A 55,731-nucleotide genomic window follows, 5' to 3' on the forward strand; every position below is an offset into this window, starting at 1 on the left:
ATCGCGGCCTTGAAGCCGGCCATGCGCTCTTTGGTGGCGCGCGGCATCACCCACCAGTCCAGAAAGTCCGAGCGGGGCGAGAGTTCGATCTGGTCGTAGCCCAGCGCGGCCACGGCCGCCGGCAGCTCGCTCAGCGGCAGGTGCCGGATCATGTACGGGTCGAGCGCGATCTTCATGGGCTTGTCTCCTGGTGATCTGTGGGTCGCACTTCGCGTGCGGCCAGCGCAATGTAGGTTTGCCCCACGAAAACGGCTCCGGAATAATTGACGAAAAATCGTCAAATCATGGAAAACCCCAAGCGCCGAAAAAAGACCGCCCGTTTCACCGAAATCGCCGAACTGGCGGGCGTGAGCGTGGCCACCGTGGACCGCGTGCTCAACGAGCGCGACACCGCCTCGATCAAGACCCGCGAGAAGGTGGTGCAGGCCGCGCGGCAGCTGGGCATCCCGCGCGTGCTGCCTGACACACGCCACGGCCTGATCCACCTGGACATCGTGCTGCCCGACAACCCCTCGCCCTTCTTCCGGCGCCTGAACCAGGCCATGCAGCGCGGCGTGGCCATGCTGGACAAACGCCTGGTGGTGCACCGCGTGAGCACACCCGAGGAAGACGAGGCCGCCGAAGCCGCCCTGGTGCGCGCCATCGGGCCACGCCGCTACCGGCGCCAGGCGCTGATCGTCGCCGCGCCCGACACGCCCGCCGTGCGCGCCGCGCTGCAGGCCGCCCGCGCGCGCGGAGAGCACGTGACCATGGTGGTGACCCGCGTCGAGGGCGTGCCGCAGGCCGACTACGTGGGCATCGACAACCAGGCCGCCGGCCGCACGGCGGGCTACCTGCTGGGCCGGCTGTGCCACCGCGAGGGCCGCATCCTCATCCTCTCCAGCCGGCGCGACTACCTCGGCCACATCGAGCGCAGCGGCGGTTGCCGCGAGGTGCTGGCGGCCCAGTTCCCGCAGCTGCGCTGCGACGTGGACGTGACCGAGACCCACGACGACCCGGACCGCTGCTACCTCGCGCTCAGGAAGGCGCTGCAGGGCCAGCGCGATGTGGTCGGCCTCTACAACACCGGCGCCGGCTCGCCCGGCATCCACGCGGCGCTGCAGCGCTTCGCGAAAGACAAGGTCTGCTGGGTCACGCACGAGATCTCGGACGACCATCGCCAGTACCTGCGCGAGGGCATGCTGGATGTGGTGATCGACCAGGACCCGGACACGCAGGCCATCCGCGCGCTGCAGCACGCCCTGGCCGGGCTGGGCATGGCGCCCTCGGCCAGCCAGCCCGAGCGGCCGGGCGAGTTCCGGCTGTACTTCGCGGAGAACATGGGCCTGCAGCCGTACTTGGCGTAAGCCCTGTCTTCGGAAACCGGGTTTTCAATCAGAATGCAGGAAGAAATCCATTTCCACGCACCGGCAGCGCCGCCGGTGCGGCACATGAAAGACTCAGGGCCATGGCATCCACGGGCAACGGCAAGACCAGCGTCGACCAGTTCATTGCGCGCATCACCACCGAATACGAAGGCCTGAGCAAACAGCTCAAGGTCATTGCCCGCCACGTCGAACAGCACCGCGACCACATCGGCCTCGAAGGCATCCAGGAACTGGCGGCGCACTGCGGCGTGCAGCCCTCGGCCGTGGTGCGCTTTGCCAAGCACTTCGGCTTCTCGGGTTTTTCCGAGATGCAGGCCATCTTCCGCGAAGGCCTGACGCGGCAGCTCGCGCCCAGCCGCAACTACCGCACCCGCATCCGCGACATCATCGAGTCGGGCGCGGGCAGCCTCTCCAGCGTGGAGATCGCGCACGAGTTCCTGGCCGGCAGCGTGGCCGCCATGCACGAGCTCGAAGCCAATCTGGACGCGGACACCTTCATGCAGGCCGTGGACATGCTGCGCGAGACGGACTGCATCTGGATCGCGGCCTCGCGCCGTTCTTTTCCGGTGGCGGTCTACCTGGACTACGCGCTGCAGCACACCGACAAGCGCGTGTGCCTGATGTCCGGCCTGGGCAGCATGCACCTGGGCCAGATGCGCTCGGTGCGGCCCGGCGACGTGATGCTGGCCATCTCGTTCGCACCCTACGCCGAAGAGACGCTGGCCGCCGTCGAGCTGGCGCAGGAGCGTGGCGTGCGGCTGATCGCCATCACCGACAGCCGCATGAGCCCGCTGGCCAAGGACGCCGAGGTGACGCTGGTCGTGCAGGACAACTCGACCTTCGGCTTCCGCGCGCTCACCAGCACCATGGGCCTGGCGCAGAGCCTGTTCATCGCCCTGGCCTACGCGCTGGAACTGCCCTACCGCCCCACCTCGCCGCGCAGCAACGGCTGACCACCGACAGTTTTCGATTTGAAAACATTATGGAAAATATTTTCCATAATGACTGAAATTTCCGTATAGTCCGGGCACCGCGTGCACCCGCGCGCGCCATACAGATCCCAACATCCGGAGACAGGAATTTCCATGAAGCACGTTGCCGTGTTCGGCGCCGGTCGCATTGGCCGCATCCACGCCACCAACCTCGCCGCCCAGCCGGGCGTCCAGCTCAAGTACGTCTGCGACGCCCTGCCCGCCGCCGCCGCCGACCTGGCCCAGACCCTGGGCGCACAGGCCACCGACATCGACACCGTGTTCGCCGACCCGAGCATCGACGCCGTCGCCATCTGCTCGCCCACCACCACCCACAGCGACCTGATTGCGCGCGCCGCCGCCGCCGGCAAACACATCTTCTGCGAGAAGCCGGTGGACCTGTCGGTGCCACGCGCCGAGGCCGTGGCCCAGGCCGTGGCCGCCGCGGGCGTGGGCTGCATGATCGGTTTCCAGCGCCGCTTCGACCCCACCTTCAACGAAGCCCGCCGCCGCATGGACGCGGGCGAGATCGGCCACCCCGAGATGCTGGTCATCACCAGCCGCGACCCGGGCGCGCCGCCGGTGGAGTACATCCAGCAGTCCGGCGGCATCTTCCGCGACATGCTGATCCACGACTTCGACGTGTTTCGCTGGATCCTCTGCGCCGACGGTGACGAGGCCGCCTGGCTCAGCGCCACCGGCTCGGTGCTGACCGACCCGGCCGTGGGCGCCGCGGGCGACTTCGACTGCACCGCCGTCACCATCCGCACGCACAAGGGCCGCCTGTGCCAGATCAACACCACGCGCCGCGCCGCCTACGGCTACGACCAGCGCTTCGAGGTGCTGGGCTCGGCCGGCCTGCTGCAGTGTGGCAACCACACGCCGAGCGAAGTGGTGCAGTGGGACGCGAACGGCGTGAAGGCCGACAAGCCCGAGGCCTTCTTCCTGCAGCGCTACGCCGCCGCCTACCGGCTGGAGATCGAGCACTTCTTCAGCTGCCTGCAGTCGGGCCAGCCCTTCAAGACCACGGTGCAGGACGGCGTGCTGGCACAGAAGCTGGCCGACGCCGCCACGCAGAGCGCCACCACCGGCCAGCCGGTCGTCCTGTAACCCCCCTGCGCCGCTTCGCGTCTTCCCCCCAGGGGGACCACGCCTGTGGCCTGGCAAAGCCAGTTCCACGGCGTGCGCTGGAACAGAGACGCCAGCGTTTCACCCTCCAAGGACTGTCATGAGCATTCCAACACTCAACGTCGGCATCGCCGGCCTGGGCCGCCTGGGCAAGCGCCACGCGCAGCAGCTGGCCCGCAACACGCCGGGCGCTCGCCTGGTTGCGGCCTGCAGCCCGGTCGCGGCTGAACTCGACTGGGCCCGCGACGAGCTGGGCATCACCCGCTGCCACGACACGCTGGACACGATGCTGGCCGACGCGGACATCGACGCCGTCGTGCTGGTCACGCCGACCACGCTGCACGCCGACCAGACCAGCGCCTGCCTGCGTGCGGGCAAACACGTGTTCGTCGAGAAGCCGCTGTCGCTGGACGTGGCCACCTGCGAGGCGGTGGAGGCCGTCGCGAAAGAGCACCCGCACCTGGTCGCCATGGTCGGCTTCGTGCGCCGCTTCGACCCCAGCTACGCCGAGGCCAAGGCCGCCGTCGACCAGGGCGCGCTGGGCAGGCCCTTCATCGTGCGCTCGCAGACCTGCGACCAGAACGATCCCGAGGGCTTCTTCGTGAAGTTCGCGCCCAGCTCGGGCGGCATCTTCATGGACTGCAGCGTGCACGACATCGACCTCGCGCGCTGGATGCTGGGCAACCCGAAGGCCACGCGCGTGTTCGCCAGCGGCACCATCGCCCTGCACCCCGGTCTGGCCGAATGCGGCGACGTGGACAACGGCCTGGCCATCGTCGAGTTCGAGGGCGGCCAGCGCGCGGTGTTCTACGCCAGCCGCACCATGCCGCACGGCCACGAAACCACCACCGAAGTCATCGGCACCAGCGGCACGCTGCAGGTCGGCATGGGCGCGCACCTCTCGCGCGTGCAGTACCGCGATGCGGACGGCGTGGGCCACCGCGCCCTGCCGGACTTCTTCGCGCGCTTCGGCGACGCCTTCCGGCTGGAGATGGAAGCCTTCGTCGCGGCCTGCCGCGGCGAGCGCCCGAGCCCGCTCACACTGAACGATGCGACCGAGGCCACGCGCATCGGCCAGGCGATCACGCAGTCGCTGCGGACCGGTCTTCCGGTGACGTGCTGAAGCGCCACACCACCGACAGCACCATGGACTGGCCTGGCGCCACTTCGGTCCAGCCGGGCCGGCCCGGCAGGTGCGCGGCGTCGATGGGGTGGCTGATCGGCTCGAAGCAGAACACGGGCGGCTCGGCCGGCGCGTAGAGCAGGCAGTCCGGGCGGGTCCGGGAGCCGTCGGGCAGCGTCAGTGTGCTGTGCATGCGCAGCGCTAGGTCGCGCTCGGGCCATTCGATCAGCGCCTCGCCGTCCCAGCCGCCGAAGCCGTTGTCGATCACGAGCCGGTCCACCAGCGCGCCCTGGCCCAGGTTCCAGCCCTCCGGGAAGTCGGCGGTGTAGCCGGTCGGGATCTTGTCGGGCCGGGCCAGCCACACACCGCCCACGCGGGCGCTCAGCCGGCATGCGGGCGTGCGCGTGAACCAGGGGTGCTGGGCCAGGCCGAACGGCAGGGCGTGTTCGCCGCGGTTGACCACGCTCAGCGCCTGGACCATGCCCCCGTCCACCAGGGTGAAGGACTGGGTGGCTTCGTAGTGGTAGGGGCTGCCGCCAAAACCCGCGCTGCGCAACCGCATCTGCACGCCGTCGTCGCTGGAACGGGTCAGCTGCCAGGGCTGCAGCCAGCCATCGCCGTGGATCGGGTACGGGTCGTCGGGCGTGTTGGGCGCCAGCGCATGGAAGCGCCCCGCGTGTTCGAAGCCGCCGCCGCTGATGCGGTTGGACCAGGGCAGCAGCGGGTAGCTGGCCAGGGCCTGCATGCGCGCGGTGCGGCCGTCCCAGGCGCGCCAGAGGTCCAGCGGCTCGCCATCGCGCACCCACTGCCAGGCCACCACCCCGCCGCCAGCCTCGGGCATCACGGCCAGCCGCTGCGCGTGGTGTTCGATCCAGTGCACGCCGCCAAAACGCTGCTCGCTCATGGTCTGCTCCGGTGAGGGTGTCTGGTGATGCTCAGCCGGCGAAAGGCGCCGCAGGAAGGCCGGCCACACCGGGCCGCACGGCGAACAGGCCGCCGGCCAGCGGTTCGCGGGCCAGAGCCCCCTCGTCCAGGCTGAAGCGCGCGGAGGTGATGAACAGGGTCGAAAGGTCCGGCCCGCCGAAGGTGCACGAGGTGACCTGGCTCACCGGCAGGCGCACCCGGGCCAGTTCCTGGGCGGTGTCGGGGTCGTGGCAGGTGACGCAGCTGCCGCCCCAGTGGCAAATCCACACCCGCCCCAGCGCATCGGTGCTCATGCCGTCGGGCACGCCGTCTTCCGGTGCGAACTGCAGCCAGAGCCTGCGTCCGCCGATGTCGCCCGTGTCCGGATCGCTGTCGTAGGCCAGCACCTGACCGTTGACCGTGTCGTTGAACAGCATGGTCCGGCCCTGGTGCACCCAGGTCGGGCCATTGGTGACGGCGAAACCTTCGTCCATGCGCGCCCAGACGCCGTCGGCTCCGACGCGGTAGAGCGAGCCGGTGGGCAGCGCGCAACCGAAGTCCATGCTGCCCATCCACCAGCGCCCCGCAGCGTCGCAGCGGGCGTCGTTGAAGCGGTTGCCGCTGCGTTCGGGTTCGGGCTGGCACAGGTAGCGCGGCGGCTCGCCGGGGTGGTCGGGGTTCCAGAACGCGGGCCCGCGCCGCAGCGCGATCGCCAGGCCCTCGCCGCCGCGGCGCTCGGCCAGCGCGGACACTTCCTCGTCAAAGGTCCAGCTCGTCCGTTCGCCGGTGGCGGGGTCGAGCCGGTGGATGGCGCGCGAGAGGATGTCGACCCAGAACAGGCACTGCCGCGCCACCGACCAGAGGCCGCCCTCTCCGAGCACCGCCGACGCCGGCCAGAGGCAGCGCACCTCGTCGGTCACCTGGAAAGGATCGCGGTGGGCGGGGACGGAAGGCAGGCGCGGCATGGTGTCTCCAGAGCGGCGGGGCTTGACGTTGGGCGCATTATGCGTTCATATTGATATCCGTTTGATAGCCATTTTGATTTTTCAGATATCTGTTTATATATGTCAGATTCCAACAACCCCGACGTCCCCTCCCCCGCCGCTGTCGCTCAGGCCGCCCGCTACCCCAGCCTGCAAGGGCGCCGGGTGTTCGTCACCGGCGGCGCCACCGGCATCGGCGCGGCCGTGGTCGCGGCCTTGGCCCGCCAGGGCGCCCAGGTCGCCTTTGTGGACGTGGCGGCGTCCGCCGCCGAGGCCCTCTCGCAGCAGCTGGCCGCCGAGGGCCATGCCCGTCCCTGGTGGCGCGCGGTCGACGTGAAGGACATCGCCGCGCTGCAGGCCGCCATCGCGGACGCGGCGGCCACGCTGGGCGACTTCGGCGTGCTGGTCAACAACGTGGCCAGCGACGACCGCCACCGCCTCGAAGACCTCACGCCCGCCTATTTCGACGAGCGCATGGCCGTGAACCAGCGCCCCGCCCTGTTCGCGGTGCAGTCGGTGGTGCCCGGCATGCGACGGCTCGGCGGCGGCTCGGTGATCAACTTCGGCTCCATCGGCTGGCAGACCAAGAACCCGGACTATCCCTGCTACGCCATCGCCAAGTCGTCGGTGAATGGCCTCACCCGCGGGCTGGCCGCCTCGCTGGGCAAGGACCACATCCGCGTCAACACCATCACGCCGGGCTGGGTGATGACCGAACGCCAGGTGCGGCTGTGGCTGGACGCCGCGGGCGAGCAGGAGATCGCGCGCAACCAGTGCCTGCCCGACCAACTGCTGCCGCACCATGTGGCCAGCCTGGTGCTGTTCCTGGCGGCGGACGACTCGGCGATGTGCACTGCGCAGGAGTTCGTCGTCGACGGCGGCTGGACCTGAAATCAGGTCAGGCGGACAGCCTGATGCCGTACTGCGTCAGGCAGGTCTGCTTCAGCGCCTTCATCATCACCTTGGCGCCCGGCGAGAGCAGGCGGTCGGTGCGGGTGATGAGGCCGAAGGCGTCCATGTGGCAGGGCATGTCCATGGGCAGCACGCTCAGCAGCCCGTGCGAGGCGTAGTAGTTCGCCACCTCGGTCGCCACCACGCCCACCATGTCGCTCTGCTGCAGCATGCGCGTCATGAACAGCAGGGCCGAGGTCTCGATGGTGTTGATCGGCGGGCTCAGGCCCTCCTGCTGGAACATCAGGTCGAAGCGGTGGCGCAGCACGCTGCCGGCCGGCGGCACGATCCAGCCCGCACCGTGCACGTCGCGCAGCCCCAGGTTGCTCACTCCCATCAGCGGATGCCCCGGCCGCGTCACGGCGGACACGAGTTCCCCGGTCAGCGGCTCGTAGGCCAGGTTGGCCTTGTCGTGTTCGGCGAACAGGCGCCCCACCACGATGTCCAGCTTGCCCTGCTCCAGCCGGTCCAGCAGCACCGGGCTGGTCTCGATGTCCAGCGAAATCCTCAGGTTGGGATGCTCCTGTTTGACGAGGGCCACCGCCGTGGGCAGCAGGCTCAGGCCGGGCGAGGTGATGGCACCGATGCCCACCTGGCCGAAGTGTCCGGTCTTGAGGGAAGTCAGCTCGTCGTGCGCCTGGTTCAGGCTGGCCAGGGCCATGCGGGCGTGGCGGATCATGGTCTCGCCGTACCAGGTGGGGCTCATGCCGCGGGGCAGCCGCTCGAACAGCGGCACGCCCAGCACATCTTCCAGGTCCTTGAGCAGCTTGGACGCGGCCGGCTGGGTCATGCTCAGCACCTGGGCCGCGCGGTGGATGTTGCCCTCCTCGGCCAGCGCCACCAGCAGCAGCAGCTGACGGGTCTTGAGCCGGGCACGGATGAACCAGTGGTTGTAGTTGCTCATTGGGGGTTTTCGAGAATGCCAAGAACGATATCAATTTTGTCTGAAAAACGATTGGATTGATATTAAAAACACTCCTAGACTGCCGGCCAACGTCACACAAGGCCTCAGCAAGCACATGAAACTCGGCGAGATCCGGCACCAGCCGCGGCACCTGATCAATGGCCGCTGGGTCAGCGGTGCCACCACCGGCATCAGCGTCAACCCTTCGGACACACGGGAGGTGGTGGCCGAATTCGCCCGCGCCGACCGCAACCAGACCGAACTGGCGATTGCCGCCGCGGCCGATGCCCTGCCGCAGTGGAGTCTGAGCACACCGCAGCGCCGCGCCGACGCGCTGGACCTGGCCGGCAGCGAGCTGCTGGCGCGCAAGGAGGAGCTGGGCGAGCTGCTGGCGCGCGAGGAAGGCAAGACCCTGCCCGAGGCCATCGCCGAGGTCGCGCGGGCCGGCAACATCTTCAAGTTCTTTGCCGGCGAGGCACTCCGCATCGGCGGCGAGACCCTGGCCTCGGTGCGCCCCGGGGTGCAGGTGGACATCACCCGCGAACCAGTGGGCGTGGTCGCGGTGATCGCGCCCTGGAACTTTCCCTTCGCCATCCCCGCCTGGAAGATCGCGCCCGCGCTGGCCTACGGCAACACCGTGGTGTTCAAGCCGGCCGAGCTGGTGCCCACCTGTGGCTGGGCCCTGGCCGAGATCCTCAGCCGCTGCGGCCTGCCCGCCGGCACGTTCAACCTCATCATGGGCAGCGGCCGCGAGGTCGGCCAGACCCTGGTGGAGCACCCGCGGGTGAACGCGGTGAGCTTCACGGGCTCGGTGTCCACCGGGCGCCGCATCCTGGCCACCACCGCTGCGCGCCAGGCCAAGGTGCAGCTGGAGATGGGCGGCAAGAACCCGCTGGTGGTGCTGGCCGACGCCGACCTGGACCTGGCGGTCGACTGCGCGCTGCAGGGCTCGTACTTCTCCACCGGCCAGCGCTGCACCGCGTCCAGCCGCCTGATCGTCGAGGCCCCGGTGCACGACGCCTTCGTCGCCCGGCTGACCCAGCGCCTGGCCACGCTGAAGGTGGGCCACGCGCTGACCCGCGGCACCGAGATGGGCCCGGTGGTCGATGGTGCCCAGCTGGAGCAGAACCTGTCCTACATGGCCATCGGCGCCGACGAAGGCGCAGAGCATGTCTTCGGCGGCGAGCGCCTGGAGCGCGAGACCCCCGGCCACTACATGAGCCCCGCGCTGTGGCTGGCCCAGCCCGGGCACCGCATCGCCCGCGAAGAAATCTTCGGCCCCATCGCCTGCGTGCTGCGGGCCGACGACTACGGGCACGCGCTCGAACTGGCGAACGACACGCCGTTCGGTCTGTGCGCCGGCCTCTGTACCACCTCGCTCAGGCACGCGATGCACTTCCGTCGCCATGCGCAGGTGGGCATGACCATGGTGAACCTGCCGACCGCCGGCGTGGATTTCCATGTTCCGTTCGGCGGACGCAAGGACTCCAGCCACGGATCCCGGGAACAAGGCCGCTACGCGGCGGAGTTCTACACCACCGTCAAGACCAGTTACATGCTGGCCTGACCCTTTGCTTCAACCAACCAGAGACAGGAGACAGACAACATGAAACAACTGCAACGCCGCACCCTGGTGACCGCCCTGGCGGCCGCCCCCATGGCCCTGATGCTGCCCGGCGGCGCCTTCGCGCAAAAGCCCATCGTGCTGGGCTTCAGCCAGATCGGGGCCGAGTCGGAGTGGCGCACCGCCAACTCCGAGTCCATCAAGTCCTCGGCCAAGGAAGCCGGCATCGACCTGAAGTTCGCGGACGCCCAGCAGAAGCAGGAGAACCAGATCAAGGCGATCCGCTCCTTCATCGCACAGAAGGTCGACGTGATCGCCTTCTCTCCGGTGGTGGAAAGTGGCTGGGGCGCCGTGCTGCGCGAAGCCAAGGCCGCCAAGATCCCGGTGATCCTGACCGACCGCGCCGTCAACGAGAAGGACGAAACCCTGTGGGTGACCTTCATGGGCTCCGACTTCGTCGAGGAAGGCCGCAAGGCCGGCCGCTGGCTGGTCGAGAAGATGAAGGACCAGAAGGGTGAAGTCAACATCGTCGAACTGCAGGGCACCGTGGGCTCGGCCCCGGCCATCGACCGCAAGAAGGGCTTCGAGGAAATCATCAAGGCCGATCCGAAGTTCAAGATCATCCGCAGCCAGACCGGCGACTTCACCCGCGCCAAGGGCAAGGAAGTGATGGAAGCCTTCCTGAAGGCTGAGGGCAAGAAGATCAACGTGCTCTACGCACACAACGACGACATGGCCATTGGTGCGATCCAGGCCATCGAGGAAGCCGGCATGAAGCCCGCCAAGGACATCACCATCATCTCGATCGACGCCGTGAAGGGCGCCTTCGAGGCCATGATCGCCGGCAAGCTCAACGTCAGCGTCGAGTGCAGCCCACTGCTCGGCCCGCAGCTGATGGCGGCCGTCAAGGACCTCAAGGCCGGCAAGACCCTGCCGCGCCGCATCGTCACGCAGGAAAGCATCTTCCCGATGGAGACCGCCGCTGCCGAGTTCCCCAAGCGCAAGTACTGATCCCCTGCGCCTTTCACAACAACCACCCCGCCGCGCGGACGACCGCGCGGCACCACCCGAGGAGACCCACTTGAACACCCCCAACCGCCGCCACGTCCTCTGCGCCGTCGCACTGGCCGCCGCCGCCTTCAGCACCGGCGCCTTCGCGCAGGACAAAGGCACCATCGGCATCTCCATGCCCACCAAGTCGTCCGCGCGCTGGATTGCCGACGGTGACAACATGGTCAAGGTCCTCAAGGACCGCGGCTACAAGACCGACCTGCAGTACGCCGAGGACGACATCCCGAACCAGCTGGCGCAGATCGAGAACATGATCACCAAGGGCGTGAAGGTGCTGGTGATCGCCTCCATCGACGGCACCACGCTGTCCAAGGCCTTGCAGAACGCGGCCGACAAGGGCATCAAGGTCATCGCCTACGACCGCCTGATCAAGGGCAGCAAGAACGTCGACTACTACGCCACCTTCGACAACTTCCAGGTGGGTGTACAGCAGGCCACCTCCATCGTCGACAAGCTGGGCCTGAAGGCCGGCAAGGGCCCGTTCAACATCGAGCTGTTCGGCGGCTCACCGGACGACAACAACGCCTTCTTCTTCTACGACGGCGCCATGAGCGTGCTCAAGCCCTACATCGACAGCGGCAAGCTGGTGGTGCGCAGCAAGCAGATGGGCATGGACAAGGTCGGCACGCTGCGCTGGGACGGCGCCGTGGCCCAGGCCCGCATGGACAACCTGCTGTCCGCCTTCTACGGCAAGGACAAGGTGCACGCGGTGCTCAGCCCGTACGACGGCCTGTCCATCGGCATCCTCTCCAGCCTGAAGGGCGTGGGCTACTGTACTGCGCAGCAACCCTGCCCGGTGGTCAGCGGCCAGGACGCCGAGGTGCCCTCGGTCAAGTCCATCCTCAAGGGCGAGCAGTACTCGACCATCTTCAAGGACACGCGCGAGCTGGCCAAGGTCACGGCCAACATGGTGGACGCCACGCTCTCGGGCAAGCAGCCCGAGATCAACGACACCAAGACCTACAACAACGGCGTGAAGGTGGTGCCCAGCTACCTGCTCAAGCCGGTGCCGGTCGACGCAGGCAACTGGAAGATGGTGCTGGTGGACAGCGGCTACTACAAGGAATCGCAGCTCAAGTGAGCGGCCTGTCGCCGGGGGCCTGATCCGAGGGCTCCCGGCCCCCTGTGTACCGAGGAATCCGCCTTGCAAACCCTTCTGGAAATGCGGTCCATCCGCAAGACCTTCCCCGGCGTGGTCGCGCTGAACCAGGTGAACCTGCGCGTGCGCGCCGGCGAGATCCATGCCCTGGTGGGCGAAAACGGCGCCGGCAAGTCCACGCTGATGAAAGTGCTCTCGGGGGTCTACCCCTCGGGCAGCTACACCGGCCAGATCCTGTTCGACGGCCAGGAACGCCACTTCGGCGGCATCCACGACAGCGAAGCGCTGGGCATCATCATCATCCACCAGGAGCTGGCCCTGGTGCCGCTGCTGTCGATCACCGAAAACGTGTTCCTGGGCAACGAGGTGGCACACCGCGGCGTGATCGACTGGATGGCCGCACACCGCCAGACGCAGGAGCTGCTGCGCAAGGTGGGCCTGAAGGAATCGCCCTCGACCCGCATCACCGACCTGGGCGTGGGTAAGCAGCAGCTGGTGGAGATCGCCAAGGCGCTGTCCAAGCAGGTGCGGCTGCTGATCCTGGACGAACCCACCGCCAGCCTCAACGAAAACGACAGCCAGGCCCTGCTGGACCTGCTGCTGGAACTCAAGGGCCAGGGCATCACCTGCATCCTGATTTCGCACAAGCTCAACGAGATCGCCCGCGTGGCCGACTCGGTGACCATCCTGCGCGACGGCAGCACGGTCGAGACCATCGACTGCCAGGGCGCGCCCGTGAGCGAAGACCGCGTGATCCGCGGCATGGTCGGCCGCGAGATGGCCGACCGCTACCCGCGCCGCACACCCGACATCGGCGAGACCGTCTTCGAGGTGCGCGACTGGCGGGTGCACCACCCGCAGCACCTGGACCGCGAGGTCATCAAGGGCGTGAACCTGCAGGTGCGGCGCGGCGAGATCGTCGGCATCGCCGGGCTCATGGGCGCCGGCCGCACCGAGTTCGCCATGAGCGTCTTCGGCCGCGCCTGGGGCCAGCGCATCAGCGGCGAGGTGCGGCTGCACGGCCAGCCCATCGACGTGAGCACCGTCGGCAAGGCGGTCGCGCACGGCCTGGCCTACGTGACCGAGGACCGCAAGGGCAACGGCCTGGTGCTGGCCGAGGACATCCAGTTCAACACTTCGCTGGCCCGGCTGGAGGCCGTCTCCCGCGCCGGCGTCATCGACGATGGCCGCGAGTACAGCGTGGCCCAGGGCTACCGCGAGAAGCTGCGCATCCGCTGCTCCGGCGTCGGCCAGAAGACGGTCAACCTCTCCGGCGGCAACCAGCAGAAGGTGGTGCTGAGCAAATGGCTCTTCACCGAACCCGAGGTGCTCATCCTCGACGAGCCCACGCGAGGCATCGACGTGGGCGCCAAGTACGAGATCTACACCCTCATCGCCCAGCTCGCGGCCGAGGGCAAGTGCGTGATCGTGATCTCTTCCGAAATGCCCGAGCTGCTGGGCCTGTCCGACCGCATCTACGTGATGAACGAAGGCCGCTTCGTCGCCGAGATGCCGGTGGCCGAGGCCTCCCAGGAAAAGATCATGCGCGCCATCGTGACCAGCCACTGAATCCCATGGAACAACAACAGACCTCCCCCGCGGCCCTTGCGGCGCCGTCCGACAGCCGCCCCGTGCTGGACTTCCTCAAGCACAACTTCCGCGAGTACGGCATGCTGATCTCGCTGGTCGCGATCATGGCCTTCTTCCAGGTCATGACCGACGGCACGCTGATGCAGCCGCTGAACCTGACCAACCTGGTGCTGCAGAACAGCTACATCGTCATCATGGCGCTGGGCATGCTGCTGGTCATCGTGGCCGGCCACATCGACCTCTCGGTGGGCTCGGTCTGCGGCTTCATCGGGGCGCTGGCCGCCGTGCTGATGGTCAGCTACGAGTGGCACTTCGTGCCTGCCTCGCTGGTGTGCCTGCTGGTGGGCGCGGTGATCGGTGGCGCGCAGGGCTGGTTCGTGGCCTTCTTCCGCATCCCCTCGTTCATCGTCACCCTGGCCGGCATGCTGGTGTTCAAGGGCCTGGCGCTGGCGCTGCTGCAGGGCCAGTCCATCGGCCCCTTCCCCGAAGAGTTCCAGATGCTCAGCTCCGGCTTCATCCCGGACCTGTTCAGCGCCGAGAGCCTGCGCCTGACCTCGTTGCTGATCGGCGTGGCGGCCGCTGCACTGCTGGCCCTGTCCAGCCTGCGCGCACGCAACAACCAGCTCAAGCACGGCATCGAGACCGAGCCCTTCGGCCTGTTCGCGCTCAAGCTCGCGGTGTTCGCGGGCCTGCTCGTGTTCTTCAGCTACATGCTGGCCTCGTACAAGGGCCTGCCCAATGTGTTGGTGGTGATGGCGCTGCTGATCGTGGCCTTCGACTTCCTCACCTCGCGCACCATCCTGGGCCGCCGCATCTACGCCCTGGGCGGCAACGAGAAGGCGGCCCGGCTCTCGGGCATCAAGACCGAACGCCTGACCTTCTACACCTTCGTCACCATGGGCGTGCTGGCCGCGCTGGCAGGCCTGGTGTTCGCCGCGCGCCTGAACACCGCCACCCCCAAGGCCGGCCTGGGCTTCGAGCTGGACGTGATCGCGGCCTGCTTCATCGGCGGCGCCTCGGCCTCCGGCGGCGTGGGCAAGGTGATGGGCGCGGTGATCGGCGCTTTCATCATGGGCGTGATGAACAACGGCATGTCCATCATGGGCATCGGCATCGACTACCAGCAGGTCATCAAGGGCCTGGTGCTGCTGGCCGCCGTGTTCGTGGACGTCTACAACAAGAACAAGGCATGAATCCTCCAGTGAGCCAACCGGTCCTGCAGCTCTCCGGCGTGGGCATGCGCTTCGGGCGCACCACGGTGCTGCAGGACGCGCAGCTGCGCCTGTTCCCGGGCGAGGTGCATGCGCTGATGGGGCAGAACGGCGCTGGCAAGTCGACGCTGATCAAGGTGCTCACCGGCGTGGTCACGCCGGTGGCCGGCCAGATGCGGCTGGGCGAGGACAGCGGCTGGCCCGCCTCGCCACTGCAGTCGCAGCAGCAGGGCATCAGCACGGTCTACCAGGAGGTCAATCTCTGCCCCAACCTCACCGTGGCCGAGAACATCTTCGCCGGCCGCTACCCGCGCCACCCCGTGTGGCAAGGCCGCCGCATCGACTGGGCGGCCACGCGCCGCGAAGCGGTCAAGCTTCTGGCCCGCGTGGGTCTGGACATCGACGTGAACCGGCGCCTCTCGGACTACCCGGTGGCGATCCAGCAGCTGGTGGCGATCGCGCGCGCACTGGGCATCGACGCGCGCGTGCTGATCCTCGACGAGCCCACCTCCAGCCTGGACGACGACGAGGTCAAGGGCCTGTTCCAGGTGCTGCGGCGCCTGCGCGAGGAAGGCCTGGCGATTCTGTTCGTGACCCACTTCCTGGACCAGGTCTACGCCATCTCCGACCGCATCACCGTGCTGCGCAACGGCCGCTGGATCGGCGAGTGGCTGACGCGCGACCTGCCGGCACAGGGCCTGATCGAGGCCATGGTGGGGCGCGAGATGGGGCCTGCCACGGCACCCGCCGCCACGACTGCGCTGGCCAGCGACACCACCGCGCTGCTGCAGGCCGAGGGCCTGGCGCGCGCCGGCAGCATCCAGCCGACCGACCTGGCCATCCGCCCCGGCGAGGTGCTGGGCATCGCCGGCCTGCTGGGCGCGGGCCGCACCGAGCTGGCGCGCCTGCTGTTCGGCCTGGACAGCCCCGACGCCGGCGTGCTGCGCATCGACGGCGAGGTCACGCGTTTCGCCAACCCGGTCGACGCCATCGCGCGCGGCCTGGCCATGTGCCCCGAAGAGCGCAAGACCGAAGGCATCTTTGCCGACCTCTCGGTGCGCGAGAACATCGCCATCGCGCTGCAGGCCATGCGCGGCCTGCGCCGGCCGCTGCCGCTGGCCGAGCAGCGCGAGATGGCCGAGCGCTACATCGCCCTGCTGGGCATCCGCACGCCGGGCGCCGAGACGCCGGTGGGCCAGCTCTCGGGCGGCAACCAGCAGAAGGTGGTGATCGCCCGCTGGCTGGCCACCGCGCCGCGCCTCTTGATCCTGGACGAGCCCACGCGCGGCATCGACGTGGCGGCCAAGCAGGAAATCATGGACCAGATCCTGCGCCTGGCCGCGCAGGGCATGGCGTTGGTCTTCATCTCGTCCGAGATGAGCGAGGTGGTCCGGGTGTCGCAGCGCATCCTGGTCCTGCGCGACCGCCGCCCCATCGGCGAGCTGCCAGCGGGCAGCAGCGAAGACGCCGTGTACGAACTGATTGCCGACGAACATGTCTGAAAACCCATCCCGAGCAAACGCAGTGCTGGGCCACCGCCTCACCTGGCCGCTGGTCACGCTGGCCCTGCTGCTGCTGGTCAACGTGGTCGCCAACGAGCGCTTCCTGCACATCGAGTGGCGCGACGGCCACCTCTACGGCAGCCTGATCGACATCCTCAACCGCGCGGCGCCGCTGATCCTGGTCTCGCTGGGCATGACCCTGGTGATCGCGATGCGCGGCATCGACATCTCGGTCGGCGCCGTGGTCGCGATCTCGGCCGCCGTCGCCGCCTGGATGATCGGCGGCTCGGTCGACGGCGCCACCACGCGCCTGCCCCTGGGGGTGGCGGTGGCCGGCGCGCTCGCGGTGGCCACGCTGTGTGGCCTGTGGAACGGCGCGCTGGTGGCCGGCATCGGCATGCAGCCCATCATCGCCACGCTGATCCTGATGGTCGCGGGCCGGGGCATCGCCCAGCTCATCACCGACGGCCAGATCATCACCATCTACTACCAGCCCTACTTTTTCATCGGCGGCGGTTACCTGCTGGGCCTGCCGTTCTCGCTGTTCGTCTGGGTGGGCGTGCTGGCCCTGCTGGCCGGCCTGCTCTACAAGACGCCGCTGGGCGTGTTCGTGCAGGCGGTCGGCGTGAACCCGGCGGCGGCGCGCGTGGCGGGCATCCGCGCGCGGCAGCTGACGCTGGGAGCCTATGTGTTCTGCGGCCTCTGCGCCGGCGTGGCGGGCCTGCTGATCAGCTCCAACGTCAAGAGCGCCGACGGCAACAACGCCGGCCAGCTGATGGAGCTGGACGCGATCCTGGCCGTCACCCTGGGCGGCACCTCGCTGGCCGGCGGCCGTTTCAGCCTGCTGGGCACACTGATCGGCGCGCTCATCATCCAGACCCTGACCTACGCCATCTACTCGCTGGGTGTGCCACCCGAGATCAACCTGGTGGTCAAGGCGGCGGTGGTGTTCGTGGTGATGCTGCTGCAGTCGCCCGAGTTCCGCGCCCAGGTCTGGGCACTGGCCCGGCGTCCCTCGCTGCCCGGAGGTGCCGCATGAGCGCCGCACCCAGCATCTTGGGTCGCCTGGACCTGCGCTTCCTGCCGCTGGCCGCCACGGTGGGTCTGTTCCTGCTGATGGGGCTGGCTGGGTCGCTGAGCTACACCGGCTTCTTCTCGGCGCAGGTATTCCTGAACCTGCTGATCGACAACGCCTTCCTGCTCATCGTCGCGGTGGGCATGACCTTCGTCATCCTCAGCGGCGGCATCGACCTGTCGGTGGGCTCCGTGGTCGCGCTCTCGACCATGGTGCTGGCCACTCTGATCGAACACCACGGCTGGTCGCCGCTGCCGGCCATCGGCGTGGTGCTGGTGATGGGCTTGTCCTTCGGCGCCTTCATGGGCTTCCTGATCGAGCGCTTCCGGCTGCAGCCCTTCATCGTCACGCTGGCCGGCATGTTCCTGGCACGCGGCCTGTGCTACCTGATCAGCATCGACTCGATCAGCATCGGCAACGAGGCCTATTCGAACCTGGCCTACTGGCGTCTGGAGCTGGCCGAGGGCGCCTCGGTCAGCCTGGGCGCACTGATCGCCATCGCCTGCCTGGCGCTGGCCCTGTTCGCGGCCCACAGCAGCACCTTCGGCCGCACGGTCTACGCCATCGGCGGCAGCGAACACTCCGCCATCCTGATGGGCCTGCCGGTGCGGCGCACCCTGGTCGGGGTCTACGCGGTCTCGGGCCTGTGCGCGGCGCTCGGCGGCGTGGTCTTCACCTTCTACACGCTCTCGGGCTACGGCCTGCACGCCGTCGGCATGGAGCTGGACGCCATCGCCGCGGTGGTGATCGGCGGCACCCTGCTGACCGGCGGCGTGGGCTATGTCTTCGGCACGCTGTTCGGCGTGCTCACCCTGGGCCTGATCCAGACCCTCATCACCTTCGACGGCACGCTCAGCTCCTGGTGGACGCGCATCGTCGTCGGCCTGCTGCTGTTCCTGTTCTGCCTGCTGCAGCGCCTCATGGTGCGCCGCCCGGGCACGGCCTCCCACTGACACCTCCACCCACCGCACACCACCATGTCCGACAAACCCCGCAAGCTGCGCTCCACCGAATGGTTCGGCAGCGCCGACAAGAACGGCTTCATGTACCGCAGCTGGATGAAGAACCAAGGCATCCCGGACCACGCGTTCGACGGCCGCCCCATCATCGGCATCTGCAACACCTGGTCTGAGCTGACACCCTGCAACGCGCACTTCCGCAAGCTGGCCGAACACGTCAAGAAGGGCGTGCTCGAAGCGGGCGGCTACCCGGTCGAGTTCCCGGTGTTCTCCAACGGCGAGTCCAACCTGCGGCCCACCGCCATGCTCACGCGCAACCTGGCGTCGATGGACGTGGAGGAAGCGATCCGCGGCAACCCCATCGACGCGGTGGTGCTGCTGGTGGGCTGCGACAAGACCACGCCCGCGCTGCTGATGGGCGCGGCCAGCTGCGACGTGCCGGCCATCGTCGTCACCGGCGGCCCCATGCTCAACGGCAAGCTCGAAGGCAAGAACATCGGCTCGGGCACGGCCGTGTGGCAGCTGCACGAGTCGCTCAAGGCCGGCGAGATCAACATGCACCAGTTCCTCGCGGCCGAGGGCGGCATGAGCCGCTCTGCCGGCACCTGCAACACCATGGGCACGGCCTCCACCATGGCCTGCATGGCCGAGGCCCTGGGCACCTCGCTGCCGCACAACGCCGCCATCCCCGCCGTGGACGCGCGCCGCTACGTGCTGGCCCACATGTCGGGCCGGCGCATCGTCGAGATGGCGCACGAGGACCTGCGCCTGTCCAAGATCCTGACCCGCGAGGCGTTTGAAAACGCGATCCGCACCAACGCCGCGATTGGCGGCTCGACCAACGCCGTCATCCACCTCAAGGCGATTGCCGGGCGCATCGGCGTGAACCTGGAGCTGGACGACTGGACCCGCATCGGCAAGGGCACGCCCACCGTGGTGGACCTGCAGCCCTCGGGCCGCTTCCTGATGGAGGAGTTCTATTACGCGGGCGGCCTGCCGGCCGTGCTGCGCCGCCTGGGCGAAAACAACCTGCTGCCGCACCCGGGAGCGCTCACCGTCAACGGCAAGAGCCTGTGGGAGAACGTGGCCGACGCGCCGCAGTACAACGACGAGGTGATCCGTCCGCTGGACAAGCCGCTCGTGCCCGATGGCGGCATCTGCGTGCTGCGCGGCAACCTGGCGCCGCGCGGCGCCGTGCTCAAGCCCTCGGCCGCCTCGCCCCACCTGCTGCAGCACCGCGGCCGCGCGGTGGTGTTCGAGAACCTGGAGCACTACAAGGAACGCATCGTCGACGAAGACCTGGACATCGACGAGACCTGCGTGATGGTGCTCAAGAACTGCGGCCCCATGGGCTACCCCGGCATGGCGGAGGTGGGCAACATGGGCCTGCCGCCCAAGCTGCTGCGCCGCGGCATCAAGGACATGGTGCGCATCTCCGACGCGCGCATGAGCGGCACCGCCTACGGCACGGTGGTGCTGCACGTGGCGCCCGAGGCCGCGGCCGGCGGCCCGCTGGCGGCCGTGCGCGACGGCGACTTCATCGAACTCGACTGCAGCACCGGCCGCCTGCACCTGGACATCAGCGACGACGAACTGGCCGCGCGCCTGGCCGAGGTGGCGCCGCCGGAACATGCGATGAAAGGCGGCTACCAGCGCCTCTACGTCAACCACGTGCTGCAGGCCGACCAGGGCTGCGACTTCGAATTCCTCGTCGGCTGCCGCGGAGCCGCCGTTCCTCGCCACTCCCACTGAACCCGAACATGTCTTCTACCGCCCGCGCGCCGCGCTACCGCGGCATCTTTCCGGTGGTGCCCACCACCTTCACCGAATCCGGCGAGCTCGACCTGGACAGCCAGAAGCGCTGCCTCGATTTCATGATCGATGCCGGCGTCGACGGCCTGTGCATCCTGGCCAACTTCTCCGAGCAGTTCTCGCTCTCGGACGACGAGCGCGAAATCCTCACCCGCACCTGCCTGGAGCATGTGGCCGGCCGGGTGCCGGTGATCGTGACCACCACGCACTACGGCACCAGCGTCTGCGCCGCGCGCAGCAAGCGCGCACAGGACATGGGCGCGGCCATGGTGATGGTCATGCCGCCCTACCACGGCGCCACCTTTCGCGTGCCGGAGGCGCAGATCTTCGAGTTCTATGCCCGCGTGTCCGACGCCATCGGCATTCCGATCATGGTGCAGGACGCGCCCGCCAGCGGCACGGTGCTTTCGGCCCCGTTCCTCGCGCGCATGGCGCAGGAAATCGAGAACCTCGCCTACTTCAAGATCGAGGTGCCGGGCGCAGCGAACAAGCTGCGCGAGCTGATCCGCCTGGGCGGTGACGCCATCGAAGGCCCCTGGGACGGCGAAGAGGCCATCACCCTGCTGGCCGACCTGGACGCGGGCGCCACCGGTGCCATGACCGGCGGCGGTTTCCCGGACGGCATCCGCCCGATCATCGAGGCCCACCGCAGCGGCGATATGGACCAGGCCTTCGCGCTCTACCAGCGCTGGCTGCCGCTGATCAACCACGAGAACCGCCAGGGCGGCATCCTGACCGCCAAGGCGCTGATGAAGGAAGGCGGCGTGATCGCCTGCGAGGCGGGGCGCCACCCCTTCCCGGCCATGCACCCCGAGGTGCGGCGCGGACTGATCGACATTGCGAAGCGTCTCGACCCCCTCGTGTTGAACTGGGCCCGTTGACATGCACGCCGCGCTGGCCGTCCCCCCCAAGCTGATCGCCCTGGACTGGGGCACCAGTTCGCTGCGCGCCTATGCCCTGGGCCCGGGCGGCCAGGTGCTGGCCAACCGCCGCAGCGAACACGGCGTGATGAACCTGCCCGCCAGGCCGAACATTCACACGCCCGCCGAGGCCTTCGAAGCGGCGCTGCAGGCACTGTGCGGCGACTGGCTCGCGGCCCATGCGGACACCCCCCTGGTCGCCTGCGGCATGGTGGGCAGCGCCCAGGGCTGGCGCGAGGCGCGCTACCAGCCCCTGCCGGCCCGTGCCAGCGAACTGGCCACCTCGATGACCGTGATCGCGCGCCCCGGCGGCGAGCCCCTGCACGTGGTGCCCGGCCTGCTGCAGGCCGGCGAACTGCCCAATGTGATGCGCGGCGAAGAGACCCAGATCGCCGGCGTGCTGCAGAGCCTGGCCGACGAGGAGCGCACGCCGCCGCGGGTGCTCGTGGGCCTGCCGGGCACCCACACCAAGTGGGCCTGGGTCGAGGACGGCGCCGTCGTGCGCTTCGAGACCTTCATGACCGGCGAGGTCTACGCCGCGCTGTCGCAACACACCATCCTGGGCCGAACCATGGTGGCGGGCTCCCCGCACGACGAACCCGCCTTCGCGCGCGGCCTGCGCGTGGCGCGCTCGCCGCTGGGTGCGCTGGGCGTGCTCTCCACCGTGTTCAGCGTGCGCACGCTGGGTCTCACCGGCCAGCTGACCGGCAGCGCCCAGCCCGACTACCTCTCGGGCCTGCTCATCGGGCACGAGGTGGCGGCGCTGGCGCCCGGGCTGCGGGACGGCATCCCGGTGGTGCTGTGCGGCGAGCCGATGCTGTGCGTGCGCTACGCGACGGCCCTGGAAGCGCAGGGTCTGGCGGAACCCGAGATCCGATCCGGCGTCACACCGCTGGGCCTGTGGCGCATCGCGCAATCCGCCGGCCTGGCCGCCCCCTCCCCTGTCCGCCGTTGCGCATGAACCTCTCTTCCCTGTTCCACGACACGCTGTCCACACACGGCCTGATCGCCATCCTGCGGGGGCTGCGACCCGAGGAAGCGTGTGGCATCGGCCGGGCCCTGCACGGCGCCGGCATCCGCCTGATCGAGGTGCCGCTGAACTCGCCCGAACCGCTGCAGAGCATCCGCATCCTGCGCGACGCGCTGCCCGGCGACACCCTGGTGGGCGCCGGCACGGTGCTGCAGCCCGAGGCCTGCGCGCAGATCGCCGCGGCCGGCGGCCAGCTGGTCGTCATGCCGCACAGCGACCCGGCGGTGATCCGCGCGGCCAAGGCCCTGGGCCTGGCCTGCGCGCCCGGGGTCGCGACACCGACCGAAGCCTTTGCCGCGCTCGCCGCGGGCGCCGACGTGCTCAAGATGTTCCCGGCCGAAACCCTCGGCCCCACGGGCCTGAAGGCCTGGCGCGCGGTGCTCACGCCGCCGGTGGCCATCGTGCCGGTCGGCGGCGTCGCGCCCGACACCCTGGCCCCCTACCTTGCGGCCGGCGCGTCCGGCTTCGGCCTGGGCAGCGCGCTCTACAGGGCCGGCGACGACGCCGCCACCGTGGCGCAGCGGGCCACCGCCTTCGTCCAGGCCTGGCAGCAGGCCCGCGCCGCCGCCTGATTCCGCACATCCCCCATGAAAATCACCCGCCTGACCACCTTCATCGTTCCACCGCGCTGGTGCTTCCTCAAGATCGAGACCGACGAGGGCATCGTCGGCTGGGGCGAGCCGGTGCTCGAAGGCCGCGCCCACACCGTGGCCGCCATGGTCGATGAACTGGCCGATTACCTGATTGGCAAGGACCCGCGCCAGATCGAGGACCACTGGACCGTGATGTACCGCGCCGGCTTCTACCGCGGCGGCGGCATCCACATGAGCGCACTGGCCGGCATCGACCAGGCGCTGTGGGACATCAAGGGCAAGGCCCTGGGCGTGAGCGTCTCGGACCTGCTGGGCGGCCAGGTGCGTGATCGCATCCGCGTCTACAGCTGGATCGGCGGCGACCGGCCCGGCGACACCGCCGCCGCCGCCCAGGCCGCCGTGGCACGAGGCTTCACCGCCGTCAAGATGAACGGCACCGAAGAGCTGCAGTTCATCGACAGCCACGACAAGGTGGAGCGCTGCCTGGCCAACGTGGCCGCGGTGCGCGACGCCGTGGGTCCGAACGTCGGCATCGGCGTGGACTTTCACGGCCGGGTGCACAAACCCATGGCCAAGGTGCTGCTGCGCGAACTGGCGCCCTACAACCTGATGTTTGTCGAGGAGCCGGTGCTAAGCGAACACCACGAGGCGCTCAGGGAGCTGGCCCATGTGGCGACCATGCCCATCGCGCTGGGCGAGCGGCTGTACTCGCGCTGGGACTTCAAGCGCATCCTGGCCGAAGGCTACGTGGACATCGTGCAGCCCGACCCGTCACACGCCGGTGGCATCACCGAGACGCGCAAGATCGCGGCCATGGCCGAGGCCCACGACGTGGCGCTGGCCCTGCACTGCCCGCTGGGCCCCATCGCGCTGGCGGCCAACCTGCAGATCGACGCGGGCTGCTACAACGCCTTCATCCAGGAGCAGAGCCTGGGCATCCACTACAACGCCGCCAACGACCTGCTGGACTACGTGAGCAATCCCGAGGTGTTCGCCTACGAGGACGGCATGGTGACCATCCCCACCGGGCCGGGGCTGGGCATCGAGGTCAACGAAGCCTATGTGCGCGAGCGCGCGGCCGAAGGCCACCGCTGGCGCAACCCGGTCTGGCGCCACCAGGACGGCAGCTTCGCGGAGTGGTGAGAGGCCCGAAACGGACCGGTACTCAAGGAGCCAGCAGCTGGATGCGCCGCTGGATGCGCGCCACCTCGTCGGCGGCGCCCGCGGCCTGGGCCTGGCGCAGTTGCACGCCCAGCCAGGCCAGCAGCGGGCGGCGCCAGCCGCGCTGCGAGGCGGTCTCCACCGCGTCCGCCACCACCGCCGGTGACGCGACCCCACGCCGCAGCAGCACCCCGGCGGCGATCAGGCGCGACAGCGGGTCCTCGATGCCACCCAGGCTGGCCGGCGTGGCGCCCACCAGCGCGCGGTGCGCAGGAGGCAGCAGCGCCGCATCGGCCGCCGTCGCCTGCCCGGTCAGGTAGCGCGCATAGGCCTGCTCGGCCGGTGCCGCGTCGGGTGCCAGCGCCTCATAGCCCGTGCAAGGCTCGAACACCAGCGCCGCCACGCGGGAGGCGCAGCGCATGAGTTCCAGCCGTGCCAGCAGCGCCGGCTGCGCGGTGCGCGCCACCTCGCCGCGTGCCCGCAGAAACTCCACCTCTTCCACCTTGCTGTTGCCACTGAGCCAGGCCTCGGCCGCGCGCTCGGCGCTGCTTTTGGCGTTCATCTGCCAGTCGGGCGGCGGGGGCGTGCTGCTGCAGGCCGCGAGCAGCGCAGCGAAAGAGGCCACCAACGAGAAGCGGCGCAGCATGTTCTTCATTTCAGTTCGATCTCGGCATCGCGCTTGAGCGGCCACAGGCGGTTGACCTCGTTGATCAGCGACTCGACCTTGCGCAGGCTGGCGTCGACCTCGGCGCGCAGCAGGTGCAGGTCGGTGGTGGCCTCGCGGGTGTTGGCGGTGATGGCCTGGGCGTCGACCAGCAGCCGGTCCACCTTCTGCAGGCTGGTGCGGGCCTCCGCCAGCAGGCCGTCAAGCTGCTTCACCGTGCCGCGCGCGTCCTGCACCAGCCCACCCTGCGCGGTGCCACCCGGCCCGGCGCCCTGGCCGAACACCTGCTTGTCGGCGTTGGCCACCAGGCTGTCCAGCCGGCCGGTGAGCTGGTCAACCCGGGCCAGCAGCGTGTTGGCACGGTCGATGGCTTCGACCACCTTTTTCGCATCGGCCTCGTTGCCGAACAGCGCACCCATCGCTCCGTGAGGTCCATTGAGCTTCGCCGCCGTGCCCTGCAGATGCACCAGGCTTTGCGGCAGCGGCGCGTCGGCCGCGGTGAGCGCGTTGAGGTTGCCCACCAGTTCCTTGACCGAGGCCACGATGCCGGGGATCTCGGCCGCCGCATCGCCGCTGAGCACCTGGCGCATCGCCCCGTCCTCCAGCGGCGGATCGGTCAGCACACCGCTGAAGGCCTTGATCTTGGTGCCACCCACCAGCGCTTTTTCCATGGTGAAGATGCTGGAGCTGCGCAGCCACTTCGCGTCCTTCACCGGCACGTCCACCAGGATCTGCACATTGCCGTCCTCGGCCAGCTCGATGCGCCCGACGCGGCCGATGGCAAAACCGGCGAAGGTGATGTTCATGCCCACCGACACGCCCTCCGAATCGGGCGCCACCAGCACCAGCCGCTGGGTGCGCTCGAAGACGCCGCGCGCGTAGGCCACGTACAGCGCCGAGCCCACCACCAGCAGCAGCAGGAAGACCAGCAGCAGCGCCGCCTTCAACTCCAGGTTCTTCACCGGCGGCGGTGCAGGGTCCAGCGGCGGGGGTTGGTCGGAGGGGGTCATCGGGGGACGGTCCATGGATCAGTAGTAGTTGCCCAGCAGCGAGGTCACCTCCACCAGCAGCAGCACCGAGAGCAGGCGCGCGAACTCGGAGATGTCGCTCAGGCGGCCGAAACCGCCCGCCTCGTCGCGCCGCGCGCTGGCGGCCAGCGGCACGATGGCCACGGACAGGCTGAAAAACAGGGTCTTGAGGCTGAAGATGAGCACCACGGCCGGCGTGAACACCTGACCGACCGCGAGGGTGTAGGCCGGCAGCGCCCAGTGCGAGAAGCCGTAGACATTGAAATAGGTGAGCACCAGCGCGATCACGCTGCTCACCGCCGCCAGCAGCAGCACCGAGAAGACGCCCGCCAGCGCGCGCGGCAGCAGCTCGTTGCGCAGCAGGGCCTGGTGCTCGTGCTGCACGCCGCTGCGGTGCTGCTGCGAGAGCCGCTTGCGGATGCGTTGCCCCTCGGGCATGGTGTGGCGCAGCGCCACGAACATCGCCGCATACAGCGGGATGATCTCCAGCACCAGGGTGCGCACCAGCACCTCCAGCGCGTACTGCGACAGGCCGTAGCTGTATGCGGTCGCGACCACGATGCGGATCAGCACCAGGCTGAGCAGCGCCGACAGTGTGAGGAAGCCGGGCATCAGCGGTGTCGAGGCGCGGTAGATCTGCTGCAGCACCGCGCTGCGCTGCGCACCCTGCGCGTAGCTCGACGGCGCCAAGGCCAGCACCAGCACCTGCGCACCCAGCAGCAGCACGTGCCACCACGCCGCCCAAGAGGCCCGGATGCGACGGCCCCAGGCGCCGAGCGAGCGGTCCAGGACGGGGGGAACGAGCGGTGAGCCGGGCATGCGAAGGATGATAGCCCGCGACACCCCGGAGACAGACTTGGGGCGCGGGTTGCAATCGGAAACATCTGTACGATCTCGCCCCAAGACAAACGCCCCCAGGGAGGACACATGAAGGCTTTGAAGTCGTTCAGGCAGTTTCTTTTGTTCGTAGGCATCTGCCTTGGCCATTGGCCTGCTTTTGCGGACGACCCTTATGCCTGCGAGATCGTCGAATGGCAAATGGCACCCGCTGGCACTGGATACATGAACTCCGTGACACGAGGTAGTTCGCCGGGCGAGTTGTGCGCGCAAGTGGCCTACGAGTACACAACGCAGAACTGTCAGGCGAATGGCACATCCACCGTCACGTATTGGGGCAAGCTTGTACCGGTGAGCGGGACCGATTTCTTCAAGTGCGAACAATGGGAACGCCGCCAGGAATGCCAGTCCGGAGGAATGATGGAGAGCGTGGCTGTCACATACAGCATCGCCCCCACCAAGAAGTGTGGGTACGCCATCGTTCCACCAGATCCACCTTGCGAAGGCAGTAGCTGCCAGTGCCAGAAACCACCCCAAGACGGCTCCGGCATGGGCAATCCCATCATGCCGGCCACTGCAGAAAAGCTGCGCCAAGAGCAAGACATGGAGCTGCCGGGGCCGCACAGCATTCCGCTCGTTCGCACCTACCGCAGCAGCCGAGTCGGCGCCAGCACCGCCGCTCTCAGGAGCCTCGACAGCGTCATGGTCTCCTCCAGCAGCACCGGCAGCGGTGGCTCATCTGGCATGTCCGCCTCCATGGCCTATGCCGAACCTGGTCACTCCATCATCGGCAAAGGCTGGTCCATCAACCTATCGTCAATTTTGTACTTCTACCCATCCGTGTACGCAGGAACTGTTCGCCCTTACTGGTTGGGCTGGTCCAGCGTCCGGCTGGGTGACGGAAAGTACCGTGTCTTTGCCCCCAGCAGCAGCAGCGCCGACGGCTGGACACCGCTGGGCGGGCACAAGGACCGGCTGTACCCCTTGACCCCGGGTCCCACCACCCAAACCAGCCTGTTCGCCTACCAACCGGCGGACTCCGACGACAAATATGTCTTTGCATTCGCACCGGCCGAAGAAATCACTCCCGGCGTCGGTTACACCGCCTACCTGCAACAGATACAGCACCGCAACGGCTGGGTCACCAGCTTCGAGGTGGACCCCAACAGTCCGCCCAAGGAGCCGCGCCCCATCAAGGTGACGAACCACTTCGGGCATGCCTTCAGTTTTGCCTACTCATCGACCGGCGAACTGGCCTCGGTCACGCAGTTGTCCCCCTCCGGTCAAGTGGTGGGTGTGACAACCTACCAGTACGAAGCCGACAACCGCCTCGGCACCATCACCTTGCCCGACGGAACGGTCCAGCAGCTTCACCACGAAGACAGCAACAACCCCTTGTGGCTCACCGGCTACAGCAAGAACGGGCAACGCATTGACACCTACCGATACGACGAGCGGGCCAGAGCGGTGGAAACCACCAGAGCCAACGGCGCCGATCGGTTCCTGATGGACTACAGCGCCAGCACGCTCACAGCGCAGACCGGCGCCTACAACTCGGTCAACGTGATCGACCCACTGGGCACCGTGCGCAACTACGGCTATCGGATCGCAGGCAAACAATTGGTGGTCAGCGCCGCCAGCCACCCGCCCATGGACCCGGAAGCGCCTGCAGTGAAAAACCGTGGTGCCAGCGGCGACGGGCTGATCACCAGCGAAACCACCTTCAGGAATTCGAGCACCTCGTGGGGCTACGACTACACCCGCCGGCTCCCGACCAGCATCTCTGAAGGCAGCCAGACCCGCACCCGAGCCATCGCTTGGCACCCGACCTTCCGTCTGCCCACCCAGATCGATGAAACCGGGGGCAAGCGCACCACGTTCGCCTACGACGACAAGGGCAATCTGCTGCAAAAGACCGTCACCGCCACCACCGGCACGCCGGTCAATGAAGTCTGGTCCTGGACCTACAACGCCCAAGGGCTGATGGCGACTGAGACCGACCCGCGTGGCTCGGTCACCACCTTTGCCTACAACAGCCATGGGCAGCTGGTGCGCAAGACCAACGCGCTGGGCCAGGTCACCACCTACGAGTACAGCCCGGCAGGGCTGGTGTCGCAGATCAACGAACCCGATGGCCTGGTCCGGCGCATGACCTACACGCCGCGCGGCTGGCTGGCCACGTCCACGCTCTCGGCTGGTGGTGTGCACCTGGCCACGGCCTACACCTACACGGTCGACGGCCAGATCAGGAGTGCGGCGCTGCCCAACGGGCACACCATCACCTACCACTACGACGCCGCGCTGCGCAACACCGGCTGGAGCGACAACCGCGGCCAGAGCGCCACCTACACGCTGGACCCTGCCGGCAACGCTACCGAAGAGCAGGTGCGCAACAGCGGCGGGGCGCTGGCCCTGCAGATCCGCCGCACCATCAGCGCGCTCAACCGTGTGCAGAGCGAGACCTGGGGTTCCGGCGTCACCGAGACCTACACCCAGGACGCCAATGGCCGACTGGCCTCGGTCACCGACGCGCTGAGCAAGACCACCACTTATGGCCGCGACGGTCTGGACCGCATCAACCGTGTCACCGATGCCACCAGCCGCGCTGCCACCATCACCTACAACGCGCAGGATGCGGTCACCCAGGTGGTGGACTTCAAATACATCATCACCAACTACACCCGGGATGTGCAGGGCAACGCCCGCACCGAAGCCACGGCCGACGCCGGCACCACCGCGACCACCGTCGACGCCCTGGGCCTACCCAGCCGCATAGTGGACGCCATGGGCCGCGCCAGCGCCATCACCCGCGACGCCCTGGGCCGCCCCACGCTGATCACCCACACCGCCAGCGGCGGCAAGACCCTGACCACCGCGCTGCGCTACGACCTCGCAGGCACCGCCTGCGACGCCCCGGGCCACCCCAGCGCCGCCATCGGCCGCCTGTGCGAGATGGTCGACCAGCAGGACGGCCCCAGCGGTCTGTTCACCCTGGCCACCACGCAGTACCAGTGGGATTCCTTCGGCCGCCTGACGCGCCAGACCCAGTCGCTCTCCAGCGCCATCGCCCACCACAGCAACGTGCAGACCACGGCCTTCTCCCACGTCGCCAGCGGCGCGGGCGCCGGTGAGCTGGCCTCCATCACCTACCCCAGCGGCTCGGTACTGACCCACCAGTACAGCGCCAGCGGCCGCCTTTCGGGTCTGCTGTGGAACGGTCAGCCGCTGATCGAGAACCTGCAGTTCAACGCCCTGGGCCAACCGCTGTCCTGGTCCTGGGCCTTTGGCCAATCCTCCGGGTTCAGGCTGCCGGCCTCGCGCCAGTACAACACCGCCGGGCAGCTGACCGCCACCGAGGTCGCCAGCTTCACCCCGGACGCCACCGGCCGCGTCACGGCGCTCACCCAGAAGCTGCTGCGCCCCAACGGCTCGGGTGGCTGGCTCTCGGAAGACGTGTCTTTCACCGCCCTCTACAACGCCCTGGGCCAGCTCACCAGCTTCACTGCCACCGGCGCTTCGCCGGTCTTCCAGTGGGGCCACACCTACACCTACGACAACAACGCCAACCGCACCGGCGGCACCATCACCGCCAATGGCGCTTCCATGAGTTTCACCAGCGGGGTGCAGAGCTACAGCAACCGCCAGACCGATGCCGCCGGCATTACCGTGGTGAGCAACGCCGCGGGCGACATCACCAGCCTGCTGGGCAAGACGCTGGCCTACGACACGGCCGGGCGCCTGTCACAGGCCACCGGCGTTCCGCCCTGCCCCAGCGGGGTGAACTGCTCGGGCCTGCAGACCACCACCAGCCGCTACAACGGCTGGGGCCAGCGCTTCCTGCGCGAGAACGATCTGGAGCAGAGTGTGTTTTCTTACGGGCTGGAGGGCTTCACGCTGCTGTCGCAGACCACGCGCCGCCTGGCCACGTCCCAGCAGTCCACCACCGAACACATCTGGCTGCCCACCGCCTCGGGGCCGATGCCGGTGGCGGCGGTGATCGACGGGGTGCACTACGCGGTGCATGCGGATCATCTGAATACGCCTCGGCGCCTGTCGGACTCCGCCGGCCAGACCAGATGGCAGTGGCCCTACAGCGGCTTTGGCGAGATCGCGCCGCAGAGCACCCCCGCCTCCGGGCAGGCCCCAGTGAGCTTCGCCCTGCGCTACCCCGGCCAGATTGACGATGGCAACGAGCTGTTCTACAACTGGCACCGGTTCTATGAGCCGCGGGTCGGGCGGTATACCAAGGCTGATCCGATTGGGCTTGAGGGTGGGTGGAATCGGTTTGCCTATGTGGGCGGGAATCCGCTGGGATTTGTGGATCCGGAGGGGTTGCAACCGTATACCGGACAATTACCTCCACCCGAAATCCCTGGTGGTCCATGGACGCCGGCAGGCCCCGGTCAACAGCCTGGAACGTTTTATGGGCCAAAGCAACCGAATGGACCTCGTACTGAATGCCGCTACGTACCCGACGCGCAAAATGGAGGGCCCAAAAATGCACCCAATCCATACTGGAAGACCAAAAATCCCGGGGAACCCTGGAGAAGGTATGACACCAATGGTCGCCCCATTACTCCGGAACAGGCCCACCCAGGAAATGCAACGCCCAGAGCACCCATCTCACCCTTAGCGCTGCCACTACGATTTCCGCTTTATCCTCTCGTATGCCCGCTCTGCAATGTATTGGCACCTCAGCCCCAGCTACCCAATTAAAGGCAAATCAATGAATCCTGAGGAAAAAATTCAAAACTGCCTTTACTACTTCATCGAAAGTGTAAGCACAGCCGCAGCGCAAGCATCACTAGCGATAGATTTAACAGGAGGTGATTATGTGTCTTGGGAGCTAATAAATGATCTCGTTGATCATGGAGATGTATTGCTGAGAAGCCCCATATCACCAGCAACCGATCAAGAAAAGGCAAAAATAGCGCATTTTCTTGAGCTCGTTCGAAAACTACCCACAGATATCCAAGAGTCATCCATCGATACCCTCAATCGTACAGAATGGAGGGAGTGCAGAACCGAGGCAAAAAAACTGCTTGAAGATTTAAGTCGACTTGTCGGGTTAAACAAAACCTATTTTCAAGCATGAACTCCCAGGGGGGTTCCAAACCGAAGTGCAACGCGCCACTTTCGCCCCCGAGACCACCGGCCGCATCGGTTCTGTTTCGCAGAAGCTCATGAAGTCCAACGGCGCGGGCGGCTGGGTCTCCGAAGACGTGCCTTTCACCGCCCTCTACAACGCCCTGGGCCAGCTCACCAGCTTCCAGGCCACCGGCGCTTCTCCGGTCTTCCAGTGGGGCCACACCTACACCTACGACTTCAACGCCAACCGCACCGGCGGCACCATCACCGCCAACGGCGCCTCCATGAGCTTCACCAGCGCGCTCAGCAGCAACCGCCTGACCAACGCCGCCGGCATCACCGTGGTGAGCAACGCCGCCGGCGACATCACCAGCCTGCTGGGCAAGACGCTGGCCTACGACACGGCCGGGCGCCTCTCGGAGGCCACCGGCGTTCCGCCCTGCCCCAGCGGGGTGAACTGCTCGGGCCTGCGGACCACCACCAGTCGCTACAACGGCTGGGGCCAGCGCTTCCTGCGCGAGACCGATCTGGAGCAGAGCGTGTTTTCTTACGGGCTGGAGGGCTTCCCGCTGCTGTCGCAGACCACGCGCCACGTCCCAGCAGTCCACCACCGAACACATCTGGCTGCCCACCGCCTCGGGGCCGATGCCGGTGGCGGCGGTGATCGACGGGGTGCACTACGCGGTGCATGCGGATCATCTGAATACGCCTCGGCGCCTGTCGGACTCCGCCGGCCAGACCAGATGGCAGTGGCCCTACAGCGGCTTTGGCGAGATCGCGCCGCAGAGCACCCCCGCCTCCGGGCAGGCCCCAGTGAGCTTCGCCCTGCGCTACCCCGGCCAGATTGACGATGGCAACGAGCTGTTCTACAACTGGCACCGGTTCTATGAGCCGAGGGTCGGGCGGTATACGAAGGCTGATCCGATTGGGCTTGAGGGTGGGTGGAATCGGTTTGGGTATGTGGGGGGAAATCCTTTGGGGTTTGTGGATCCGGAGGGGCTTGCTGCCGAGCACACTAAGGGCGCACGTCCCAGTACCGAAAACAAGCATCAAGAAGGACAATCGAGACGCGCTAGAGATGCAGGCGGGGAACGTGGTGATGCCAGACGCAACTTACCGAGAAAGGCGCCACCCGGATATAAAGGCCCTTGGCCTCCGTTACGCATCCCGGGCATTCTTCCATTGGTATGCCCGTTGTGCAATTTTTTAGAACCCCAGCCTCTGCCTGGTCCAGAACTATGCCAATCCGAACCCAATAACGAGGTCTCATAGCATGTCGCTCGAAGTCAAAACCAGGCTAGACAGAGCCTACGAAAGAGCATTTTTGTTCGCCAGCAGAGAAAATCCAGATTTAAAGCGAGCTCGTAGACTACTGGAAGCCACACACAAACTTGGGCACGCGCAGTCCTCATACGCACTTGCCACTTGGTATTTATTTGGAGTTGGAGGACTACCAAAAAATACTCGAAAGGCAATCTCCCTATTAAAAACAGCGTGCTCAGCCGATGTAGCCTCCGCCCATTTCGATTTAGCCGTTAGCTACGAAACAGGTAACGGCATAAGAAAAAATGAGCAATCTGCATTTCGCCACTATTTGGCCGCTGCCATAAATGGAGACAATGAAGCAATCTATGAAGTCGGGCGCTGTTACTTTTATGGAATTGGAACACCAATAGACAAAAAAGTAGCTACAATTTGGTTTAAAAAAGCAAAATCTATTGAAAATTCAATATGCAAAAAATAACATCCGACGGCGCGGGCGGCTGGGCAGGAAAAAGCGCCTTTTAACGCCCTGGGCCAGCCCACCAGCTTCCAGGCCGTGGGCGCCTCGCCGCTCTCCCAGTGGGACCACACCTACACCTACGACAGCAACGCCAACCGCACCGGCAGCACCACAAAACCCGCGCGCTAGCATCATCCGCATGCCCGCCCAAGCCCCCGCTCTCCACCTGATCCAGCAGCGCATCCCGCGCCTGATGGCGGTGTACGCGTTTGGCAGCCGGTTGCAGGGCACGGCGAACGCCCACAGCGACTGGGACCTGGCGGTGCTGGTCGAGGGTTATGCCGACCCTGTGCTGTTGTGGGACACGGCGAGCGAGCTGGCGTCGTTGTTGGGCGCCGAGGTGGACCTCTTGGACTTCCGGGCTGCTTCGACCGTGATGCAGTATCAGATCCTCTCCACCGGCGAGTGCTGGTGGGCGCGCGATGCGCAAGCCTCGCTCTACGAAGCGGCGGTGCTCAGCGAGATGACCGAACTCAACGCCGCCCGTGCGCCGCTGCTGGCCGACATTGCCGCGTCCGGGAGGGTGTATGGCCGATGACGTGCTGATCAACAAGGCGGCCACGATCGAACGCTGCGTGCGGCGCGCACGGGAAGAGTACGCCGCAGGCCTGAACATTCAGCTCGACGGGCGTTAAGAAGCCCAGGCGCTCACGCCTTCGGCCCCATCCCATACCGCAGCATCCGCGCCTGCAGCCAGGGCCGCACCACGAACGCCATGAACAGGCCGATGCACAGGCCCAGCGGCAGGGCGCGCACGTAGGCGTGGGCCCACTGGGCCAGGGCCTCCGCACTCAGGCCCAGGTTGGCGCCGGTGGCCATGCCGGTGGCCAGCGCTTCCATCGACAGGCCCATGAGCAGCGCGAACACGATGCGCTGGCGCAGTTCGCTGTGGTGGCCCCACCAGCGGCTGACGATGCGCCCGACCTGCACCATGACCAGGCCGCCCAGCGGCAGCATGACCACCACGGCCATGGCGGCGGCCTTGAGCCAGCGCTGCACGAAGTCGCCGCCGGTGCCGGTCTGCAGCCAGGTCACCAGACCGGTGATGCACAGGGCGATGGTGATGGAGATGAGGAAGACGGGGTACAGGGCCTGGAATTTGCGAAACGGCGTCATGGCTGTGGCCTCATGTTGATAGTGTCAACCATTTTGCCACAAGGTTGACTCCATCAACCAATCAGGCCCGCCAACACCCCTCGCAGAAACGAGGTCAACTTGCCATCGGCCTGCAGCTCCTCCAGCAGGTGCACCGCCTGCCTCAGGTCCCGCTCGGCCCCCACACGGGTCTGGACTTCGATGGCCGCCCGGGTAAGCCCCTTGGTGCGCCGGGCGGGCAGCAGGTCGCGCAGCATCTCGGCCGCGTAGCGCGCCCGCTTGGCCTGGATGCGCGCGCGATGGCTCTGTTCCAGGTTTGCGGGCGCCTGGCGGCTGGCTTTCAGTGCGGCGTCCAGGCGGCGGCGCAGCTTGCGGATGCGCTTGCGCGCCCAGTGGGCGTCGCCTGCTTCCGCAGGGGTCTGCGCCGTGGCCAACTGGAAGAGTCCTTGTGCCAGCGCCAGCAGGGTCTGGCCGGTTTCCGGCGCGGCCAGGGCTGCCCGCAACCGTGCGCGCTGCGTCAGGCGCGCTTCGTCGATGCGCTCGAGCGCGAGGTCGGCGATGCGCTGGCGCTCCGCATCGGCATCGACAAAGGCAGGCAGCCAGCGCCCCAGCGTGTCCACGCGCAGCACGTCCAGATCGCGCATCCGGCCCAGTTCCTGCAGCAGGGGCCGCAGTCCGTCGGCCTCGGGCCGGCCGGGCAGCCAGGGTGCGAACAGCCGCACCGCGCTGCGCCAGCGCCGCCAGCCGACGCGGGCCTGGTGCACCACCTCGGGGTCGTCCGACACCAGCGCGCACGCGAGGTTGCGGCTGAAGTGGTCGAAGCAGGCCGCCAGCGCCTGGACGCCCGCCTGCTGCGGCCCGGTGCCAGGCGCGAGGTGCAAGGCCTGGGCCGGCGACGCTTCGCGCGGCAGCCCCTGCGCCAGCCGGTAGCCGCGCTCGGCTTTGCTCTGGTCGAAGGGCAGCACGGCCACCTCGGACGCGACCTGCTGGGCCAGATGGAACAGGGCCTCGGACGGCCCCTGCAGCAGCTCGAACTCCAGCTCCAGGATCGGCTCGGAGCGTCCGTTGGCGACGATCTCGCCCACATCCAGCGCCACCTCGATGGTCGCGCCCTGGTAGCGGTGCAGGGTCCAGACGGTGCGGCGGCAGCGGGTCTCGAAGCACGGGGTCAACTGGCCGAACAGGCGGCCGTCGGGGTCCAGATCGGCCCAAGGCGTCTCGCGCAACCCAGCCCGATCGAGCCGGCCTGAGGGCTGGCGGCTCTCCCACTCGCCACGGCGGCTCAGACCGCCCTGGGAAATGCCCGCCGACTTGAAGGTCTGCACCCATTCGCCGCGCACGGTGGCCGCGCTGGCGTTGGCGCGCCAGGGCGCGTCCGAGATGCAGCGCAGGCGCAGCGCGTGCCGTTGCTGGCGCAGTTGCTGGTCCGGCGTGTCGAAGTAGACGTTCCACAGCCAGTGCGTGGCCAGCCGCCGCCGCGCCAGCACCTTCAGCCGGCGCAGCCGCTCTTCGATGGCTGAGGGCTGTGCCCCGGGCAGCAGCAGTTTGAGTTCGGTTTCTGCGTAGGACATGCCTCGGGCACCTGAGAGATCTGATGGACAGCCTACGCCGACAGGGCCCAGGCCACCGCGTCCCGCACCACCGCATCGGGGTGCGCTTGCCGCCCGGCCAGGGCAGCCCGGATGACGGGGTCTTCGCCATGCCGCAGGGCATTGCCCATCGCCACCGCGATGTTGCGCAGCCAGCGCACGTGCCCGATGCGGCGGATCGGGCTGCCTTCGGTGCGGCGCAGGAACTCGTCTTCGCTCCAGCCGAACAGCTCGACCAGCGTGGCGCCGGTCAACCCTTCGCGCGGGTCGAAGTCCGGCAGAGGACTGCGCTGCGCAAACTTGTTCCAGGGGCAGACCAGCTGGCAGTCGTCGCAGCCGTAGATGCGGTTGCCGATCAGCGGGCGCAGCTCTTCGGGGATCGGCCCTTCGTGTTCGATGGTGAGGTAGGAGATGCAGCGCCGGGCGTCGAGCCGGTACGGCGCGACGATGGCCTGGGTGGGGCAGGCGGACACACAGGCGCTGCAGGCGCCGCAGTGCTCGCTGACCGCTTCGGTGGGGTGCAGGGCGAGGTCGATGTAGATCTCCCCCAGGAAAAACATGGAGCCGCCTTCGCGGCTGAGGATCAGCGTGTGTTTGCCGCGCCAGCCCTGGCCGCTGCGGCGCGCGAGTTCGGCTTCCAGCACGGGTGCGGAGTCGGTGAACACGCGGTGGCCCAGCGGCCCGACAGCGGCTGCGATGCGTTCGGCCAGCTGCTGCAGGCGGTTGCGCAGCACCTTGTGGTAGTCCCGCCCTCGGGCGTAGACAGAGATGATGGCCTCGCCCGGGCGCTGCAGGCGGGACAGCTCCTGTTCCGTCCAGCCCTCGGGCATGTTCCGCGGCAGGTAGTCCATGCGCGCGGTGATCACGCTCACGGTGCCGGGCACCAGCTCGGCTGGGCGCGCGCGCTTCATGCCGTGGCGCGCCATGTAGTCCATGCCGCCGTGAAATCCGGCCGCCAGCCACGACTGAAGGCCCTGTTCGGCGCTTGAGAGGTCGACGCCGGCCACTCCGATTTGGGAGAATCCCAGTTCCCGGCCCCAGGCCTGTACCTGAGTGATCAGTTGAGCAGCATCGAATCCGGATCGCATCGTCCGCGCATTGTAGGAACGCCCTCCCCCGACGGCGCGCGCTGGGACGGGCGCTGGCCGGACGAAGCCGGCACCGCCCACTTCGCGCAGCGCCTGGCCTCCAGCCCAGCCATCGCCAACGCCACCCTCACGCTGGCGGGCGACCTGGGCGCGGGCAAGACCACCTTCGTGCGCCACCTGCTGCGGGCGCTGGGCGTGCAGGGCCGCATCAAGAGCCCGACCTACGCGGTGGTCGAACCGCATCGCGCCGAGGCCGGGCCGCATGGGCCGCTCAACGCCTGGCACTTCGACTTCTACCGCTTCGGCGACCCGCGCGAGTGGGAAGACGCCGGTTTCCGGGAACTGTTTGCGAGCACCGGCCTCAAGCTGGTCGAGTGGCCCGAGCGCGCCGCGGGCCTGATGGCCGCGGTGGACGCGGCGCTGACCATCGGACCGGAGGAAGCGCCCGACAACGAGGGAGACTTCACCGACGGCCCGCGCCAGGTGACCCTGGAGGCCTTCACCGATACCGGCCGGCGGCTGCTGGCCGCCCTGAACAACGCATGACTCAGATGCCACCGCACCGCACCGACCGCCGCCGCCTGCTGCAGGCCGGCGCGCTGGTGCTGCTGATCGGTGCGCCGCACCTGGCGCAGGCCGGCCGTGTCGTGGCGGTGCGCATCTGGCCGGCGCAGGACTACACCCGCGTGACCATCGAGTCCGACGGCGAACTCCAGGCGCGCAAGACCACGGTCGACCAGGCGCACCGCCTGGTGGTCGACATCGAGGGCATCGACCTGATCGAGGGCATGCGGGAGCTGGTGGGCAAGCTGCAGAGCGACGACCCCAACATCGCGGCGATCCGCGTCGCGCCCTTGGGCGCCAATCTCGCGCGACTCACGGTCGACCTGAAAAAGCCCATCAAGCCCCAGGTGTTCAACCTCGAACCGGTCGCGGCCTACGGCCACCGGCTGGTGCTGGACCTCTACCCGGTGCAGACGGTCGACCCCTTCGAGGAACTCATCCGCCAGCACACGGCCGCGGTCGACGAATCGGCCCGGCGCGCCGCCGACCTGCTGGGGGCCGAGTTGCGCGACCTGCCCGACGCACCGGCCGACGACCCGCTGGGCGATCTGATCGCCCGCCGCGAACAACGGCCACCGCAGAAGGCGCCCGCCAGCCCTTCGGCGCCGGCCAATGAACCCAAACCCTCCCAGCGGCCCCAGACCGAGCGCCTGATCATCGTCGCACTCGACCCCGGCCACGGCGGCGAAGACCCGGGCGCCATCGGACCGGGTGGCACGCAGGAGAAGGACGTGGTGCTGCAGGTGGCCAAGAAACTGCGCGAGCGCATCAACGCCACCACGGTCAACGGCAACCCGATGCGGGCCTACATGACGCGCGACGCCGACTTTTTTGTGCCGCTGGGCACGCGGGTGCAGAAGGCGCAGCGCGTGCGCGCGGACCTGTTCATCAGCATCCACGCCGACGCCTTCATGACGCCACGGCCGCAGGGCGCGAGCATCTTCGCCCTGAGCACCAAGGGCGCCAGCAGCGCCGCGGCACGCTGGATGGCCAACAAGGAAAACGCCGCCGACCTGGTGGGCGGCATCAACGTCAAGGTCAAGGACGCCACCTTGCAGCGCACGCTGCTGGACATGAGCACCACGGCGCAGATCAAGGACAGCCTCAAGCTCGGCGGCGCGATGCTGGCCGAGGTGGGGCGCGTGGGCAAGCTGCACAAGCCGCGCGTGGAGCAGGCCGGGTTTGCGGTGCTCAAGGCGCCGGACATTCCCAGCGTGCTGGTGGAGACCGCCTTCATCAGCAACCCCGACGAAGAGACCCGGCTGCGCAGCGAGGCCTACCAGAACCAGCTGGCCGACGCCCTGCTCAAGGGCATCGTCAAATACTTCGCAGCCAACCCGCCGCTGGCGCGAGTGCGCAGCGTCTAGGCGCGAGGCCCCTGGCTAAACTGCCTCCTTTTTTCAAAGGAGTGTCCATGCGCCGCCGTTTGTTCTGGTCTTTTCTCGGTATCACCCTGCTGCTGGGAGGCTGCGCCACGGTGGATACCGCCGCTGTCAAGTCGAGAACCGATGGCAAGAAGCTGGTCGTCGCCTCGACCGTTGACAACAAGCTGACGCTGCTCTGGGTCGGCACCACTGCCTTCAATATTGAGCAGCAGGTGCTGGACAAGCCGGAGTGGGCTTTGCCAGAGACCTTGGTCCAGCACGTGGTGAAGAAACTCCAGGCGTCTGGCCGACTCTCCGAGGTGACTCGTTCGACACCCGCAAGCGGCGAACGGAGCGGGGTCCTACAGTCCATTGGCAAGGGACCTGACCTGGCGCTGCTGCTGACCAACGGTGTGGCACCCGATCCGCTCTATCAGACCAATCAGGTGATGCGCGGTTTTGGTGTTTTTCAGCGCTCCGCACTTGGCATGAAGCTCAATTCCCTGCCACATGCTGCCATCAAGGCGGAACTGGTCGACCTGAAATCGGGCGAAACCATCGCCACCTACACCACTTCAAGCTTCGAACTGCAGAAATACTCGCTGGGTGCGGGAGCGGCAATCGACGCCGACAAGGTGGAGATGGTCCAGCAATCCCTGACCCGGCTCACCGATCAGGCCAGCAACGAGTTGCTCAAGACGTTCGGGTTCCAGTGATGGCCTGATTCATCGTGGGGACGCCTGATCAGGCCTGCCCCGCCGCGGCCCTGGCTTTTTCGGCCTTGGCCGCACGCCAGCCACCGAAGATGGCGATCAGGCCCGGCACGAAGATCAGCGCCCAGATGATCTTGGAGAGGTTGGCCTGCACCCAGGGCAGGTTGCCGAAGAAGTAGCCCGCAGCGGTCAGGCCGATCACCCAGATCACCGCGCCGACCACGTTGTAGGCGGTGAACTTGCTGCGCGTCATCTCGGCCACGCCCGCCACGAAGGGGGCGAAGGTGCGGATGAACGGCATGAAGCGCGCCAGGATGATGGTCACGCCGCCGTAGCGCTCGTAAAAGTTGTGCGCCTGGTTGAAGGCGTTCTTGTTGAAGAAGCGCGAGTTCTCCCACTGGAACACCTTCGGGCCGAAGTAGCGCCCGATGCTGTAGTTGGTCTGGTCGCCCAGGATGGCGGCGGCCAGCATCAGCCCCGCCGCGATCGACCAGTCCATCAGCCCGGCCCCGCACAGCGCCCCGACGATGAACAGCAGCGAGTCGCCCGGCAGGAAGGGCATGACCACCAGGCCGGTCTCGACAAAGATGATGAGGAACAGCAGGGCGTAGACCCAGGCGCCGTAGGCTTGCACGAAGGCCTGCAGGTGCTTGTCCACGTGCAGGATGAAGTCGATCAGGTAGAGGGCGAAATCCATAGCCCGCGATTATCCCCGGGCGCTGCCCCCCGCCTAGAATGCCCCGGGTGAACGCCCCTCTGCCCGCCCACCGCCGCCCCATCCGTGAACTGCCCGACGAGCTGATCAGCCAGATCGCGGCCGGCGAGGTGGTCGAACGCCCTGCCTCCGTGGTGCGCGAGCTGGTGGACAACGCGCTGGACGCCGGCGCCAGCCAGATCACCGTGCGCCTGCAGGCCGGCGGCATCCGGCTCATCAGCGTGGAGGACGACGGCATCGGCATCCTGCGCGAGGAACTGCCCACCGCGCTCAAGCGCCACGCCACCAGCAAGATCGCCAGCCTGAACGACCTGGAAGCCGTGGACACCATGGGCTTCCGCGGCGAGGCGCTGGCCGCCATCTGCTCCATCGCCGAGGTCTCGGTGCTGACCCGCACCGAGGAAGGGGCCTCGCACGGCTGGCTGCTGGACGGCCGCAGCGGCGAGCTGCAGCCCACCGCCCGCGTGCGCGGCACCACGGTGGAGGTGCGCGAGCTGTTCTTCGCCACGCCGGCACGGCGCAAGTTCCTCAAATCCGAAAGCACCGAGCTGGCCCACTGCCTCGAAGCCGTGCGCCGCCATGCGCTGGCGCGGCCCGAGGTGGGCTTTGCCATCTGGCACGACGGCAAGCTGGTCGCGCAATGGCGCGCGGTGGCGCCCGACCTGGCCGGCGGCGAGCACCTGCTGGACGCGCTGCGCCGGCGCCTGGCCGACGTGCTGAGCGAAGAGTTCATCGACAACGCCGTGGCGGTGAACTGGCCGGTGCACGACGTGCCGGGCGAAGCCGCCACCGCCGGCGGCCAGCAGCGCCTGCGCGTCTGGGGTTTTGCCGGCGTGCCCGACGCGGCGCGCTCGCGCGGCGACTGGCAGTTCGCCTACGTCAACGGCCGCTTCGTGCGCGACAAGGTCATCACCCACGCCGCGCGCAGCGCCTACGAAGACGTGCTGCACGGCCACCGCCAGCCCGTGTACGCGCTCTATGTGAGCATCGACCCCACGCGGGTGGACGTGAACGTGCACCCGACCAAGATCGAGGTGCGCTTCCGCGACAGCCGCGAGGTGCACCAGGCCGTGCGCCACGCGGTCGAGGGCGCACTGGCCGCACCGCGGTCGGCGCAGACGCTGCCCGTCACCGCGACGACATCCGCGGTGGCGCCGACCGAAACGGCACCGTCTTTTCTGAGCCCGGTACCGCGCCAGCAGCCCCTGCCCTGGCGGCCCGAGGTGCCGCAGGTCGGCCAGCGCGTGAGCGATCTGGAGGCGCTGTGGCGACCGTCGGAGCGGATCGCAGCGCCGCTGGACGCCCCGGACATCCGCCGCGCCGAACCGGCGTTCGCGCCGGTCCAGACGACACCGGGAGCCGCGCCCCCCCTGCCCTCCGGCGAATGGCCGCTGGGCCGCGCCGTCGCCCAGCTGCACGGCGTCTACATCCTGGCCGAAAACGCCCAGGGACTGGTGGTGGTGGACATGCACGCCGCGCACGAACGCATCGTCTACGAACGCCTCAAGCAGCAACTCGACGCGCACCAGATCAGCAGCCAGCCGCTGCTGATCCCGGCCACCTTTGCCGCCACGCCCGACGAAGTGGCCACCGCCGAAACCGCGGCCGAGGTGCTGGCCCAGCTCGGTCTGGAAATCGTGCCCTTCTCGCCCCGGACCCTGGCGGTGCGCGCCGTGCCGACCACACTCGCGGCCGGCGACCCGGTCGAACTCGCGCGCAGCGTGCTCGCCGAACTGAGCCAGCACGACGCCAGCACCGTGGTCCAGCGCGCCCGCAACGAGCTGCTGGCCACCATGGCCTGCCACGGCGCGGTGCGCGCCAACCGCCGCCTGACGCTGGACGAGATGAACGCGCTGCTGCGGCAGATGGAAGTGACCGAGCGCAGCGACCAGTGCAACCACGGCCGGCCGACCTGGCGCCAGCTGGGCATGAAAGACCTGGACGCGCTGTTTTTGCGCGGGCGGTGATGCTCAGTCCAGCGTCTGCCGGTAGCGCTTGAGCGCGACCAGCCCCGCCACGGCCATGAAGGCCAGCATTGGCCACAACTCGCCCCAGAGCTGCGGCGCCCCGGCGCCCTTGAGCATGATGCCGCGCACGATGCGCAGGAAGTGCGTCAGCGGCAGCACCTCGCCCAGGTGCTGCGCCCACACCGGCATGCCGCGGTAGGGGAACATGAAGCCCGAGAGCAGCATCGAGGGCAGGAAAAAGAAGAAGGTCATCTGCACCGCCTGCAACTGGTTGCGCGCCACGGTCGAGAAGGTGAAACCCACGGCGAGGTTGGCGACGATGAAAACGCCGATCATCGCCATCAGCAGCGCGAAGCTGCCCACCATCGGCACCTGAAACAGCAGCATGGCCGCACCCAGGATCACCGCCAGCTGCACGTAGCCGATCACCACGTAGGGCAGGATCTTGCCGGCCATGACCTCGAACGGCCGCACCGGCGTGGCCAGCAGGTTTTCCATGGTGCCGCGCTCGCGCTCGCGGGTCATCGCCAGCGAGGTCAGCATCACCATGGTCATGGTCAGGATGGTGCCGATCAGGCCGGGCACGATGTTGTAGCGCGAGAGGCCCTCGGGGTTGTAGCGGCGGTGGATGCGCAGATCGAATGGCGCGGGCGGTTTCTGCAGCGTGCGCAGCGGGCCCACCAGGTCGTGGCGCAGCGCCTGGTTGCCCATCTCGCCCAGCGCGGCGATGGCGTTGCCCGAAGCCGAAGGGTCGGTCGCATCGACCGCGACCAGCACCGCCGGCCGCTCGCCGCGCAACACGGCGCGGCTGAAGTCCGGCGGAATCTCGACCACGAACTGCACCCGCCCATCGGCCATCAGCGCGTCGGCCTCGGACGGCGAGGTGCCCTGGTGCACCAGCTTGAAATAGCCGCTGTTCTGCAACGCGGCGACCAGGCTGCGCGCCTGCGGCCCGGCGTCGGCGGCCACCACCGCCGTCGGCAGGCCCCGGGGGTCGGTGTTGATGGCGTAGCCAAACAGCACCAGTTGCAGGACCGGAATGCCCACCGCCATCGCGAAGGTCAGCCGGTCGCGCAGCATCTGCTGGAACTCCTTGATGAAGACCGCCCAGGTGCGGGCCGACGAAATGCGGCTCATGACCGGGCTCCCTTGGGCGCACCGGATGCGAAGTTGTCCTGCGCGCGGTCGATCAGGCCGATGAACACGTCCTCCAGCGTCGCGCGGCTGGGCGCCACGCGCAGGCCGGTTTCGGCCTGCAGCGGCGCCAGCGTCTGCGCCAGCAGCGCCGCGTCCGGCCCCGCCACATGCAGCGCGTTGCCGAAGGCCACCACGCTCTGCACGCCCGGCCGCCCGCGCAAACGCTCGGCCCAGGCGCCGGCCCGCTCGCCCTCGACCGACCAGACCGCCAGCCCCGCGCCATCGACGATCTCGCGCTCGCTGCCGCGCGCCAGCACCGTACCGTAGGCGATGTAGACCAGGTCGTGACAGCGCGCGGCTTCGTCCATGTAGTGGGTCGACACCAGCACCGTGATGCCGTGTTCGGCCAGTGCGTGGATCTGGTCCCAGAAGTCGCGCCGCGCTTTCGGGTCCACCCCCGCGGTCGGTTCGTCCAGCAGCAGCAGGCGCGGTTCGTGGATCAGGCAGGCCGCCAGCGCCAGCCGCTGCTTCCAGCCGCCCGAGAGCGCGCCGGCCAGTTGCTGCTGCCGCGCCTGCAGGCTCAGGCGTTCCAGCGCACGGTCCACCGCCGCCGCCCGCTGCGGCAGCTCGAACAACCGCGCCACGAAGTCCAGGTTCTCGCGGATCGAGAGGTCTTCGTAGAGGCCGAACTTCTGCGTCATGTAGCCGACCTGGCGCTTGATCGCAGCAGCGTCCTTGCGGAAGTCCAGCCCCAGGCACTGACCCTCGCCCGCGTCGGGGCGCAGCAGGCCGCAGAGCATGCGGATGGTCGTGGTCTTGCCGCTGCCGTTGGGGCCGAGAAAGCCGCAGATGCGGCCCTGCCCGACCTGCAGCGCCAGGTCGTCGACCACGGCACGGCCGCCGTAGCGCTTGGTCAGGCCGCGCACGTCGATGGCCAGCGGCGCGGTCACGGCGCCGCCTTCGGCGTGGGCCGCACATCAAGCGGCTGGCCGGGGTGCAGGCGCGCCGCCGCGCCGGCCTCGGGCCGGGCTTCGACGCGATAGACCAGACGTGCGCGCTGGGCGTTGGAATAGATCACCGGCGGCGTGAACTCGGGCGCGGTCGCGATGCGGCTGATGCGCGCCGGCACCGGATCACCGCAGCCGTCGCAGGACAGGCGCACCGCCTGCCCCAGCGCGAGCCCGGCCAGCTCGGCCTCGGGCACATAGAACAGCGCCTTCACCGCCCCCGGCGGCAGCAGCGAGAGCACCGGCTGCCCGGCACCGACGTACTCGCCCGCACGGAAGAACACCTCGGCCACCTGCGCATCGGCGGGCGCGGCCTGCTGCTTCTGCGCCACGCGCCATTCGCCTTGCCGCACCGCCTCGCGCGCCGACGCGGCGCTGGCCTCGGCGGCCTCGCGCTCGTCGCTGCGTGCCGGCAGCTTCGCCACCCGCAGGGCCGACTCCAGTTCGGCCACGCGGCCCTCGGCCTGGCGCAGCGTGGCGGCGGCGGTGTCGAGCTGGGCCGCCGAGACAAATCCTTTGTCCACCAGTTCCTTCTGCCGCTGCCAGGCGGTCTTCGCCAGCACCGCCTGCGCCCGCGCCTGGGTCAGTTGGGCCTGCACCACCGCCAGTTCGTCGGGCCGGCGGCCCTTGCCGATGTTCTGCGCCTGCGCGTCCGTGGCCTTGGCGCGCGCCTGGGCCTCGGCCACCGCGGCCTGCTCGGCCACGGCATCGAGCGCGAACAGCGCATCGCCCTGGCGGACCACGTCGCCAGCGCGCACCGCCAGCCGGTCCAGCCGCCCGGCGAGGGGGGCCGCAATGTAGACAAAGTCTCCTTCGGCGTAGCCCGACCAGCCGGTCGCGGCCGGCTGGCCGCAGCCCGACACCAGCAAGACCAGCACCCCCACGACATCCCAGCGTTTCATGCGGCATCCTTTCCGGCGCGCCGCGCCGGCATCCCGCACCATTATTGCCAAGCCCACCCGGGCCCATCGGTGATGGCGCATGAACTTTTAGACGGGCGCCGCATCTTCTCTTTCCATGAAACGCCTGATCGCCCTCGTCCTGCTCTCGGCCGCCGTGCTGGCCGGTTGTTCCACCCTCGACGAACGCCAGCGCGGCTGGATCTTCCAGCCCTCGGACCGCAGCTGGTGGCGCGGCGAGGAAGCAGCCCAGGGCATGCAGGACGTGTGGATCGAATTCCAGTCGAAAGAAACCGACCTGCCGGTGAAGCTGCACGGCCTGTGGAGCGCGCACGAGCGCCTGGACAGCGACCCCAGGGCCCCCGTGCTGCTCTACCTGCACGGGGCGCGCTTCAACGTGGTGGGCTCGGCCTTCCGCGCCCGGCGCATGCAGGAGCTGGGCTTTTCGGTGCTGGCGGTGGACTACCGCGGCTTCGGCAAGAGCACCAACACCCTGCCTTCCGAAACCCTGGCCTACGAGGACGCGCGTGCCGCCTGGGACTGGCTGGCCAAGCAGTACCCCGACCGGCCGCGCTACATCTTCGGCCACTCGCTGGGCGGCGCCATCGCCATCGACCTGGCGGCCCAGGTGCCCGACGAAGCCGGCACCCTGGTCGAGGGCACCTTCACCTCGATCCCCGACGTGGTCGCGTCCTACAAGTGGGGCTGGCTGCCGCTCGGCCCGCTGATCACCCAGCGCTTCGAGACGGTGGAGCGGGTCAAGAAGATCGGCTCACCGCTGCTGGTGGTGCACGGCAGCGAGGACCGCACCATCGCGCCCGCGCTCGGGCGCCAACTGTTCGATGCGGCCACGGGCCCCAAACGCTTCGAGCTGGTGGAAGGCGGGTCGCACCACAACACGAACGCGGTGGGGCAGCCGCAGTACCGCGCCGCCCTGGCTGAACTGTTCGGGATGCGTTGATCCCCCCCGCGCCGCCTTCGGCGTCGCGGCGGTCGCCGGTGAGGGCATCTGCTACCCTCAGTCGGATGTCCGCTTCCCGTTCCGCCATGTCGCCCGGCCTGATCGTGCTGGTGCTGTCGCTGCTGCTGGGCCTGCAGCCGGTCACCACCGACCTGTACCTGCCGGCCCTGCCTTCGATCACCCAGGGCTTCGGCGCCAGCATGCCGCAGGCGCAGCTCACGCTCACCGCCCTGCTGCTCGCCTTCGGCCTGTCCCAGCTGGTCTGGGGGCCGCTGTCCGACCGCCTGGGCCGCCGCCCGGTGCTGATCGCCGGTACTGCGCTGTATGTGCTGGCCGCGGTGGGCAGCACGTTCTCTGCGTCGATGGAGCAGCTCATCGTCTGGCGCATCTTGCAGGGCATGGCCATGGGCGCGGGCGTGATGTGCGCGCGCGCCGTGGTGCGCGACCTGTACGCGCCGGTCGATGGCGCCCGGGTGATGTCCAAGGGGCTCACCGGTCTGGGCGTGATCGCCTGCGCGAGTGCGCCGGTCGGCGGCCTGCTGGCCGACCTCGCCGGCTGGCGCGTGGCCCTGCTGGCGCTGGCGGTGTTCGGTGCCGGCACGCTGGCGCTGCTGGTCTGGCGCTTCGATGAAACCCTGGCGCAGAAGAACCCGCGCGCGCTGGAGCCGCTGACCTTGCTGCGCACCTGGGGCACCATCCTGCGCCACCCGACCTTCTGGGCCTTCACCCTGCTCTCGGCCACCTCCTACGGCGGCCTGTTCACCTTCCTGGCCGCCTCGTCCTTTGTCTTCATCGGCGTGCTGGGCCTGAGCAAGACCGCCTACGGCCTGCTGATGCTGGTGATGTCGCTGTCCTACATCGTGGGCACCGTCATCTGCCGCCGCCTGCTGCAGAGCCTGGGCGTACGGCGCACGGTCGCCATCGCGGGCGGCTGCACCCTGCTGGCCGGCAGCACCATGGGGCTGCTGGCGCTGGCGGGCATCCAGCACCCGGCCGCCATCCTCGGCCCCTTCATCATCTTCATGCTCGGTCACGGCGTGCACCAGCCCTGCGGGCAAAGCGGCGCCGTCGGCCCGTTTCCGCAGGCGGCGGGCGCCGCGTCCGCGATGAGTGGCTGCCTGATGATGCTGACCGCCTTCTTCATGGGTGGCTGGCTCGGCAAAAGCCTGGCCGAGAACCCCGGCAGCGTGCGGCCGCTGACCGACGGACTCTGGTTCTGGAGCGTGCTGATCGCGCTGACCGCCTGGACGCTGGTGCAGCGCTTTGGGGAAACCAAGGCACCGCCCGTGCGCGTGACGACCGGAGCGGACAATGCCCGCTGACCCCGTTCGCTGCATCGCGCTGGCCGGACCAACCGCCAGCGGCAAAAGCGCGGCGGCGCTCGCCATCGCCGAGCGCTGGCCGGTCGAGATCGTCAGCGTCGACTCGGCCCTGGTCTACCGCGGCATGGACATCGGCACCGCCAAGCCGACCGCGGCCGAACGCGCCGCGGTGCCACACCACCTGATCGACATCACCGACCCGCTGAACGCCTACAGCGCGGCCGAGTTCGTGCACGATGCGCAGCGGCTGATCGGCGAGATCCGTACCCGCGGCCGCACGCCGCTGCTGGTGGGCGGCACCATGCTGTACTTCAAGGCGCTGATGCAGGGGCTGGACGACATGCCGCGCGCCGACGCCGATGTGCGGGCGCGCATCGAGGCCGCGGCCGCCGCGCACGGCTGGCCCGCGATGCACGCGGAACTTGCCCGGGTCGACCCCGCCACCGCCGCAAGGCTGGCGCCCAACGACGCCCAGCGCATCCAGCGCGCGCTCGAAGTGTTCGAAGTCTCGGGCCGGCCGATATCGGCCTTCCAGACCGGCGAAGCGCGCGCGACCGACAACCCGGTCACCGAGGGCGCCTTTCTCAGCCTGGAACCGGCCGACCGCGCCTGGCTGCACCAGCGCATCGCCCAGCGCTTCGACGCCATGCTGGCCGCCGGCTTCATCGACGAAGTGAAGGCCCTGCGCGCGCGCGGCGACCTGCACCCGGACCTGCCCTCCATGCGCTGCGTGGGCTACCGCCAGGCCTGGGAGGCGCTGGACGCCGCCGGCGACGCGCCGCTCACAGCGGCCCGGCAGAACGAACTGCGCGACCGCGGCATCTTCGCCACCCGCCAGCTCGCCAAGCGGCAAATCACCTGGCTGCGCTCGATGCCGCAGCGGCGCGTGATCGCCTGCGATGCACCGGACGGGCTGGCACAGGTGATGGCGGTGGTGGCACCGCTGATGGAAGGCCGGTCATGAGTCTGGTGATCCAAAACCTGGGCAAACGCTACGGCGGCACGCCGGTGTTCTCCAACGTCTCCCTCACGGTCGCCCCCGGCGAATTCGTCGCGATCGTCGGCGAATCGGGCGTGGGCAAGTCCAGCCTGCTCAACTGCATGGCGGCGCTGGACGACTGGCAGGAGGGGACGATCTCGCTCGACGGCACCGACCTCGGCCGGCTCGACGAGACGCAGCGGGCCCACTGGCGGCGGGCGGCGCTGGGCTTCGTCTTTCAGGCCTTCCATGTGCTGCCGCACCTGGACGTGGCGCAGAACGTCGGTCTGCCGCTGCTGCTGCAGGAGCGTCCCGATCCGGCGCGGGTGGCGCGGCTGCTCGACGCCGTCGGCCTGTCCGGGCTCGGTGAGCGCCTGCCGGCCCAGCTCGCGGGCGGTCAGCTGCAGCGCGTGGCCATCGCGCGCGCCCTGGTGCACAAGCCCCGCCTGATCCTGGCCGACGAGCCCACCGGCAACCTCGATCCGTCCACCGCGGCGCAGGTGATGGACCTGCTGCAGGCGCAGACGCGGGAGAACGGCGCCTCGCTGATTCTGGTGACGCACTCCGAGCACGCTGCGGCGCGCGCGGACCGGGTCTTGCACCTGACCGCGCAGGGTCTGACGCCCGCGGTCTAGACCTTCAGGAACAGGTCCCGGTCCGGCGCAAAGCTCGCGTGCAGCGGCAGCAGTGCGCCGCCCAGCGCCCGCGCGTCCGAGCCAATGGTGCCGAGTTCCAGACGCGGCATCGCCAGCAGGCCTTCGGGGTTGTAGGCCTTGAGCGCCTCGCCGGTGCGCTGCCAGAGCTCGCGCAACAGGTCGGGCACCACCACACCGTCGATCACCACCGCCTCCACGTCGAGGAAGGCCGTCCCCGCCACCACGCAGTGCGCCAGCGCCAGCGCTGCGCGCTCGATCCACTCGCGCGTGTAGGGCAGCCAGTCGCCGGCCAGCGCACGCGCGTCGTAGGCGGCCATGGGGTCCAGCCCGTGCTCGCGGAAGCGCTGCTCCAGGTCCCAGAGCGAGGCCTGGCTGATCAGCTGCGGCGGCAGCTCGCGCGGCGTCGGCGTCGCGGCCACCTGCAGCGGCAGCGAGGCCACGGCACCGGCGTTGCCGTTGACACCGCGGTGCAGGTGCGAGTCGATCACCAGCCCGCCGCCGACGAAGGTGTCCATGAACAGGTAGAGGAAGCTGTGCAGGTCGCGCCCACGCCCCTGCAGCAGTTCGGCCACACAGGCGGCCGAGGTGTCCTTGGCAAAGCTCACCGGCAGCTCGGTCATGGCCTGCACCGCAGCGGCCAGGTCCAGGTGGGTCCAGGCGTCCGACTGCGCCTCGGTCAGGCCCAGCATGCGGTGCCAGCCGCCCAGCTGGAAAGGCGCGGCCACGCCCACGCCGACCACCCTGCTGCGCAGCGGCCCCAGATCATCGAGCAGGCGGTTGAGGTTCTTCTCGATGGCGGGCAGCAGCACCGCCGCGTCGGGGAACGGGTAGGCAATGGACAGGCGCTGGCGCACACGGCCCAGGAAGTCCACCAGCAGCCAGTCGGCGCTGCGGCGCCCGATCTTGATGCCGACCGCGAACGCTCCGTCGGGATTCAGACCCAGCGGCACCGAGGGCTGACCGACCCGGCCGCGCACCGGTGCCTCACGCACCAGCAGCTGGTCTTCGTCCAGCCGCGCGGTGATCAGGCCGATGGTCTGCGCGGTGAGCCCGGTGAGCCGCGCCAGCTCGGCCTTGGGCGTGCTGCCATGCACCCGCAGCGCCTGCAGCACGACGCGATCGTTGAACTGGCGCATGCCGATCTGGTTGGAGCCGCGCTGGCGCAGGCGCGGCGCATCGCCCGCATCGGCGCCGACGTCCGGCGCCAGCGGATCGGTGGGATCAGGGGGGTGCTTGTCTTCGCTCACAGCCGCGGAGTGTGACACGCGTCAGGGCCTCAGGGCCTGGCCCAGCACGCCCTTGCGCAGCAGGAAATTGCCCCAGGGTTCCAGTTCGCCGGTGACCACGATGGCGTAGGCCTTTTTCACCCGCTCGTAGAACGCATAGCGCTCGACCGCCTCGGCCTGCCCTTCGCGCATGCCGTGACGCGCCAGCACCGCCAGCGTCTCGCGCTGCAGGGCCGAGCGGTAGCCGGCTTCCGTGCCGCCGACCTGCATGTAGGCCACCGGGTGCGGCACGTCCTCGGCCAGCGGAAACACGCTGGCCACCGCGTCCACCGTGCGCGCCATGCCGACACCCGGCAGGCGCAGCACCGGCTTGCCGGCGCCCAGGCTCATGGCGGTGAAGTTGGCATCCGCCAGCACCACCGCGTCGTCGTGCCCCATCTCGGCCAGCAGTTTGAGCAGCTCCGGGCTGAGCAGGGGGTCAATGCCTTTGAGCATGGTGCGTCCTCAGGCCAGGCACTCGGCAGGCAGCGTCGCCGGGTCGCGCGCGCCCGTCATCACCGCCACCGTGTCGCTCATGCTGATGGCCTTGGGGTTGACCACGCAGGCGCGCTTGCCCAGGCGGGCGATGTGGATGCGGTCGGCGATCTCGAACACGTGTGGCATGTTGTGCGAGATCAGGATCACCGGCAGGCCCTTGTCGCGCACCCGGCGGATCAGTTCGAGCACCATGTTGCCTTCCTTCACGCCCAGGGCGGCGGTCGGCTCGTCCAGGATGACCACGTGCTGGGCGAAGGCCGCGGCGCGCGCCACCGCCACACACTGGCGCTGGCCGCCCGAGAGCGTCTCCACCGCCTGTGTCATCGAGCGGATGCCCACCTTGAGGTCGGCCATGCGCTGCACCGCCGTCTCCAGCATCTTCTTCTTGTCCAGCATGCGCAGCGTGCTGCCCAGGAAGCCTTCGCGGCGGATCTCCCGGCCCAGGAACAGGTTCTCGGCGATGGTCATGGCAGGCGCCACCGCCAGGTCCTGGTAGCAGCACTCGATGCCGGCGCGGCGCGCGTCGATCGGGGTGTTGAAATGGATCTTCTGGCCGTCCAGGAAGATCTCGCCTTCGTCTGGGATCGTGGCGCCCGAGAGCGCCTTGATCAGGCTGGACTTGCCGGCGCCGTTGTCGCCGATCACCGCCAGGATTTCACCGGCGCGCAGCTCGAAGTCGGCGCCGTCAAGGGCGGTGACCTGGCCGTAGCGCTTGACCAGGCCCTTGGCCTGCATCACGAGTTTGGGAGAAGTGCTCATCACCGCGCTCCTTTCCGAGACAGTTGATCGACCGTGACCGCGATGATCACCAGGATGCCGGTGATCAGCACCTGGTACACCGACGAGACGCCCATCAGCGTCAAACCGTTGCGCAGCACACCGACCACGATGGCCCCCACCAGAGAGCCGAGGATCATGCCGCGGCCACCGAACAGACTGGTGCCACCCAGCACCACGGCGGTGATGGCGTCCAGGTTTTCGGTCTGGCCGGCGTTGGGGTCGCCCACTTCGGTGCGCGCCACCAGCAGCAGCGAAGCAATGCCGTAGAAGATGCCGGCCAGCACATAGACCCACAGCAGCACACGGTCGGTCGGGATGCCGACCAGACGCGTCGCCTCGGGACTGTTGCCCACGGCGTAGACGTGGCGGCCGGAGGCGGTCTCGCGCAGCCAGAACCAGGCGCCCAGGTAGAGCAGGATCATCAGCACGGTGCCGAAGCTGATCGGCGTGCCGGCGATGTCGAAGGTGCCGCCCAGGGCGGTCATGAAGGGCGGCAGGTTGGAGACGGTCTGCGCCTCGGAATACAGCTGTGTGATCGCGAAGGCGATGTTCATCGTGCCCAGGGTCACGATGAAAGACGGCAGCTTGATGCGCGTGACCAGCAGGCCGTTGATGAGGCCGAAACCCGCCGTCACGCCGATGCCGCAGAGGATGGCCAGCGGCGCCGGTACGCCCAGTTCGACCGCGAACTTGGTCATCACGATGCTGCCCAGGGCCATCACCATGCCGCACGAGAGGTCGATGCCGGCGGTCAGGATGACCAGGGTCTGGCCGATGGCGATCACGCCCACCACCATCACCTGCTGGAGGATCAGCGCGAAGTTGGCGCCGGTGAAGAAGTTGTCGGTGGTCATGCCGAAGACCGCGCAGGCGATGGCCAGGGCAATGAAGGGCCCCATCTGGCTGATCGGCGGCAGCTTGTCCTTGAAGGTGTTCACGGCACAGCTCCTGAAAAAAGAAAAGAAAAGCGGACGCCCTTGCCGCGCCAGGGCATCGTGGTCCCTGGTTCAGAGGAGCGCCCGCGGCGCTTCGGTAGCGAAGAAAAAGAGACCCGGCGCCGGGCCGCCCCAAGCCGGGTCAGCCTCCAGAACCGGGAAGGGACCTGGTTCCTCCCCGATCCCGGGGCAGCGACCCGCGAAGCGGCGGAGCGTGGGGGCTCAAATTACTTCTTGTCGCCCCAGCACAGCTCGGTGCCGACCTTGACGTCCTTGCTGTCCACGCCGGCCACGGCCTTGGCGGCGATCAGGGTCACGCCGGTGTCGACGTAGCCCGTGGCCTTCTTGCCGCCCTTGGCGTACTCGACGCCCGCGGCCACGCCCATGGCGGCCATCTTCAGCGGGTACTGCTGGCTGGTGGCGGCGATCACGCCCTTGCCCACATCGGCCACGCCGGCGCAGCCGCCGTCGACGGACACGATGATCACGTCCTTCTCCTTGCCGGCCTTCTTCAGCGCGTTGTAGGCGCCGGCGGCAGCGGGTTCGTTGATGGTGTAGACCACGTTGATGGCCGGGTCCTTCTGCAGGCAGTTCTCCATCGCGGTCTGGCCCTTGGCCTGGTTGCCGTCGGTGTCGGCGGCGCAGACGGTTTCAGCGGTGGACGACAGTTCGTTGGACTTGGCGTCGTTGGCCTTCAGACCGAAACCGCTCATGAAACCGTTGTGGCGCTGGGCACCGACGGGGTGGCCGGGGAACAGGTCCAGCATGGCGATCTTGGCGGGCTTGCCACCCAGGGCGGCCTTGGCGTACTGGCCGATCAGGATGCCGGCCTTGTAGTTGTCGGTGGCGAACAGGGCGTCGGCGCCGTCGAACGGGCTGTCCAGGGCGATCACTTGCACGCCCTTGGCCTGGGCCTTCTTGACGGCCGGGATGATGGCGTCGCCGCTGGAGGTGATCAGGATGGTCTTGGCGCCGGCGGTGACCATGTTCTCGATCGCGGTGATCTGGGCGGCGGTGTCGCCGTCCTTCTTGCCCGCGGCGGTCATCAGCTTGGCGCCCAGCTTCTTGGCTTCCGCCTGCGCACCTTCCTTCATCTTCACGAAGAAGGGGTTGGTTTCGGTCTTGGTGATCAGGCCGATCACGGGCTCGGCGGCGAAGGTGGAACCAGCGGCCAGGGCCAGGGCGGTGAAGGCGAAAGCGACTTTTTTCACGGATGTCTCCTGAGGAGGATGGATGGGATCAGACTTGTTGAACCAGGTTTTCTCTGCCGCCGGACCTTGGGGTTAGCCCGAGTCCGGCTGCGGAGTGGCTGAACTATAGTTGGAACAGGTTTAATAAATCAACTGGATTTAGTTATGGTTTTCCCTAGCCCGACCCTCGCCAATCCCAACACCCCCATCACCGTCGCCACCGCCGGCGAGGCCCTGATGGACATGATCCAGGAGGCCGACGGCCGGCTGCGCCCCTGCGACGGCGGCGCGGTCTACAACCTCACCCGCGCGCTGGGCCTGCAGGGCGTGGGCACGCTGTATCTGAACCCGCTGTCGCAGGACCGCTTCGGCCGCGGACTGGCCCACGCCATTGCCCAGGCCCGCGTGACCCTGGCGAACCCCGAGCCGGCGCACGAGCCCACCTCGCTGGCCGTGGTCAGCCTGGACGAAGCCGGCAAGGCCAGCTACAGCTTCTACCGCGAGGGCGTGGCCGACCGCCGTGTCGACGCCGCCACCATGAACGCCCAGTGCGCCGCGCACACGACGCTGAAGATGGTGGTCACCGGCTGCCTGGCCCTGGTCGCCGACGACACGCACAAGTACCTGCCCTGGCTGCAGGCGCAGCGCGCGGCCGGCAAGCTGGTCGTCGTCGACGCCAACCTGCGCCCGGCCATCGTGCCGGACATGGCGGCCTACCAGGCCAGCGTGATGGCAGCGCTGGGCGAGGCCGACATCGTCAAGGTCAGCGACGACGACCTGGGCATCCTCGGGTTCATGAACCCGGACCCGCTGGTCGCCGCGCGCGAACTGCTCTCAAAGACACCGGCCCGCTGGCTGGCCCTGACCCTGGGGGCCAAGGGCGCCGTGATCCTGGCGCGCGACGGCGGTGTCTGGCAGGCGGCCGAATCGCAGTTGGTGCAGGTGGCCGACACCGTGGGCGCGGGCGACAGCTTTCTGGCCGGCCTGCTGGTCGCGCTGCTCGACCGCCCCGCCATGCGCGCCGCCAAGACCGCCGCCGAACTGACCCTGGACGCGGACGATGTGGAAGACCTGCTGGCCAACGCCATCGCCTGCGCCAGCCTGTGCGTGATGGAAACCGGCTGCGTGCCGCCCACGCGGGAACAGGTGCTGCAGCGCCTGGCCAAAGGCCGGCCGCACTTCAAGGCCCTGGCCTGAGCGCCCTGACGCGGTGCGCGCAGCCTCTGCAGGGGCTGCTGCAAAAAAGTACCCTGCATGTAACTTAATTACCATAAACTCCACCCATCAACGGTAACCCGGTAAAGCCATGGCCACTTCCCCGTCCCCCTCCTCCGCCCCGCTGGACCTCGTCATCTTCGGTGGCGTGGGCGACCTGTCGGTGCGCAAGCTGCTGCCCGCGCTCTACATGGCCCACCTGCACAACAATCTGCCGGCCGCCACCCGCATCCACGCACTGGGCCGCCAGACCTGGGACCGCGAGGGCTTCCTGGCCTTCATCGGAGAGAAAGTGCCCGGCTTCATCGAGCAGAAGCACTTCGACGAAGGCGTCTGGGCCGGCTTCCTCGACCGGCTGCACTTCACCAGTGTCGACGCCACCCGGGCCGAAGACTTTGTCGCCCTGGCCGCCGCCATGCAGCCGGGCTCCGACCGTGTCTACTACCTGGCCACCGCGCCGTCCCTCTTCGTAGGC

Annotated in this window: 51 protein-coding genes and 1 pseudogene (1 of these 52 only partly in view); 33 read left to right on the forward strand and 19 right to left on the reverse strand. The window is 68.3% G+C overall.

Annotation, left to right across the window (positions count from 1 at the left end; genetic code table 11):
* Positions 1-176 (reverse strand): annotated as a pseudogene (locus RCO38_RS00005) (sugar phosphate isomerase/epimerase); the annotation flags it as partial.
* 108 nt (positions 177-284) lie between these two features.
* Between RCO38_RS00005 and RCO38_RS00010 the strand changes: the two are divergent.
* The 4 genes from RCO38_RS00010 (at position 285) to RCO38_RS00025 (ending at position 4,589) form a co-directional block, all read left to right on the forward strand.
* The gene (locus RCO38_RS00010; RefSeq protein ID WP_308326224.1) at positions 285-1,346 is read left to right on the forward strand and encodes a LacI family DNA-binding transcriptional regulator; all 1,062 of its coding nucleotides are present in this window, start codon (positions 285-287) and stop codon (positions 1,344-1,346) included.
* A 101-nt stretch (positions 1,347-1,447) separates the two neighbouring features.
* The gene (locus RCO38_RS00015; protein WP_308326225.1) at positions 1,448-2,320 is read left to right on the forward strand and encodes a MurR/RpiR family transcriptional regulator; all 873 of its coding nucleotides are present in this window, start codon (positions 1,448-1,450) and stop codon (positions 2,318-2,320) included.
* Between the two features lie 132 nt (positions 2,321-2,452).
* The gene (gene iolG / locus RCO38_RS00020; RefSeq protein ID WP_308326226.1) at positions 2,453-3,448 is read left to right on the forward strand and encodes an inositol 2-dehydrogenase; all 996 of its coding nucleotides are present in this window, start codon (positions 2,453-2,455) and stop codon (positions 3,446-3,448) included.
* 118 nt (positions 3,449-3,566) lie between these two features.
* A complete protein-coding gene (locus RCO38_RS00025; protein ID WP_308326227.1) occupies positions 3,567-4,589 on the forward strand; it encodes a Gfo/Idh/MocA family oxidoreductase in 1,023 nt (340 codons plus the stop codon).
* Here the strand turns inward: RCO38_RS00025 and RCO38_RS00030 are convergent.
* Positions 4,549-5,493: an aldose 1-epimerase gene (locus RCO38_RS00030; protein WP_308326228.1), complete on the reverse strand. Its 945-nt coding sequence runs from the start codon at positions 5,491-5,493 to the stop codon at positions 4,549-4,551. The two genes, RCO38_RS00025 and RCO38_RS00030, sit on opposite strands and share 41 nt — an antisense overlap.
* Before the next feature lie 31 nt (positions 5,494-5,524).
* A complete protein-coding gene (locus tag RCO38_RS00035) occupies positions 5,525-6,457 on the reverse strand; it encodes an SMP-30/gluconolactonase/LRE family protein (protein ID WP_308326229.1) in 933 nt (310 codons plus the stop codon).
* Between the two features lie 99 nt (positions 6,458-6,556).
* Here RCO38_RS00035 and RCO38_RS00040 point away from each other — a divergent pair, with 99 nt between their 5' ends.
* On the forward strand, positions 6,557-7,366 hold the full coding sequence (locus RCO38_RS00040) for an SDR family NAD(P)-dependent oxidoreductase (RefSeq protein ID WP_308326230.1): 810 nt from the start codon (positions 6,557-6,559) through the stop codon (positions 7,364-7,366).
* Positions 7,367-7,373: 7 nt separating this feature from the next.
* Here RCO38_RS00040 and RCO38_RS00045 read toward each other — a convergent pair whose 3' ends face one another.
* Positions 7,374-8,330 (reverse strand): LysR substrate-binding domain-containing protein, encoded by a 957-nt coding sequence (locus tag RCO38_RS00045; RefSeq protein ID WP_308326231.1) that lies wholly within the window; start codon positions 8,328-8,330, stop codon positions 7,374-7,376.
* Between the two features lie 115 nt (positions 8,331-8,445).
* Between RCO38_RS00045 and RCO38_RS00050 the strand changes: the two genes are divergently transcribed.
* From RCO38_RS00050 to dgoD, 13 genes are all read left to right on the forward strand, one after another.
* Positions 8,446-9,897, forward strand: coding sequence for an aldehyde dehydrogenase family protein (locus RCO38_RS00050; protein ID WP_308326232.1), 1,452 nt, complete (start codon positions 8,446-8,448; stop codon positions 9,895-9,897).
* A gap of 39 nt (positions 9,898-9,936) precedes the next feature.
* Positions 9,937-10,905 carry an ABC transporter substrate-binding protein gene (locus RCO38_RS00055; protein ID WP_308326233.1) on the forward strand — a complete coding sequence of 323 codons (969 nt, stop codon included), beginning with the start codon at positions 9,937-9,939 and terminating at the stop codon, positions 10,903-10,905.
* A 70-nt stretch (positions 10,906-10,975) separates the two neighbouring features.
* Positions 10,976-12,046, forward strand: coding sequence for a multiple monosaccharide ABC transporter substrate-binding protein (gene chvE, locus RCO38_RS00060; protein ID WP_374694490.1), 1,071 nt, complete (start codon positions 10,976-10,978; stop codon positions 12,044-12,046).
* An 81-nt stretch (positions 12,047-12,127) separates the two neighbouring features.
* Positions 12,128-13,633 carry a multiple monosaccharide ABC transporter ATP-binding protein gene (mmsA, locus tag RCO38_RS00065; protein ID WP_308327293.1) on the forward strand — a complete coding sequence of 502 codons (1,506 nt, stop codon included), beginning with the start codon at positions 12,128-12,130 and terminating at the stop codon, positions 13,631-13,633.
* Positions 13,634-13,638: 5 nt separating this feature from the next.
* Positions 13,639-14,847, forward strand: a complete 1,209-nt coding sequence (gene mmsB / locus RCO38_RS00070) for a multiple monosaccharide ABC transporter permease (protein ID WP_308326234.1) — start codon at positions 13,639-13,641, stop codon at positions 14,845-14,847.
* A complete protein-coding gene (locus RCO38_RS00075) occupies positions 14,844-16,367 on the forward strand; it encodes a sugar ABC transporter ATP-binding protein (RefSeq protein WP_308326235.1) in 1,524 nt (507 codons plus the stop codon). The genes mmsB and RCO38_RS00075 overlap by 4 nt, the downstream gene beginning before the upstream one ends.
* Complete coding sequence (locus tag RCO38_RS00080) at positions 16,360-17,406, forward strand: ABC transporter permease (RefSeq protein ID WP_308326236.1); 1,047 nt, start codon at positions 16,360-16,362, stop codon at positions 17,404-17,406. Before RCO38_RS00075 ends, RCO38_RS00080 begins: the two co-directional genes overlap by 8 nt.
* A complete protein-coding gene (gene yjfF / locus RCO38_RS00085; RefSeq protein ID WP_308326237.1) occupies positions 17,403-18,395 on the forward strand; it encodes a galactofuranose ABC transporter, permease protein YjfF in 993 nt (330 codons plus the stop codon). The genes RCO38_RS00080 and yjfF overlap by 4 nt, the downstream gene beginning before the upstream one ends.
* Before the next feature lie 24 nt (positions 18,396-18,419).
* Positions 18,420-20,153, forward strand: coding sequence for an IlvD/Edd family dehydratase (locus RCO38_RS00090; protein ID WP_308326238.1), 1,734 nt, complete (start codon positions 18,420-18,422; stop codon positions 20,151-20,153).
* Positions 20,154-20,161: 8 nt separating this feature from the next.
* Entirely contained in the window at positions 20,162-21,094 is a 933-nt protein-coding gene (locus RCO38_RS00095; protein WP_308326239.1) for a dihydrodipicolinate synthase family protein, read from the forward strand.
* Between the two features lies 1 nt (position 21,095).
* Positions 21,096-22,094: a 2-dehydro-3-deoxygalactonokinase gene (locus RCO38_RS00100; protein WP_308326240.1), complete on the forward strand. Its 999-nt coding sequence runs from the start codon at positions 21,096-21,098 to the stop codon at positions 22,092-22,094.
* Complete coding sequence (locus RCO38_RS00105; RefSeq protein ID WP_308326241.1) at positions 22,091-22,735, forward strand: 2-dehydro-3-deoxy-6-phosphogalactonate aldolase; 645 nt, start codon at positions 22,091-22,093, stop codon at positions 22,733-22,735. The genes RCO38_RS00100 and RCO38_RS00105 overlap by 4 nt, the downstream gene beginning before the upstream one ends.
* Before the next feature lie 15 nt (positions 22,736-22,750).
* Positions 22,751-23,899: a galactonate dehydratase gene (dgoD, locus tag RCO38_RS00110; RefSeq protein ID WP_308326242.1), complete on the forward strand. Its 1,149-nt coding sequence runs from the start codon at positions 22,751-22,753 to the stop codon at positions 23,897-23,899.
* Positions 23,900-23,921: 22 nt separating this feature from the next.
* Here dgoD and RCO38_RS00115 read toward each other — a convergent pair whose 3' ends face one another.
* The 3 genes from RCO38_RS00115 to RCO38_RS00125 are packed head-to-tail and all read right to left on the reverse strand — an operon-like array spanning position 23,922 to position 26,428.
* Entirely contained in the window at positions 23,922-24,572 is a 651-nt protein-coding gene (locus RCO38_RS00115) for a hypothetical protein (RefSeq protein ID WP_308326243.1), read from the reverse strand.
* Entirely contained in the window at positions 24,569-25,591 is a 1,023-nt protein-coding gene (locus tag RCO38_RS00120; protein WP_308326244.1) for an MlaD family protein, read from the reverse strand. Before RCO38_RS00120 ends, RCO38_RS00115 begins: the two co-directional genes overlap by 4 nt.
* Positions 25,592-25,609: 18 nt before the next feature.
* Positions 25,610-26,428 carry an MlaE family ABC transporter permease gene (locus RCO38_RS00125; RefSeq protein ID WP_308326245.1) on the reverse strand — a complete coding sequence of 273 codons (819 nt, stop codon included), beginning with the start codon at positions 26,426-26,428 and terminating at the stop codon, positions 25,610-25,612.
* Positions 26,429-26,995: 567 nt separating this feature from the next.
* Between RCO38_RS00125 and RCO38_RS00130 the strand changes: the two genes are divergently transcribed.
* The 5 genes from RCO38_RS00130 to mntA all read left to right on the forward strand — a co-directional run bounded on the left by RCO38_RS00130 (position 26,996) and on the right by mntA (position 33,855).
* Positions 26,996-31,162 carry an RHS repeat-associated core domain-containing protein gene (locus RCO38_RS00130; RefSeq protein WP_308326246.1) on the forward strand — a complete coding sequence of 1,389 codons (4,167 nt, stop codon included), beginning with the start codon at positions 26,996-26,998 and terminating at the stop codon, positions 31,160-31,162.
* Between the two features lie 10 nt (positions 31,163-31,172).
* Entirely contained in the window at positions 31,173-31,541 is a 369-nt protein-coding gene (locus RCO38_RS00135) for a hypothetical protein (protein ID WP_308326247.1), read from the forward strand.
* Positions 31,542-32,179: 638 nt separating this feature from the next.
* Entirely contained in the window at positions 32,180-32,806 is a 627-nt protein-coding gene (locus tag RCO38_RS24225) for an RHS repeat domain-containing protein (RefSeq protein ID WP_374694491.1), read from the forward strand.
* A gap of 1 nt (position 32,807) precedes the next feature.
* Positions 32,808-33,278: a tetratricopeptide repeat protein gene (locus RCO38_RS00145; RefSeq protein WP_308326249.1), complete on the forward strand. Its 471-nt coding sequence runs from the start codon at positions 32,808-32,810 to the stop codon at positions 33,276-33,278.
* Positions 33,279-33,456: 178 nt separating this feature from the next.
* Positions 33,457-33,855 carry a type VII toxin-antitoxin system MntA family adenylyltransferase antitoxin gene (gene mntA / locus RCO38_RS00150; protein WP_308326250.1) on the forward strand — a complete coding sequence of 133 codons (399 nt, stop codon included), beginning with the start codon at positions 33,457-33,459 and terminating at the stop codon, positions 33,853-33,855.
* Positions 33,856-33,965: 110 nt separating this feature from the next.
* Here mntA and RCO38_RS00155 read toward each other — a convergent pair whose 3' ends face one another.
* Genes RCO38_RS00155 through queG form a run of 3 tightly spaced genes read right to left on the reverse strand, consistent with a single transcriptional unit; the run spans position 33,966 to position 37,089 of the window.
* On the reverse strand, positions 33,966-34,433 hold the full coding sequence (locus RCO38_RS00155; RefSeq protein WP_308326251.1) for a DUF2798 domain-containing protein: 468 nt from the start codon (positions 34,431-34,433) through the stop codon (positions 33,966-33,968).
* A gap of 53 nt (positions 34,434-34,486) precedes the next feature.
* Complete coding sequence (locus RCO38_RS00160; protein WP_308326252.1) at positions 34,487-35,983, reverse strand: CYTH and CHAD domain-containing protein; 1,497 nt, start codon at positions 35,981-35,983, stop codon at positions 34,487-34,489.
* Positions 35,984-36,015: 32 nt separating this feature from the next.
* Positions 36,016-37,089 (reverse strand): tRNA epoxyqueuosine(34) reductase QueG, encoded by a 1,074-nt coding sequence (gene queG, locus RCO38_RS00165; RefSeq protein ID WP_308326253.1) that lies wholly within the window; start codon positions 37,087-37,089, stop codon positions 36,016-36,018.
* On the opposite strand from queG, the gene tsaE reads away from it, so the two are divergent.
* The 3 genes from tsaE to RCO38_RS00180 are packed head-to-tail and all read left to right on the forward strand — an operon-like array spanning position 37,072 to position 39,733.
* Positions 37,072-37,635: a tRNA (adenosine(37)-N6)-threonylcarbamoyltransferase complex ATPase subunit type 1 TsaE gene (tsaE, locus tag RCO38_RS00170; RefSeq protein ID WP_308327294.1), complete on the forward strand. Its 564-nt coding sequence runs from the start codon at positions 37,072-37,074 to the stop codon at positions 37,633-37,635. The two genes, queG and tsaE, sit on opposite strands and share 18 nt — an antisense overlap.
* Positions 37,632-39,020 carry an N-acetylmuramoyl-L-alanine amidase gene (locus tag RCO38_RS00175; RefSeq protein WP_308326254.1) on the forward strand — a complete coding sequence of 463 codons (1,389 nt, stop codon included), beginning with the start codon at positions 37,632-37,634 and terminating at the stop codon, positions 39,018-39,020. Before tsaE ends, RCO38_RS00175 begins: the two co-directional genes overlap by 4 nt.
* A gap of 47 nt (positions 39,021-39,067) precedes the next feature.
* Positions 39,068-39,733, forward strand: a complete 666-nt coding sequence (locus RCO38_RS00180; protein ID WP_308326255.1) for a hypothetical protein — start codon at positions 39,068-39,070, stop codon at positions 39,731-39,733.
* A 28-nt stretch (positions 39,734-39,761) separates the two neighbouring features.
* Here RCO38_RS00180 and RCO38_RS00185 read toward each other — a convergent pair whose 3' ends face one another.
* A complete protein-coding gene (locus RCO38_RS00185) occupies positions 39,762-40,427 on the reverse strand; it encodes a DedA family protein (protein ID WP_066150731.1) in 666 nt (221 codons plus the stop codon).
* A 38-nt stretch (positions 40,428-40,465) separates the two neighbouring features.
* Between RCO38_RS00185 and mutL the strand changes: the two genes are divergently transcribed.
* Positions 40,466-42,412, forward strand: a complete 1,947-nt coding sequence (gene mutL / locus RCO38_RS00190; RefSeq protein ID WP_308326256.1) for a DNA mismatch repair endonuclease MutL — start codon at positions 40,466-40,468, stop codon at positions 42,410-42,412.
* Between the two features lie 3 nt (positions 42,413-42,415).
* Here the strand turns inward: mutL and RCO38_RS00195 are convergent, their stop codons facing one another.
* The 3 genes from RCO38_RS00195 to RCO38_RS00205 are packed head-to-tail and all read right to left on the reverse strand — an operon-like array spanning position 42,416 to position 45,458.
* Positions 42,416-43,549: an ABC transporter permease gene (locus RCO38_RS00195; protein ID WP_308326257.1), complete on the reverse strand. Its 1,134-nt coding sequence runs from the start codon at positions 43,547-43,549 to the stop codon at positions 42,416-42,418.
* Positions 43,546-44,499 (reverse strand): ABC transporter ATP-binding protein, encoded by a 954-nt coding sequence (locus RCO38_RS00200; protein ID WP_308326258.1) that lies wholly within the window; start codon positions 44,497-44,499, stop codon positions 43,546-43,548. The genes RCO38_RS00195 and RCO38_RS00200 overlap by 4 nt, the downstream gene beginning before the upstream one ends.
* Positions 44,496-45,458 carry an HlyD family secretion protein gene (locus tag RCO38_RS00205; RefSeq protein ID WP_308326259.1) on the reverse strand — a complete coding sequence of 321 codons (963 nt, stop codon included), beginning with the start codon at positions 45,456-45,458 and terminating at the stop codon, positions 44,496-44,498. The genes RCO38_RS00200 and RCO38_RS00205 overlap by 4 nt, the downstream gene beginning before the upstream one ends.
* A 115-nt stretch (positions 45,459-45,573) precedes the next feature.
* Here RCO38_RS00205 and RCO38_RS00210 point away from each other — a divergent pair, with 115 nt between their 5' ends.
* The 4 genes from RCO38_RS00210 to RCO38_RS00225 all read left to right on the forward strand — a co-directional run bounded on the left by RCO38_RS00210 (position 45,574) and on the right by RCO38_RS00225 (position 49,352).
* Positions 45,574-46,416 carry an alpha/beta hydrolase gene (locus tag RCO38_RS00210; RefSeq protein ID WP_308326260.1) on the forward strand — a complete coding sequence of 281 codons (843 nt, stop codon included), beginning with the start codon at positions 45,574-45,576 and terminating at the stop codon, positions 46,414-46,416.
* A gap of 65 nt (positions 46,417-46,481) precedes the next feature.
* Complete coding sequence (locus tag RCO38_RS00215; protein WP_308326261.1) at positions 46,482-47,738, forward strand: Bcr/CflA family efflux MFS transporter; 1,257 nt, start codon at positions 46,482-46,484, stop codon at positions 47,736-47,738.
* Complete coding sequence (miaA, locus tag RCO38_RS00220; protein WP_308326262.1) at positions 47,728-48,702, forward strand: tRNA (adenosine(37)-N6)-dimethylallyltransferase MiaA; 975 nt, start codon at positions 47,728-47,730, stop codon at positions 48,700-48,702. Before RCO38_RS00215 ends, miaA begins: the two co-directional genes overlap by 11 nt.
* The gene (locus tag RCO38_RS00225; protein WP_308326263.1) at positions 48,699-49,352 is read left to right on the forward strand and encodes an ABC transporter ATP-binding protein; all 654 of its coding nucleotides are present in this window, start codon (positions 48,699-48,701) and stop codon (positions 49,350-49,352) included. The genes miaA and RCO38_RS00225 overlap by 4 nt, the downstream gene beginning before the upstream one ends.
* On the opposite strand, the gene RCO38_RS00230 is transcribed toward RCO38_RS00225, so the two are convergent.
* From RCO38_RS00230 to RCO38_RS00250, 5 genes are all read right to left on the reverse strand, one after another.
* Entirely contained in the window at positions 49,349-50,509 is a 1,161-nt protein-coding gene (locus tag RCO38_RS00230) for an ROK family protein (RefSeq protein ID WP_308327295.1), read from the reverse strand. The two genes, RCO38_RS00225 and RCO38_RS00230, sit on opposite strands and share 4 nt — an antisense overlap.
* 132 nt (positions 50,510-50,641) lie before the next feature.
* Positions 50,642-51,094, reverse strand: coding sequence for an RbsD/FucU family protein (locus RCO38_RS00235; protein WP_308326264.1), 453 nt, complete (start codon positions 51,092-51,094; stop codon positions 50,642-50,644).
* Between the two features lie 9 nt (positions 51,095-51,103).
* Positions 51,104-51,895 (reverse strand): ATP-binding cassette domain-containing protein, encoded by a 792-nt coding sequence (locus RCO38_RS00240; protein WP_308326265.1) that lies wholly within the window; start codon positions 51,893-51,895, stop codon positions 51,104-51,106.
* On the reverse strand, positions 51,895-52,815 hold the full coding sequence (locus RCO38_RS00245) for an ABC transporter permease (protein ID WP_308327296.1): 921 nt from the start codon (positions 52,813-52,815) through the stop codon (positions 51,895-51,897). Before RCO38_RS00245 ends, RCO38_RS00240 begins: the two co-directional genes overlap by 1 nt.
* Before the next feature lie 263 nt (positions 52,816-53,078).
* Positions 53,079-54,062 carry a sugar ABC transporter substrate-binding protein gene (locus RCO38_RS00250; RefSeq protein ID WP_308326266.1) on the reverse strand — a complete coding sequence of 328 codons (984 nt, stop codon included), beginning with the start codon at positions 54,060-54,062 and terminating at the stop codon, positions 53,079-53,081.
* 144 nt (positions 54,063-54,206) lie between these two features.
* On the opposite strand from RCO38_RS00250, the gene RCO38_RS00255 reads away from it, so the two are divergent.
* Both RCO38_RS00255 and zwf read left to right on the forward strand, forming a co-directional pair.
* Positions 54,207-55,238 carry a PfkB family carbohydrate kinase gene (locus tag RCO38_RS00255; protein WP_308326267.1) on the forward strand — a complete coding sequence of 344 codons (1,032 nt, stop codon included), beginning with the start codon at positions 54,207-54,209 and terminating at the stop codon, positions 55,236-55,238.
* Positions 55,239-55,347: 109 nt separating this feature from the next.
* Positions 55,348-55,731 carry the start of a glucose-6-phosphate dehydrogenase gene (zwf, locus tag RCO38_RS00260; protein ID WP_308326268.1) on the forward strand. The gene runs 1,086 nt beyond the window's last position, so 384 of the gene's 1,470 nt are visible here — the first part of the coding sequence; its start codon is at positions 55,348-55,350; its stop codon lies beyond the right edge, outside the window.

Source organism: Hydrogenophaga pseudoflava, assembly GCF_031020795.1.
In the GTDB taxonomy this organism is placed as follows: domain Bacteria; phylum Pseudomonadota; class Gammaproteobacteria; order Burkholderiales; family Burkholderiaceae_C; genus Hydrogenophaga; species Hydrogenophaga pseudoflava_A.

Bases quoted from the DNA above. Each gene is read 5' to 3' on its own strand.
- RCO38_RS00010 (WP_308326224.1), top strand. From the start codon at position 285: ATGGAAAACCCCAAGCGCCGAAAAAAGACCGCCCGTTTCACCGAAATC.
- RCO38_RS00015 (WP_308326225.1), top strand. From the start codon at position 1,448: ATGGCATCCACGGGCAACGGCAAGACCAGCGTCGACCAGTTCATTGCG.
- iolG (WP_308326226.1), top strand. From the start codon at position 2,453: ATGAAGCACGTTGCCGTGTTCGGCGCCGGTCGCATTGGCCGCATCCAC.
- RCO38_RS00025 (WP_308326227.1), top strand. From the start codon at position 3,567: ATGAGCATTCCAACACTCAACGTCGGCATCGCCGGCCTGGGCCGCCTG.
- RCO38_RS00030 (WP_308326228.1), bottom strand. From the start codon at position 5,493: ATGAGCGAGCAGCGTTTTGGCGGCGTGCACTGGATCGAACACCACGCG.
- RCO38_RS00035 (WP_308326229.1), bottom strand. From the start codon at position 6,457: ATGCCGCGCCTGCCTTCCGTCCCCGCCCACCGCGATCCTTTCCAGGTG.
- RCO38_RS00040 (WP_308326230.1), top strand. From the start codon at position 6,557: ATGTCAGATTCCAACAACCCCGACGTCCCCTCCCCCGCCGCTGTCGCT.
- RCO38_RS00045 (WP_308326231.1), bottom strand. From the start codon at position 8,330: ATGAGCAACTACAACCACTGGTTCATCCGTGCCCGGCTCAAGACCCGT.
- RCO38_RS00050 (WP_308326232.1), top strand. From the start codon at position 8,446: ATGAAACTCGGCGAGATCCGGCACCAGCCGCGGCACCTGATCAATGGC.
- RCO38_RS00055 (WP_308326233.1), top strand. From the start codon at position 9,937: ATGAAACAACTGCAACGCCGCACCCTGGTGACCGCCCTGGCGGCCGCC.
- mmsA (WP_308327293.1), top strand. From the start codon at position 12,128: ATGCGGTCCATCCGCAAGACCTTCCCCGGCGTGGTCGCGCTGAACCAG.
- mmsB (WP_308326234.1), top strand. From the start codon at position 13,639: ATGGAACAACAACAGACCTCCCCCGCGGCCCTTGCGGCGCCGTCCGAC.
- RCO38_RS00075 (WP_308326235.1), top strand. From the start codon at position 14,844: ATGAATCCTCCAGTGAGCCAACCGGTCCTGCAGCTCTCCGGCGTGGGC.
- RCO38_RS00080 (WP_308326236.1), top strand. From the start codon at position 16,360: ATGTCTGAAAACCCATCCCGAGCAAACGCAGTGCTGGGCCACCGCCTC.
- yjfF (WP_308326237.1), top strand. From the start codon at position 17,403: ATGAGCGCCGCACCCAGCATCTTGGGTCGCCTGGACCTGCGCTTCCTG.
- RCO38_RS00090 (WP_308326238.1), top strand. From the start codon at position 18,420: ATGTCCGACAAACCCCGCAAGCTGCGCTCCACCGAATGGTTCGGCAGC.
- RCO38_RS00095 (WP_308326239.1), top strand. From the start codon at position 20,162: ATGTCTTCTACCGCCCGCGCGCCGCGCTACCGCGGCATCTTTCCGGTG.
- RCO38_RS00100 (WP_308326240.1), top strand. From the start codon at position 21,096: ATGCACGCCGCGCTGGCCGTCCCCCCCAAGCTGATCGCCCTGGACTGG.
- RCO38_RS00105 (WP_308326241.1), top strand. From the start codon at position 22,091: ATGAACCTCTCTTCCCTGTTCCACGACACGCTGTCCACACACGGCCTG.
- dgoD (WP_308326242.1), top strand. From the start codon at position 22,751: ATGAAAATCACCCGCCTGACCACCTTCATCGTTCCACCGCGCTGGTGC.
- RCO38_RS00115 (WP_308326243.1), bottom strand. From the start codon at position 24,572: ATGAAGAACATGCTGCGCCGCTTCTCGTTGGTGGCCTCTTTCGCTGCG.
- RCO38_RS00120 (WP_308326244.1), bottom strand. From the start codon at position 25,591: ATGACCCCCTCCGACCAACCCCCGCCGCTGGACCCTGCACCGCCGCCG.
- RCO38_RS00125 (WP_308326245.1), bottom strand. From the start codon at position 26,428: ATGCCCGGCTCACCGCTCGTTCCCCCCGTCCTGGACCGCTCGCTCGGC.
- RCO38_RS00130 (WP_308326246.1), top strand. From the start codon at position 26,996: ATGGGCAATCCCATCATGCCGGCCACTGCAGAAAAGCTGCGCCAAGAG.
- RCO38_RS00135 (WP_308326247.1), top strand. From the start codon at position 31,173: ATGAATCCTGAGGAAAAAATTCAAAACTGCCTTTACTACTTCATCGAA.
- RCO38_RS24225 (WP_374694491.1), top strand. From the start codon at position 32,180: ATGCCGGTGGCGGCGGTGATCGACGGGGTGCACTACGCGGTGCATGCG.
- RCO38_RS00145 (WP_308326249.1), top strand. From the start codon at position 32,808: ATGTCGCTCGAAGTCAAAACCAGGCTAGACAGAGCCTACGAAAGAGCA.
- mntA (WP_308326250.1), top strand. From the start codon at position 33,457: ATGCCCGCCCAAGCCCCCGCTCTCCACCTGATCCAGCAGCGCATCCCG.
- RCO38_RS00155 (WP_308326251.1), bottom strand. From the start codon at position 34,433: ATGACGCCGTTTCGCAAATTCCAGGCCCTGTACCCCGTCTTCCTCATC.
- RCO38_RS00160 (WP_308326252.1), bottom strand. From the start codon at position 35,983: ATGTCCTACGCAGAAACCGAACTCAAACTGCTGCTGCCCGGGGCACAG.
- queG (WP_308326253.1), bottom strand. From the start codon at position 37,089: ATGCGATCCGGATTCGATGCTGCTCAACTGATCACTCAGGTACAGGCC.
- RCO38_RS00175 (WP_308326254.1), top strand. From the start codon at position 37,632: ATGACTCAGATGCCACCGCACCGCACCGACCGCCGCCGCCTGCTGCAG.
- RCO38_RS00180 (WP_308326255.1), top strand. From the start codon at position 39,068: ATGCGCCGCCGTTTGTTCTGGTCTTTTCTCGGTATCACCCTGCTGCTG.
- RCO38_RS00185 (WP_066150731.1), bottom strand. From the start codon at position 40,427: ATGGATTTCGCCCTCTACCTGATCGACTTCATCCTGCACGTGGACAAG.
- mutL (WP_308326256.1), top strand. From the start codon at position 40,466: ATGCCCCGGGTGAACGCCCCTCTGCCCGCCCACCGCCGCCCCATCCGT.
- RCO38_RS00195 (WP_308326257.1), bottom strand. From the start codon at position 43,549: ATGAGCCGCATTTCGTCGGCCCGCACCTGGGCGGTCTTCATCAAGGAG.
- RCO38_RS00205 (WP_308326259.1), bottom strand. From the start codon at position 45,458: ATGAAACGCTGGGATGTCGTGGGGGTGCTGGTCTTGCTGGTGTCGGGC.
- RCO38_RS00210 (WP_308326260.1), top strand. From the start codon at position 45,574: ATGAAACGCCTGATCGCCCTCGTCCTGCTCTCGGCCGCCGTGCTGGCC.
- RCO38_RS00215 (WP_308326261.1), top strand. From the start codon at position 46,482: ATGTCCGCTTCCCGTTCCGCCATGTCGCCCGGCCTGATCGTGCTGGTG.
- miaA (WP_308326262.1), top strand. From the start codon at position 47,728: ATGCCCGCTGACCCCGTTCGCTGCATCGCGCTGGCCGGACCAACCGCC.
- RCO38_RS00225 (WP_308326263.1), top strand. From the start codon at position 48,699: ATGAGTCTGGTGATCCAAAACCTGGGCAAACGCTACGGCGGCACGCCG.
- RCO38_RS00230 (WP_308327295.1), bottom strand. From the start codon at position 50,509: ATGCGCCAGTTCAACGATCGCGTCGTGCTGCAGGCGCTGCGGGTGCAT.
- RCO38_RS00235 (WP_308326264.1), bottom strand. From the start codon at position 51,094: ATGCTCAAAGGCATTGACCCCCTGCTCAGCCCGGAGCTGCTCAAACTG.
- RCO38_RS00240 (WP_308326265.1), bottom strand. From the start codon at position 51,895: ATGAGCACTTCTCCCAAACTCGTGATGCAGGCCAAGGGCCTGGTCAAG.
- RCO38_RS00245 (WP_308327296.1), bottom strand. From the start codon at position 52,815: ATGGGGCCCTTCATTGCCCTGGCCATCGCCTGCGCGGTCTTCGGCATG.
- RCO38_RS00255 (WP_308326267.1), top strand. From the start codon at position 54,207: ATGGTTTTCCCTAGCCCGACCCTCGCCAATCCCAACACCCCCATCACC.